Raw genomic sequence first — 56,566 nt, 5'->3', positions numbered from 1 at the left:
TCACGCGAGCGAATCGTCCGCAAGGGTTCTTCCCGACAGTTCTGCGCTGAAAGGTCATCAGAACCCTTCCAACCAGGGCGCATTCACCTCTTGCGTGTCGACATGTCACTACAGCGTGTTGCCGACATGTGACATTCTTCCGGCAGCGCGTTTGCCGCAGCCTCGTGGCCGGTATTCAGGTGGAGGCTGCGTTCCCTACGACGGGAGCGTCCGCCGCGACCGTCCCGCGACCCAAAGGGGGTGGCATGTCCGCAGACAAGGGCAGCTCAAAGGTGCTCACGCTCATGCAGAGCGACTCCGCGCCCGATGTGCTTCAGGACCTTCAGGCCCCTCAGGACCCTCAGGACCTCCCGAGTGCCGAGATCCTCCCGGCTCCCGAGGCACCGGACCTTCCGTCCCCGGAGGCCATCGACACCCGCACCCTGTCCCGCTCCCTCTTCCTGCGGCTCGCCGCCCTCGACGAGAACAGCCCGGAGCGCGCCTACGTCCGGGACACGCTCATCGAGCTGAACCTCCCCCTCGTGCGCTACGCGGCCGCCCGCTTCCGCAGCCGCAACGAACCGATGGAGGACATCGTCCAGGTCGGCACGATCGGGCTGATCAAGGCGATCGACCGCTTCGACTGCGAACGGGGCGTGGAGTTCCCGACGTTCGCGATGCCGACGGTCGTCGGCGAGATCAAGCGGTTCTTCCGGGACACGTCGTGGTCGGTGCGGGTGCCGCGCCGACTCCAGGAGCTGCGCCTGGCCCTCACCAAGGCCAGCGACGAGCTGTCGCAGAAGCTGGACCGCTCGCCGACGGTCACCGAACTCGCCTCCGTGCTCGGGGTGTCGGAGGAGGACGTGGTCGACGGCCTCGCCGTCGGCAACGCGTACACGGCGTCGTCGCTGGACTCGCCCGCCCCCGAGGACGACGGCGGCGAGGGCTCGCTCGCGGACCGCCTCGGCTACGAGGACTCGGCGCTGGAGGGCGTGGAGTACCGCGAGTCCCTCAAGCCGCTGCTGGCCAAACTCCCGCCCCGCGAGCGGCGGATCATCATGCTGCGCTTCTTCGCGAACATGACGCAGTCGCAGATCGGCGAGGAGGTCGGCATCTCGCAGATGCACGTCTCCCGGCTGCTCACCCGCACGCTGGCACAGCTGCGGGAAGGCCTGATCTCCGACTAGTGCTGTGGCCGGACAGGTTTGCCGGGAAGCTCGCGGCGTCCGGTGCTGGGGGTGCCCCCACGCCTTTCGGGCAGTGGGGGAGCATCGCAAGGCGGAGCGTCGCCCGCGTACTGGATGTACTCGGGCGATTGGACAACGCGGCGAGGTGCCGCGCCTGGGGGCACCTCCCAGCCGCCAGGCTGGGGGAGTCGCGAGCCGGTGAACCTTTCCGGTCGCAGCACTAGGGAGCCTGACCCGCAGCGCGGGGAACGTCCAACACCCCGCCCGTGTCGCGCCGTTCGCGAGAACGGCCCGCCGGGCGGGGCCCGTCGGTCGGCAGCGGCCGCCAGGCGACACCAGGCCCGGCCGTACGAGCGTGGGTGCACCCGCGGAGGCGGCAGACGCCCGGAGCGCGACGCCCGTCGGGGGGCGTCGCGCCGAGCGCACGTCGCGGAGCCCGCGCGCGCGAGGGCGCGGGCCGGCGACGGTCATGAGAAGACGGGGGAGAAGGCGGCCGGCTCCTTGCGGAGTCCGGCTGCCGGTCACATCAGCGCGAGCCAGGCGACCGCGGCGACGATCACCACGGCGGCGACGACACCGACGATCAGGCCGACGCGCGGCCCTGCCGGAGCGGACGCCTGCTGCCTGCCCTGCGGCGCCTCGTCGACGAACGCACGGAACATCTGCGTGCTGCCGGCGGGGTCGTAGTTGCCCTGGGGGCCCTGGGTGTTAGCCATGGCCCGAGACCCTAGCGAATACCCGGGTGTCGCCCAAGTGGGGGATCCGCTCTCACACCCGGTCTCCACCGGAACAGCCCGGTCCACGCCCGTCGGCCACACGGTCTCCCGGCCTCCCACCTCGCCGTTTACGTTCGCAATACTTGCCTTTGCCAAGTTTTTGCCGCGCAAGCCGCCGATTAATTTGCCTGCAGCAACCAATCTCCCTACGGTTGCTCCAGGCAACGAATTGGAGGAGGTGCGATGGCCGCGCAAGCCCAGTACGAGGAACTGGCACGTCAGCTCAGTGCCATCGGGGCCGTCAAAAGGGACTTGGGGCGCATCCTGCCGCCCGACTGCCCGGGCGGCTCCGCCGCCGTGCTGACACTGCTCGGCCGTCACGGCGACATGCGCATGAGCAAGCTCGCGGAGCTGCTCGCCGTGGACATGTCGGTCACCAGCCGCCATGTCGCGCATGTAGCGGAGCGCGGCTGGATCGAGCGCTCCCCCGACCCCGCGGACAAACGCTCCCGCATCCTGCGCCTGACGACGGCCGGCCATGTCCAGCTCGACGAGCTGTCCCGGCGCAGCACCGACCTGCTGGCCGAGCGGCTCGCCGACTGGTCGGACGACGACGTCGGCCGCCTCATCCAGCTGATGGCACGACTGCGGGAGAGCTTCGGCGACTGCCGCTCCGCGCCCCGGCTCGCGCACTTCGCCCCCGTGGCGGAATCCGTTGCCGACCGGACCACCCGTACACCCGCATAAGGAACGTAAGAGAAGGAAGCTCATGGCAACGACCACACCAGCCGGTGTGCGGGCTCACGCCAAGCACGGGGGAGCCTCCCCGGACGGCGCTCCGATGACACACCGGCAGATCATGGAGGCCCTGTCCGGCCTCCTGCTCGGCATGTTCGTGGCGATCCTGTCGTCCACGATCGTGTCCAACGCTCTGCCGCACATCATCGGCGACCTCGGCGGCGGCCAGTCCGCCTACACCTGGGTCGTCACCGCGTCGCTGCTGGCCATGACCGCGACCACCCCGCTGTGGGGCAAGCTCGCGGACCTCTACAGCAAGAAGGCGCTCGTCCAGATAGCCCTGGTCATCTATGTCCTGGGCTCGATGGCCGCGGGCCTGTCGCAGAACCCCGGCATGCTCATCGCCTGCCGTGTCGTCCAGGGCGTCGGCGTCGGCGGTCTGTCCGCGCTGGCGCAGATCGTCATGGCGGCGATGATCTCCCCGCGTGAGCGCGGCCGTTACTCCGGCTACCTCGGCGCCACCTTCGCCGTCGCCACCGTCGGCGGCCCGCTGATCGGTGGTGTCATCACCGACACCGACTGGCTCGGCTGGCGCTGGTGCTTCTACGTCGGCGTGCCCTTCGCGATCCTCGCGCTGATCGTGCTGCAGAAGACCCTGCACCTGCCCGTGGTGAAGCGGGACGTCAAGGTCGACTGGGCCGGCGCGTTCTTCATCTCCGCAGCCGTCTCCCTGCTGCTGGTCTGGGTCACCTTCGCCGGTGACAAGTACAACTGGCTGTCGTGGCAGACGTACACCATGATCGCGGGCGCCATCGTCCTCGCCGGGATCTTCGTCTTCGTCGAGACCAAGGCCGCCGAGCCGATCATCCCGCTGCGGCTGTTCCGCAACCGCACCATCACCCTGTCGTCGCTCGCCTCGCTCTTCGTGGGTGTCGCGATGTTCTCCGGCACGGTGTTCTTCGCCCAGTACTTCCAGCTGGCCCGCGACAAGTCGCCGACGATGTCCGGTGTGCTGACCATCCCGATGATCGGCGGCCTGTTCGTCTCCTCGACCGTCTCCGGCCAGATCATCACCAGGACCGGCAAGTGGAAGGCCTGGCTGGTCAGCGGTGGTGTGCTCATCACGGCCGGTCTGGGTCTGCTCGGCACCCTGCGCTACGACACGGACTACTGGAAGACGGCCGTCTTCATGGCCCTGATGGGCCTCGGCATCGGCATGATGATGCAGAACCTGGTGCTGTCGACGCAGAACCAGGTGGCGCCCAGCGACCTCGGTTCGGCCAGCTCCACGGTGACCTTCTTCCGGTCCCTCGGCGGTGCGATGGGCGTCTCCGCGCTCGGCGCGTTCATGGCCCACCGGATCACCCACTACTTCACGGACGGCCTCGCCGACCTCAGCCCGAAGTACCAGCGGCTGGCGGCTCATTCGAGTTCCGACGGCGCCATCCCGGACCTGGCGAAGCTGCCCCGCCCGCTGCGTACCCTCATGGAGAGCTCCTACGGCCACGCCATCGGCGACGTCTTCCTGGTCGCCGCGTGCCTGGCGTTCCTCGCCTTCGTGATCACGCTGTTCATCAAGGAGGTCCCGTTGAAGACCCAGGGCGGTCTGGCGCAGGCCGCGGCGGCCGTGTCCGAGGAGACCCCGGCGGTCACCGCGACCGCCGCGACCACCGCCGCGGTGCCCGCCCCGGCCGAGGAGAAGGTTCCCAGCTGGGCGGCGGCGAGCACGGAGGCCACGCCCGACGGCACGGCCACGCAGCAGCGGCACGCGGCCGTCGCCACCCTCGTCGCACCCGGCGAGTCCACGCCGTCCGGCGGCGTCCCGGTGCGCGGTTTCGTCCGCGGCGCCGAGAGCGCCCCCGTCCCGCAGGCCGCCGTCACGCTGATCTCCCTCGGGGGACGCCAGCTGGGCCGGTCGGTCGCGGGGGCCGACGGCTCCTACGCGGTGGACGCGCCGGGCACGGGCTCGTACGTCCTGATCGCCTCCGCCGACGGCTACCAGCCGCAGGCCTCCACGATCGTGGTGAACGAGGAGCCGGTGGCGTACGACATCCTGCTCAGCGGCACCAGCGGCCTGACCGGTGTCGTCCGGGCCGCCGAGACCGCGCTGCCGGTCAAGGACGCCATGGTGATCGTCACGGATGTCCGCGGCGATCTGCTGGCCACCGCCACCACCGGCGAGCAGGGCGACTTCTCCTTCGCCGAGCTGGTGCCGGGCTCCGTCACCGTCGCGGTGAACGCCATCGGCTACCGGCCGCGGGCGCTGCCCGTCGACGTGGGCGGCACCGGGGTCACCCGGATCGAGATCGACCTCGACTCCGGCGCCCAGATCCTGGGTGTCGTACGGGCCCCGCACGGCCCCCTCGCGGACGCCCGGGTGACCCTGGTGGACGCGGCGGGCAACGTGGTCGGCACGGCCACCACCGGCACGGACGGCGCGTACGCCTTCACCGACCTGGACAACGGCGAGTACACCGTCATCGCCACCGGCTACCCGCCGGCGGCCACGGCGGTGAACGTGAGCGGCCGCGGCGTCGACGACCACGACATCACGCTGGCCCACCCGGGCGAGTAGGTCGGACCCCGGCCCGTGGGGGCGCGCTCTGAGCGGAGGTGCGCCCCCGCGGGCCGGTTTTTTGAGCATTCTACGGGGATATTCAAGGATTTAGAGGGAGACCACACGATGGCACTGACCGCACGGATCCGTACGCGGGACGGCTGGGCCGTGTCGCACGCGGTCGTCACCGTGACCGACATGACCGGTACGCAGGTGCTGCGCGCCGAGGCCGACGCGGAGGGGACCGTCCGCGACGCGACGGCGCTGACGCCCGGCGCGTACACGGTGATCGTGACCGCGGTCGGCTACGCGCCCGCCGCCTCCAGCGCGATCGTCACCGCGAGCGGCCGCGCCGAGATCGGCACCGTGACGCTGGCCCGGCAGGGCGGCGCCGAGCTGCCCCCGCCCGGGCCGTGGACCATCGACCCGGTCCACTCCTCGGTGAGCGCGGTCGCCCAGCACCTGGGCATCTCCAGCGTGCACGGACGCTTCACCGAGTTCTCCGGACGTATCGAGATCGCCCCGGACGAGGTGCAGAAGTCCCGCGTCGAGGCGGTCATCAGCGCCGCGTCCATCGACACGGGCAACGACATGCGCGACACCCATCTGCGGTCGGCCGACTTCCTGGACGTCGAGAGCTATCCGCAGATCACCTACCGCTCGGCCGGCCTGACGGCCGCGGGCTCCGACCGCTGGACGGTCCACGGTGAGCTGACCATGCGCGGCATCGTCCGCCCGGTCGACCTCAGCCTCGCCTACCTCGGCACCGGCGCCGACCCGTGGGGCGGCACCCGCGCGGCCTTCCGCGCCACGGCGGAACTGCGCCGCGAGGACTTCGCGATGAACTACAACCAGGTCCTCCAGGCGGGCATCGCCGCGATCGGCACCACGCTGCGGGTGGAGCTGGACATCCAGGCGGTGCAAGGCGATTCACTCCCGCAGGCGTAGGCACGGCAGGGTCAGTCTCCCGGGCCCGCCGAACGCCTAGGCTGCGTCCCATGGCACCGAACATCGCGACGAACACCTCCGTATCGCGGGACGAGCTGCTGGACTTCGTCCGCCCCCGGCACCGCGCGATCCTGCTGACGCGGCGCACCGACGGCAGCCCCCAGGGGTCACCGCTGACCTGCGGGGTCGACGACTCGGGACGGATCGTGGTCTCCACGTACCCGGAACGGGCCAAGACGCGCAACGCCAAGCGTGACGAACGGGTCAGCCTGATCGTGCTCAGCGACGAGTGGAACGGCCCGTGGGTCCAGATCGACGGCACCGGCGAGGTCATCGACTCGCCGGACTCCGTCGAGCCGCTCGTCGAGTACTACCGCAACATCGCGGGCGAGCACCCGGACTGGGACGAGTACCGCGAGGCCATGGTCAAGCAGGGCAAGTCGATCATCCGGATCACTCCGGTGAAGTGGGGCCCGGTGGCGACCGGCGGCTTCCCCGCCCGCCTCGCGTCACCGCAGGACTGACCGCCGGTGCCCGCGCCCGTCACCCCCGGGCGGCCATGGCCTCGATCCCCGCGATCAGCGTCTGCAGCGCGAACGTGAAGTCGCGTTCGCGCATCTCCTCCACCGTGTCACCGCCGCGGGCCTCGATGAGGTCCGCGGTGTGGTGCGCGACCTCGCTGTGGTCGGGGCTCTCCCTCACCGCGCCGAGCGCCTGGCGGACGTACTCGTCCTGGGTCGTCCCGGCCGCGGCACAGCGCTCGATGAAGTGGCCCTCGATCGTGCCGAAGCCGTACACGAACTGGAAGACCGCCGAGATCGCGCCCATCTGGCCGTGCGCGGGCAGCCCGGTCAGCCGGATCACCCGCTGCACGGCCATCGAGAAGGCCACGGCGTGCGGGCCGATGTTGAGGAACCGCCCGGCCAGCGGTGACAGCCACGGATGGCGCACCAGCAGCGCCCGGTACTCCGCGGCGAGCGCCCGCAGCTGTTCGCGCCAGTCCCGGTCGGAGTCGGCGGCCGGCAGCCGCATCTCTCCGAAGACGGCGTCCAGCGCCAGCTCCAGCAGATCGTCCTTGGTGTCCACGTACCAGTAGACCGACATCGCCGTGACGTTCAGCTCGGCGGCCAGACGGCGCATCGAGAACCCCGCGAGGCCCTCCGCGTCCAGCAGCCGTACGGTCGCCCCGGTGATCCGGTCGCGGTCCAGTCCGGACGGCTGACCTCCGCCCCCGCGCGAGCCGCCGCCCCGGGGCGCCTTGCCCTCCAGCCAGACGCTGGTCCGCGCCGGGCGCCCCGCCTGCTGGGCCGTCTTCACCATGGCGCACCTTCCTCGACACTCCGACCGCTGATCACGATGCCAGGTGCCCCCTGGGAGCGCGAGGCCCTCCCCCGCGCGGTGACGCCACCCGGCCACCATCCCCGAGTCTTCCCGTTCCGCCGCCGCGAAAAAGCGGTGGACCGGGCGTGTGCCCGGCCCACCGCTTCGAGGCCGTCCCTCAGATCCCGCCGACCGGCCGTCAGCCGCCGGTCTTGCGCGTGAGGTCGTAGAAGGTGGCCGAACCGGCCGTCACCTTCGTGAAGTTCTTCGTCACCCATGTGCTGATCTGCGAGGAGACGTTGGAGCCACCGGTGCCGCCGCCCCCGCCGCCGAAGCCGCCGCCGCCGGAGATGAAGTAGTGGATCCTGCCCTGCGCCACGTACTTCTGGAACTGGGCGAGCGTCGGGGACGGGTCGCTGCCGTTGAAGCCGCCGATCGCCATCACCGGGTCACCGGTGGCGAGCTGGTAGCTGGCGGCGTTCTGGGAGCCGATGGACGCGGCCGCCCAGGTGTACTTCCCGGCGTCCTTCTCCAGCAGCTTCTTGGCCGCGGAGCCGACCTCGGCACCGTTGAGCAGGCCGCCCATACCGCCGCCGCCCACGCCGCCCTCGCCCGTCCGGCCGCCACCGGGGAAGCCGTTGCCCTGCTGGTTCCGGCCGGTGCCGTTGCCCTGCTGCTGGTTCTGGCCTTGACCGTTCTGCCCCTGGCCGTTCTGGCCCGGCATGCCGCCGCCGGGGAGGCCGCCCATGCCGCCGGTGCCGCCGTTCCCGCCCGGGAAGCCGTTGCCCTGCGTGCCGTTCGGGGTGGTGCCGTTGCCGTTCTGCCGGCTCCCGCCCGGCATGCCGCCGCCGAAGCCGCCGCGCATACCGGCGCCGGGGCGTCCGCCGGGGCCGCCCATCATGCCGGCGCCCGCCGGACCGGCCGTCACGATCGAACCGGTATGGCCCTCGTTCACCGTGGTCAGGGTGTACGCGGTCGGGCCCGCGAGGGCGGCCGTGAAGCTCAGGGCCATCGTCGCGAGGGCGCGCTGCCGCCCGAGCCGGGCCACGAAGATCAGGCCGAGGGCACCGGCCAGACCGCCGACGAGGACGAGCCACTTCAGCCAGGGCAGATAGTCCGGCGTGCGGTTGAGGAGCACATACCCCCAGGCCGCGGTCGCCGTGGCGGTGGCCGCCAGCGTGAGCGACGCCCACGTCTTCGACCGCTCCTCCCACAGCACCGTGACGCCCATGCCGACCACGGCGGCGATGTAGGGGGCGAGGGCCACCGTGTAGTACTGGTGGAAGATGCCCGCCATGTAGCTGAAGACGACCGCGGTCATCAGCAGCGAACCGCCCCAGGCGAGGAACGAGGCGCGCGTCAGGTCCGTGCGCCGGGCCTTCCAGGTCAGCAGGAGGCCCGCGACGAACAGGATCAGCGCGGCCGGCAGCAGCCAGGAGATCTGGGAGCCGATCTCGGAGTTGAACATCCGGTTCCAGCCGGTGGCGCCCCACTGGCCGCCGTTGCCGCCGCCCATGCCGCCGTCGCCGCCGCCCATACCGCCGACGCTGCCGGTCTCGTCGCCGTTGATACGGCCGAGGCCGTTGTAACCGAAGGTCAGCTCCAGGAACGAGTTGTTCTGCGAGCCGCCGATGTACGGGCGCGAGGACGCGGGCCACAGCTCCACGATCGCGACCCACCAGCCGCCGGAGACGACCAGCGCGACCGTCGCGAGGCCCAGTTGCACCAGCCTCTTCCTGAGCTTCACGGGCGCGCAGACCCCGTACACGACCGCCAGGGCGGGCAGGATCAGAAAGGCCTGCAGGGTCTTCGTCAGGAACGCGAGCCCGACCGCGGCCCCCGCCCACACCAGCCACTTGGTACGGCCGTCCTCCAGGCCCCGGATGACGAGGTAGACGGTGAGCGCCATCAGCAGCGCGAGCAGCGCGTCCGGGTTGTTGAACCGGAACATCAGCGCGGCGACCGGGGTGAGCGCGAGCACGGCACCGGCGATCAGACCGGCCGCGGGGCTGAACCGGCGCCGGACGGCCGCGTACACGACGGCGACCGTGAGGACGCCCATGACGACCTCGGGGACGAGGATCGCCCAGGAGTTCAGGCCGAAGACCCGCACCGACAGGGCCATCGGCCAGAGCGCGACCGGGGGCTTGTCGACGGTGATCGCGTTGCCCGCGTCCAGCGAGCCGAAGAAGAGCGCCTTCCACGACTTGCTGCCGGCCTGGACGGCCGCCGAGTAGAAGGAGTTGGCGTACCCGGAGGCGCTCAGGCCGTACAGGTACAGCAGTCCGGTGGCGAGCAGCAGACCGAGGAACGCGGGGCGCGCCCAGCGCGGGTCCTCGGGCCGGCCCCGCAGGAATCTCCGCGCGAGCGGCTGCCCGGGCTCACCGGCGCCGGGGGCGGGCGCCGACGGGGTGACGGGCTGCTGCGACTCGGCCGTGGGGGGCGGCCCCCAGGACCGGGGATCCGCGCCCTCTCGGTGGGTCGGCTGCTCGTACTGGGTGGTCATCGGTAGTCCCTAGGGTCGGTGTCCTGCGGACGCACCGGCTGCAGTGGCATGGTCGCGTCCTTCCAGGTGGCGCGGTCCGCGTCGGCACCGGCGCGGAACCGGGTGGTGTCGTACGAGGACTGCGGCGCCGCGGAGCGCCGCGGCAGCGAAGGGTGCTGCTGGGAGTGCTGGTGCGGCTGGTACTGGTGTGGCTGGTGCTGGTGGGGGTGCTGCGGGAACTGGTGCGTCGCGTACGGGCCGGAGGCGTCGAAGGCCGGGGGCGGCGTCCGGTCGTCGTCGTGCCGGTCCGGGAAGACCCAGGCCCTGAAGAGCAGGAACCGCAGCACGGTCGCCGCGAGGTTGGCGGCGATCAGCACCGCCAGTTCCGTGGAGTGCGCGGGGTTGCCGATCGCCGCGTTCAGGGCGGCGAGGGAGCCGCTGGTGAGGGCGAGACCGATACCGAACACGACCAGGCCCTGCGCCTGGTGCCGGACGGCGCCGCCCCGGCCGCGCACCCCGAAGGTGAGCCGGCGGTTGGCCGCCGTGTTGGCGACCGCCGAGACCAGCAGGGCGAGCGCGTTGGCGATCTGCGCGCCCGAGAACTGCCGGAAGAGGCTGTAGAGCGCCAGGTAGAAGAGGGTGGACAGGCCGCCGACCACACAGAAGCCGACGAGCTGGCGGGCCAGGCCCCGCGGCACGTCCTGGATGTCCCGGTCGCGCGGGTCGTCGCCGAACGGCCGGGCGAGCCGGTCCAGCGGCAGCGAGCCGCCGGCCAGCGCCTTGCCGATCCGCCACACGCCCTTGAGGTCGTCGGTCGCCGTCTTCACGATGTGCACGGTCGAGTCGGGGTCGTCGACCCAGTCGACCGGCACCTCGTGGATCCGCAGACCGGCACGCTCGGCGAGGACCAGCAGCTCGGTGTCGAAGAACCAGCCGGTGTCCTCCACCAGCGGCAGCAGCACCTGGGCCACATCACGGCGGATCGCCTTGAATCCGCACTGGGCGTCCGAGAACCGGGCCTGCAGCGAGCCGCGCAGGATGAGGTTGTAGACACGGCTGATGAACTCCCGCTTGGGACCGCGCACGACCCGGGAGGTGTGGGCGAGCCGGGAGCCGATCGCGAGGTCGGAGTGGCCCGAGATCAACGGTGCCACCAGGGGGAGCAGCGCGTTGAGATCGGTGGAGAGGTCCACGTCCATGTAGGCGAGGATCGGAGCGTCCGAGGCCGACCAGACGGTCCGCAGGGCGCGGCCGCGGCCCTTCTGCTCCAGGCGGAACGACCTCACCTCCGCGACCTGTGCCTCCAGCCGTGCGGCCACCTCGGGGGTGGTGTCCGTGGACGCGTTGTCCGCGATCGTGATGCGGAAGGCGTAGGGGAACGTACGGGTGAGGTGCTCATGGAGCCTGAGCACGCACGGCTGGAGGTCCTTCTCCTCGTTGTAGACGGGGATCACTACGTCCAGGACCGGCGTGCCGGCTCCGGCGGCCGGGAGGTGCTCCCGCGCCGGCAGGGTGCCGGGAGAAGAATCGGTTCGCATGGAACCGACTCTTCTCAAGCGCCCTGTCGCACCCGTGTGGTGGCGCTGTGGTGTGCCTGTGAGTGCGGTTGCCAGTTCGTTTCGGGCGCGGGTGAGGGCGCGTACGGGGTCAGCGCGGGCACATGCACGGTGAACACCGTCCGTCCGGGCACGCTGTCCACGGTCACCGCGCCGCCGTGCGCGGTCGCGACGGCCTGCACGATGGCGAGCCCGAGACCGGTGGAGCCGGTGGCCCGGGAGCGCGCCGAGTCGCCGCGCGCGAACCGTTCGAAGACATGCGGCAGCAGGTCGGGCGGAATGCCCTGGCCGTCGTCCTCGACGTCCACGCACAGCCAGGGCCCTCGCCGTGCGACGCGTGCGGTCACGGTCGTACCGGGCGGGGTGTGGGTGCGTGCGTTGGCGAGCAGATTGACGATCACCTGCTGGAGCCGGGCGGCGTCCGCGAGGACGAGTGCGGGCTCGTCGGGTAGTTCGAGCCGCCAGTTGTGGTCCCGGCCGGCCGCACGTGCGTCGCTCACGGTGTCCACGACGAGCGGTGCGAGGTCGGTCTGCTCGAACTGGAGCGGGCGGCCCGCGTCCAGCCGGGCGAGCAGCAGCAGATCCTCGACGAGGAGGGTCATGCGCCCGGCCTCGGACTCGATCCTTTTGAGGGCGTGCCGGGTGTCGGGCCCGGTCTCCTCGCGGCCTCGCCTGGTCAGCTCGGCGTATCCCCGGATGGAGGCGAGCGGGGTACGCAGCTCATGGCTGGCGTCGGCGACGAACTGCCGTACCCGCATCTCGCTCTGCTGCCGTGCGTGCAGGGCGCCGTGGACATGGTCCAGCATCCGGTTGAGCGCGGCTCCGACCTGCCCGACCTCGGTGTGCGGATCGGTCTCGGACTCCGGCACCCGTTCGTCGAGGGTGACCTCGCCGGTGTGCAGGGGCAGTTCGGAGACCCGGGTGGCGGTCGAGGCCACCTTGCGCAGGGGCCGCAGGGCGAGCCCGACGAGCACGGATCCCGCGATCCCGGCGGCGACGAGACCGGCGGCGGTGACGCTGACCTCGACGACGATGAGGGTGTCGATGTTGTCGGTGACGTCGGAGGTGGGCAGCGCGATGTAGTAGCTGCCGCGGGTGCCCGACACATACATGACCCGGTACCCGCCCAGGCCCGGGATGTCGACGCTGTGGATGCCCTTCTTGGGCACGTTGGCGAGCGCGGCGACCTGCGCGGCGTCGAGCCGGCTGGGGACCATGCCCTTGAAGCCGCCGCTGCTGTCGTTGTTCGACTTGGAGACGGCCGCCTTGACGATCCGGCCGCTCGTGTTGACCACGGCGGCGACCGTCCCGGGCTGCGCCCCTCCCTTGGTGACGATGAAGTCGAGCTGTGCGTCCGTCGACTCGGCGTGGCCCGAGGTGCCCGGCAGGGACCCGGTACCGGACGCCGATTGCGAGCCGCCGTCCGGGCCGGGCGGTCCCCCGTCGGGCGCCCCCTTGGGCAGCCCGGCGACACGGTGGCCGATCTCGTCGACCTGCGCGTCCTTCTGCCGGTACAGATGCTGGCTCAGCGCGATCGTCGTCACCGTGCCGATCACCGCGCACACCACGGCGATCAGCGTGACCGCCGAGACGACGAGCCGGGTCCGCAGCGTGCGCGACTGTCGCGCTCGCCTCTGCGTACGCGGCCGTCGTCGGCTGCTCATGACACCGCGGGCTTGATCAGGTAACCGGCGCCGCGCCGGGTGTGGATCATCGGCTCGCGACCCGCGTCGATCTTGCGCCGCAGATAGGAGATGTACAGCTCGACCACATTGGCCTGGCCGCCGAAGTCGTACGACCACACACGGTCGAGGATCTGCGCCTTGCTGAGCACGCGTCGCGGGTTGCGCATCAGAAAGCGGAGCAGCTCGAACTCGGTCGCGGTCAGGTGGATGCTGTCCCCGGCCCGCCACACCTCGTGGCTGTCCTCGTCCAGGGTGAGGTCACCGACGACCAGCACGGAGTCCGAGCGGCGGTCGGCGGCGCCGGAGCGCCGGATCAGTCCGCGCAGCCGGGCCACGACCTCCTCCAGGCTGAACGGCTTGGTGACGTAGTCGTCCCCGCCGGCGGTCAGACCCGCGATCCGGTCCTCCACGGCGTCCTTGGCGGTCAGGAAGAGCACCGGAACGTCGGGCAGTTCGCGGCGCAGCCGTCCCAGGACGCTCAGGCCGTCCATGTCCGGGAGCATCATGTCCAGGACGACCGCGTCGGGCCGGAACTCGCGTGCGGTCTGGATCGCGCCGTGCCCGTCCCCCGCGCTGCGGATCTGCCAGCCTTCGTAGCGCAGAGCCATGGACAACAGTTCGGTGATCGACAGCTCGTCGTCCACCACCAGCACTCGGACGGGGCTCCCGTCCGGCCTCAGCAGTTCGGTGCGCCCGTGGGGCGAGGTCGTGGTCATGATGGACACCTTGTCCGGGACCCCTGAGAAAGCCCTTTCACGAGTCTGTGATTTCCCTGAGAAACGCACAGGCGCCTCTCAGGAAGTTCCTGGGAAGAGCGCCAAATGGCCTGGTTCCAGGGGCGAATGGCCTCGCCACGGGCCGCAGATGAGACGGAGATGAGCGCCCGTCGCCGTGAGACGGCTGTGAACGGACTGGGGATGAGCGGAGCTCAGCGGGGCGGGGCGGCCGTGCCCCTGTCGAAGGTGTGGCTGCGCTCGACCTTGGCGATGTGCAGCGAGTACGTCTCGTACCACTGGGCGCGCCCGCGCTGCTGGGCCGCGCGGTGCTCCGCGTTGCTCCGCCACTCCTCGATGGCGGCCAGGTCCCGGAAGTACCCGACGGTGATCGACAGTCCGCCCGGCATGGCGGCGAAATCCATACCGAGATACCCGGGAACCTCCTTGACCAGCTTCTCCATCTGCTCGGCGGTCTCCCCGTATCCCTCACGGTCCTCGGTGGGCAGGGAGGTGAAGACCACGACGTAGTACGGGGGTTCGAGGGCGGGGACGGGTGCGGGGACGCGGGGTGCCCGGACGCCGGGAACGGATACGGCGGGGGAGACCTCGGGTGCACTGCGGTGATCGCTCATAACGCCACGATCGGTGGCGGCACCACGGCCGTCCACCCCTTTCTCAGAACAACCCGTCTTCTCAGACAACCCGTCGTCTCAGAACAACCCGTCCTGTACGCCCGACTCCCCCATCTCCCTGACCGGCACGCTCAGTTCCCCGCCCGCGGTCCCCGTCAGCTCCCATCCCGTCATCAGCCGTGTGTCGAGTACGACGACGCCGCGCCCGGTGGCCAGATGGAGATCGGGCCCGGCGACGGCGAGCAGATCGCCGCTCACCACCCCGCCGGCGACCAGCTCGCTCACCACGCCGTCCGCCCGCAAAAGCCCCTCCAGCCCGAACACCGCGCCGTGGTCGACGGCCTGGAACGGTGCCCGCTCCAGGGACTCCGGCCAGCCGGCCAGCCCCACCGCGCTCGCATGCAGCTCCGCCAGCTCGGCGGCCCGCTCCCCGGCCGACGGCAGCGCGGACCGCACCGCGCGCTTGTCGGCGTACGGAATCCGGTCCGGCACCCCCAGCGCGGCCCGCAGCAGCTCCTCGGTGCGGCGCGCCGCCATCAGGGGGCCCTGCCCCAGCCAGCTGAAGGTGACGGCGCCCTGTTCCAGCAGCCGTGCCGGTCCGCGCTCGGCCGCGGTGATCCCGACCTTGACCATGCCGGGCCCGAACCAGGCCAGATACACCCGGTACGGCCGCGGATCGTCAGCGACGGTGTCGGCGGCCACGGAGTGCGCCCGGTCCAGTCGCGCGCACTCCTCGCACCGCGCGCCGGTGCTCCGCCCCGACACCTCGGCCCGCATCGGGCATCCGTGCCCCCGCGCCCCCACGCAGGTCCGGACGCTCCCCGCCAGGACCGCGAAGGCCACCCGCCTCCCCCGTGCCAGCCCACTGTGCCGCCCCCCTTCCCACCGCAGCGTCGGCCCGCCGTCGCCCCACGACAGCCCCGTACATCTCCACGCCCGAGTCATCACCACCGAGAGTAGGGGCCGCCACTGACAACGCCCCCAACCGACAACGCCCCCCCAACGCCGAAGGCCCCGGATCTCTCCGGGGCCTTCGTTCTGTGCGCCGTCGGCGGTATGCGCGCCCGCGGCGGTCACGGAGTGCGGTCGTCCGACCGGGTGGCCTCGCCGGACGCCCGCCGACGGCGGCGGAACGCCCACAGACCGAGCAGGGGGGCACAGCAGCTCAGAGCCGCCGCGCCGAGCTTGCAGAAGGCGATGAGCAGTTCAAGTTCCGAGGGGGGCACCACGACGCTCCTTCGATCGGTACCGACGGGAGCTTCAGTGGACACGACGGTCGGCGGTGTCCACGACGGGCATCGGCGGGTACCGCCGCTCCCGTACCAGAGCCCGCCGTTCATGAGCCCCCGAACGGGCAATTGCGGCCATCTCCAGCCAATGGCCGCCCGGACGGCTACCGTTGCCGGACGGTGCCGGACTTCTCCGGACGACGATCGGTAAGGAGCCGCCTGGGTGGACGCTTCGTCGCTGCGACCCGAAGACGCGTCGTGCCTGGATGAGTTCGCGGCCGTGCTACGGGACCTTCGCGCACTGGCGGACCGCCCCTCCTACCGCAAACTGCAGGACGCGACGGCCAGACTCGGGGGCACGCTGCCGGGAACCCAGCTGCACCGCGTACCACTGACCCGCAGCACACTCGGGGACGTCCTGGCGGGCCGCACCTTCCCGCGCAAGGCCTTCCTGCTGACCTATGTGGAGGCGTGCGGCGTGGACATCGCGGCCGACCGCCGCTGGGAACGTGCATGGTCGGCCCTGGCCCTGCGGCAGAAGTCGCTGGAGCAGAGAGACACGGACCCGCGACCGGAGACGGCGGGGCCCGACCCGGCGCCCCACGGGGACTCCGCGCCGGCACCGGAGAAGGACGACGGCACGGACCCCAGTCCGCTCACCGAGCGCATGCTGCAACTGGCCCGTTCCGACGCTCGTTTGATGGCCCGGGTGGTCGAGCGCCTGGAACACGAGGAGATCATCGACATCGCCACCCTGGCCGGCAGCAATCCCGTCGTCGCCACCCTCTTCCATGAGATGGCACCCACCGCGGCCGGCGCCGCCCTGTCGAACGCCCCGGCGGACATCACCACACGGCTGCTGTCCCATCTGCCGCCGGAGCGAGCCGCTCATCTGCTCACCGCCCTGACCTCGCATGCCGCGGGGCGCATCCTCAGCCGGCTCACGACGCCCACGGGGTGGACGAGCCGAGCCGGTCAGAGGTTATGGGAGCAGGTTGCGGTGATGGTCGGCGCCCAGACGCTGGCGTACGCGGCGCAGGCGCACCCCGATGTGCCCCCGGCCGCCGAACTCCGGGACTCGGGCCCGCAGGAGCACACCGTCGACCTGGTGCTCTGCATTCTGCTGCGGGACGCGTCACTGGTGCCCGCGGTCCGCGAGAGTGCGCTCTCCTTCGCACGCGACCTGATGGACACGATGCGGGAGAAGGGAAAACCGGCCCAGGACCTGATGGTCCGCCTGATCATGCCGCCGGCCGAGGCGGATGGGCCGATGAGATACACCCGCTTCCTCTCCTTCCCCCTGGACGAGAGTTCCCTCATGGACGCCTTCGCCAAGGTCGTTCCGTTCACGGGGGATCCCGTGTCGGGCGCTCTGGGCATACTCGGGGAGGCACTCCAGTCGGACTGGTCGACCAGGCGCGGAAAGTACACCCGCCACATCACCTTGGTCTATTCCGACGCACCCGAGGAACAACTCGCCTCCGAGACCCCTGAGCTCACCCCCGCGCAAGCGGAGACCGAGACTCAACTGCACAAGACATGGAGCCTGGGAGCGGGCCGGGACCAGTACTGGCGACGGAACAAACGCCTCGCTCTCATGACCCCGCACTCGCAGCCCTGGGTCCGCATCAGCGAATACTGGGATCTCACCATCCACTTCGGCTCCCGGGCGGGCGAGGGCATCCAGCCGTTCGAGCGGGAAGAAGTCCTCCAGATCCTGGCCAACACATACTGACCCGCCCCCGGTCCCGAGACCGGCTTGAGTCCCGGTCGGCTGCCCCGCGCTGTCGACCGTCTCCGACGTCGCCAAGCTCGACTCGGCTCCGGTCCAGGTCACGTTCACCGCCGACACGCGGCACGACGTGCCGGCCGTCCCGGTCACCGCGCTCGTCGCGTTGAAGGAGGGGGCTACGCCCTGCAGCGCACCGATCCAGGACAGGCGGTACGACGCTGGGAAGGGGCGGATGATCGGCGTCATCACGGCCTTCTGCAAGGGCATGAGGAAGTGCCCCGACTGGATGAACCAGTCCACCGTCAGTTCAAGCGCTGACAGGGAGAGACACCCGTAGTGACGCCGTGGGAAGTAGCCGTGGCACAGGCCGACGTGACTGGCCACCTGATCCTCTACACGCAAGCGCCGATCGTGAAGGAGATCCGTGTCCGCGGCGTCCTCCCGCCTCCCCCACCGGTCGCCGGCCGTACGGATCGCCGTCGCCGGACGCAAAGCAACCGTCCGCGATCTCCTCACCATCTATGAGATCCCGCTCGGCCATGAGAACGAGGTTCTGAGTGCGTGGGAGGCGGTCAGTCGCGTACGGCACGAGGCGGGAAGTTTGCAGGGCTGTCTGTCTCAGTCCGCGCTCGTCCATGCGTCTGGGCGGGGCACCAGCACTGCGGAGACCACCGTGTGGGACGAGACCATGACATCGGCCACGAATCGCAGGCGCCCGATGCCGAGTCGGCGTAGTGCCGGACCGTGGTCGGCGGCGACGACGAGAGAGACCGCGAGCAGAAGGAGTCGCCACAGGTCCATCACCGGGCGGCGCACCACGCGGGACAGCTCCGCCAGGGAGGCGTGCAGTCGCTCGCAGTGGAACGGGACGTGGCGCTGCTCGTCGGACAGGATCCGCCCTGCCACTTCCGTGGTGAGTGCGTCGTCGGTGCCATCGCGCAGGGCCCGGTAATAGCGCAGCGCCACCACTTCCGCGATCATCAGGACCAGCAGTTCCATGCGGAGGCCCATGAGACGCCGTAGCCGTACGAAGACCGTGTCACTCCAGTGCCCGGTCAACGTCGGAATGCCCCCCGAAGCCAGCAGCCGTGCAAGTAGCCGGGCGTGGTTCTGCTCCTCGGTGATGAAGAGCCGGACCGCCTGCGCGTAGTCGGCGTCGCCGGCCTGGTCCGCTTTGCCGACGAGGTTGGCGCCGTCACCGTCCTCGCCGACCTGGAAGCGCTGGATGCCGGCCCGCACCGCCGGATGCAGGGTCGCGCTTCGCCCCCAGTCCGGATCGCCCTGGGCAAGCCTGCGCTCGCGCTCGTCCTCGAACCGTCGTGTCCACTTGGCGAAGCGGCCCGTATGCACCCGGTCTCCCCTCTCCGGGACACAGCCACCGTGCCCTGGAGAGGGACGACGCGGGCGGACACCGAACCGTTCCACTGCCGCCGGGCGCCCACATTTCACAGATCCACATGCACGCCGAGCCAGCGGGCGAGTTCGTCGACGTCGTCGTCAGTCACCCTCGGCTGACAGCCGAACGGGACGGAATTCGCTGACTGTTGTCACAGGTGGCCGAAGGGCTGGATCATGCTCTGCATGCCGCTTGTCCTCGTGGCCCTGGCCTTGGCGGTGGTCTCCCTCGCGTGGCGGATCGGACCTGTGCTGCGCCCGATGGGGGCCGCACTGTGGATGCGTGCCCGCTTAGACGCGGAGGCCTACGGGCTGCCTCCCCGTGAGCAACTCGACGAGGGCCGTGCCGGTCCGGCCGTGCCCGAGCGATCGATGCCGTGGTGCAGGCGGCCCGGGACGGTGACTGGCGACCCGCAGCCGCCTATGCGGAGGGTGCCGGCCAGGACTGGGACGAACGCTGGTCCCGGCTGGAAGTGTTGCAGCAGCCGGCCGAGCAGGACGACGTCTGGCTGAATGACTGGCGCACCGCCCGGCCGAAGGATTGCGCCGCCGCCACGCTTCATGCGCAGTTGCTCCTCCACCGGGCCTGGGCGGCGCGGGGCAGTGGATACGCACACACCGTCCCCGCCCACCGCATGGCCCGTTTCGTCGTTCTCCTCAGGGAGGCGATGGACGCAGCCGAGACGGCGGCCCCGCTTGCACCCGACGACCCCGGGCCGTGGGTGGTGATGATCACGGCCGCCCGCGGGCTGCGCTACGAGCACGACAGGTTCCAGCGGCTCTGGTTGGAGCTCTACAAATGCGCCCCCCCAGCACCACTTCATGGGCCACTGTCAGGCCCTGCAGTACTGGTGTGCCAAGTGGGCCGGGTCCAACAAGTTGATGACGGATCTCGCCGAACGCGCCGCGCACCGGGCGCCGGGCGGCAGTCCTCTCGCCGGTGTCTACCTGCTCGCCCCTGACGCGCTCGCCGACCCGCCCGGCCATGCCGCGTTCCCCTCCTCGGGCGCGGCCAAGGAACTGCTGGAGAGCGTCGCCCGGTCGCTCGATCAGGTCCCTGACCACGACGGGCGCGTTCCGCCGCTGCGCCATCTGCTGGCTCACTCCCTGGTCAAGGCGCGGTGCTATGAGGCCGCCCTGGATCAGTTCCGACGGATCGGTACGTGGTGCGGTGCGGAGAGCCGCGCAACCTGAACCGCTCCTTCGAGGCGCTGTGCGCCCGTGCCGCAAGGTCCGCTTTCATGGCCTGCGCCACGCCTGCGCCTCGCCCCTGCACGAGCAGGGCGCCGACGCCCGCATGATCATGGAAGTTCTCGGCCACAGCTCAATCCGAGTGACCATGGACATCTACACCTTCGTCCGGCTCGACTCCCAGCGTTCCGTCTTCGACCGCGTCGGCGACGCGCTGAGGGGCGACGGCAAAGATCCGCACGATGACGACGGCGCGGCCGGTGTCCCCGTAACCCTCTGATCCGCCCCGGAAATCGGTTGCCGTCAAACACTGCCGTCAAGACATAAGGCAGGGGCCCTGTGGATCACTCCACAGGGCCCCTGAACTGTTGTGCACTCAGCAGGATTCGAACCTGCAACCTTCTGATCCGTAGGATCGGGCGAGGCGTTGGGAGGGGGATCCGCGTTCCTCGGAACTGGTCGCGGACGGTCGTGATCAGCCGCCTCCGTGTGCCGTCGTTGACGTCAGGGCTGCCGTCATCCCCGAACGGCGGCGGCGGCCCAACGGCGGTCTTCAAGAAGCTGTCAGTCGGTGGTGAGTGTCTCAGTGACCTGGGTCTGCGTCACCGGGGCGGTGGTGGACAGGTTGGTGAACAGGTTGGCAGTGACCGTCCCGCCCGTGGAAACAGCCCACAGGTCGGGAATCCCGTCGCCGTTGGCGTCGGCGGCCTGCAGGGTGAGTGCGGCCCCGGTGTTCCACCCGGTGGCGACCAGATAGCTGGTGTAGGTCAGGTTGCCGGCGTCGGGGTCGGCGGCCAGGTTCTCCCACAGGTCGAGTTCACCGGTGGACTTCTTCCACAGGTACATCGCGGTGCCGCTTCCGCCGCCCCTGGTGGGCAGTTGCATGGTGGCGATGGTCCAGTTGCTCCAGTCGGTGGTGCCGTCGGGTGTGGGGTTGTTGCCGTTGATGTCCTGGAACGCAACGGTCGGGATGTTGGCAGTGTTCCCGCTGACCGGGTTGAGCGGCGAGCCGTCTCCGTTGCCCTTGATGATCACGCCGCCGCCCACGTCATTGCCGCCAAGGTAGTAGACCAGCACGTCCTGTTTCGGTGCCGCCCGTGAAGCGTCCGGTGACGACCGTCGCGCCGTCGAAGTCTGACGGTGAGCCGTTGGTGTTGCGACCGCTGCCGTTGACTCCGATGTCGGTCGGTGAGGTGCTGACGTGCCCGTCGTCTGTGCCGGATGCCAGCCACAGACCCGAGGGGAGCCCGTTCTGGGCGCCGACGGTGAGCAGGTCGGGCGCGTTGTCGCCGGTCAGGTCCCCGTCGACCTGGTTGGTCGAGGGCGCGGCCGAGTCGAAGGTGATGGTTGCCGTGCCGCCGAAGTTGCCTCCTGCGGACATGCTGGTGACCGACAGGGTGTGGGTGCGGCTGGTCGGGGTGACCGTGATGGTGGCGTTGCCGGAGGCGTCAGCGGTCACGTTGGCAGGGGCACCCGCGTTGAGCTGGTACTGGTAGCCGCTCGGTGCGGTCCCGCCACTGGGCGCGCTGATGGCGATGCTCAACGGCTGTCCAACGGTGGACGGCCCGGGTTGGGCTATCACGGGTGTACCCGGACGCGTCGGGTCGAAAGAGAAGTGGCAGATCGTCGACCAGTCGCCGGTGCGGGTGAAGTCGGTGGCCCGGACTTTCCAGTCGAACTCAGTGATCGAACCGCCCGCCGCCGACTCCAGGGTGGCCTTCGGGATGATGTAGACGGCGGTGCTGCCGGATTGCGTCGTCAGCTGCGCCGGGTCCGATTTGGCGATCGCGTTGCCGGATTCGCTGCCGTGCGGCGACAGGCGGAAGTCGGCGCCCAGGGTGCCGCCGTCAGGGTCTGAGACCTTCGCGTACAGGGTGACGTCGCCGTCGCCCACGATGGTGTCGCCTTGGCAGGAGGTGACCGGGGACGTGCTCAAGTCGGTGGGAGCGGTCGGGGGGTGTCCCGCGTCGCGGCCAAGGCCACGGTCGGCTGGACGATCCCTGCGGCCGCCATCAGCAAGCCGAGCGCTGCCGTCGCCGTGACGGCGCGTCCGGGGCGAGGTTTGTTTGAGGAGGACGAGTCCATGAAGTCGTCGCCTTTCCGAAGGGGGCCGACCGGCCCCGAAGGGAGTCGAGTCAGGGCAGGAGACACGGAGGGTCGCAAGGGCCCAAGACAGACGCATGAAGACAGACGGGCCCGCGTTCGCCCTGGTAAGGGTTGTGCGGGCCCGTCCTTCGTCGGCGTACCGGGACCTCTTCCGCAGGTCCGGCCGGATCAGCCGAAGAGGCTGTAGATGTTGTAGCCGTATCCGACCTTGACGCGGGCGCTCAGCGGCGCGGTGGCAGAACCGGTGCCCTTGTACAGCCACAGGTTGCCGGAGCTGTCGCGGGTGATCAGGTCGGCATTGCCGTCACCGGTGACGTCGCCGATGGCGTCGTACGCCGTGTAGTGGTAGCCGTAGCCGATCTTGACTCGCGACGCGAACGGATTCGTGGCGCTGCCGGTGCCCTTGTACAGCCACAGGTTGCCGGAGCTGTCCTGGGTCAGCAGGTCCGGGTGGCCGTCATGGGTGAAGTCACCGTGACCGTAGACGTTGCTGCCGTAGATGTTCCAGCCGTGGCCGACCTGGATCCGGGAGCCGAACCCTCCCTTGCCGTTGCCGGGGTACAGCCAGAGGTTGCCGCTGCTGTCCGCTGCGACCAGGTCGCAGTAGCCGTCACCGTTGACGTCGCCGGGGAGCGTCAGGAACTTCATCGCGTTCCAGCCGCCGCCGATGGTGCTGTCCACGACGCTGTCCGAGGTCAGGTCGATGTGCCGCCACTTCAGATAGCCACCCGTGGTGCGTATCAGGAAGCCTTGGTAGCCGTTGCGGTTCAGGTCGGCCTGGCGGACCAGGTTGAGGCCGGACCAGCTCCCGCCGCCCAGCGCTTGCCGACCGGCGAAACTGGTCCCCTTCGAGTCGTACTCGTAGGCCGAGCCGCCCGAGGTGCTTGCGAACATGTCCGCCCGGCCGTCACCGCTCAGGTCGGTGTCGTCGAGCCGCGGGGCGATGGTGGTGGCGTAGATGCTGACCTTGCTGAAGACGCTGTACGAACCCTGGGCGACACAGTCCTGCACGCCCCAGGAGACGACGCCGACGATCCTGCCGCCGACCACCAGCGGACCGCCGGAGTCGCCGTTGCAGGTCGCGACGGTTCCGCTGTCGGAGCCGGTCGCCGGGGTGCCAGCACAGGTCATGTGACCGGAGACGAAGTCGCTGCCGTAGTAGCTCGTGCACGTCGAGTCGGCGTCGATCGGTACGGTCGCCGTCTGGAGCATCTGCGAGATGTTGTTGTTGGTGGAGCTGGTCCGGCCCCAGCCGTAGACGGTGGCCTTGGTGCCGGCCGTGTACGACGTGGTGTCGGTCGCGGAGGTGATCGGCAGCGTCTTGCCCGCGACGGGCTTGTCCAGGGTCAGCACGGCCACGTCGTTGTTGACGGCCGCCAAGTTGAAGGACGGGTGACTCCACTGGCGCAGCACGCCGTTGGCCGTGCCACCGTTCATGCTGGTGACGTTGCCGCTGCTGTCGAAGGTCGGCAGCTCGGCGCTGCCGGAGACGACGACACCGTTGTCGGCCCAGTCGTAGCCGGCGACGCAGTGCGCCGCGGTGAGGACCTTCGTCGGCGCCACGAGCGTGCCGCCGCAGAAGAACCCGTCCCCGGTGGTGGGGTCGGAGTACCACAGCTGCACCATCCAGGGCGCCGAGGAGAAGCTGGCCGGCTGACCGCCGATGATCTGAGGTTGGACGGTCTGGGAGGGCGCCGTGGAGGTGGTGGCCGACGGGGTCGGCGAGGGAGTGGCGGAGGCCGACGGCGTGGCCGTCGAGGAGCCCGGTGCCGCTGCCTTGGATGCCTGTTTGGCCGGCCCCGCGATGACCGTGGTGAGGCGCTTACCCTTCTCGGCGCCGTGCATTCTGGCCCGCAACTGGGCTTGGGTCGGCACGTGGTGGACGCTCAGGGTGGTCTTCGGGGCCTCCGTCGCGTTCGCGTGTGCCATGAGGAAGGTACCGATACCCCCGGCGACCAACACGCCGACAGCCGCCGGCGCGACGATTCGGGCCCGACGCCGGTGTTTCCGACCTCTGTTGGCAGATGACACTCAGGTCTCCTGTGTGATGAAAGGTAATGAGCCAAGCGGCTGGATCGTACTGATGTTTGGTTCTCATTCATCTATTCGTCACGCCATGATCATGCAAAGTGCCCGTCCCATCGGACGAAGTGCAGCGCAGGGCAGCCCGGGACCGCGTACGGCGAACAGGGGCTCGCCGGCGTCGGCTTCGGTGCTCGGCTTCCGTGGCCACTTCTCCACCAAGTCCCGCGCCTGCTCCACCACTCTCGGCGCACCCCACGACGTACGCCGTGCCTGGCGCATCGCACAAGCCGAGGCTGCTCGAGCCCGCACCGGCCGCTGGGCATGAACCCCCTGGTGCGGGCGTCACCCGGTAGAGCTTCTGCGCGTCCCGCATCTCAACCGGCGGTCAGCGACCGCCACTTGTCTGCATGCATCAAAGGCTTCACCACGATGGCCTGGAAGCGTCCTGGCGCGCGGAAGGTGATCACCAACTCACACATGTCATCACCGCCCCGTACGCCGGCGATCTCGGCCAGGGGGATGCGCCGGCCGCCGGCCCCCGGCCTTGAGATCCGCGGGTACGGCTTCCCGTTCCTCGGCTGCCTCGTCCGGCAGACGCCGCCCTGTGAAGGGGCGCGGCGCGCCGGGAGAACCGATCAACGCCATGCTCAGCCACGCTCCCGAGGACAGGCCCACCATCTATGAGGTGAGCCAGGCCCTGAGCTGATCTCGAGGCGCCGGTTCATCGGCGCCCCGTCAAGGTCACCAAGCCGCGTCGCCACCGGATCAAGCCGTGGTCCGTCGTCGAGGCGGGACGCCTCCTCGCCGATTCCCTGCCCCGGCAGATCCACTCTTCGCGGCCTGGGTCTTGCCCCTCCACCTGGGGTTCCGCCGTGGTGAATCGGATGCGCCGGGCTCAGCAGACCGGCGACCGGAAGGCGGCCGGTGATCTCTGGCGCGACACCTGCGGCCTGGTCTTCACCACGAAGTAAACGCCAGAGGCCCCGGATCTCTCCGGGGCCTCTGATCTGTGTGCACTCGGCAGGATTCGAACCTGCAACCTTCTGATCCGTAGTCAGATGCTCTATCCGTTAAGCTACGAGTGCTTGTTCTGTTTTTTGTCTTCGCTCCCGGCCCTTCCGGCCCGCTCGCGGCGACAGGAAGAACATTACATGACTGCCGCCGCCATGTGAAATCCATTAGGTGCACCCCTTGTGACCTGCGAAAACGGCATGCGGGCGGGTGGGGAGACCGTGAGCTGGGGACGCTGGAACTGCGGGCTCGGGAACGCCGAAACCCCGGTCGCGGGGACCGGGGCTTCGGGATGAGGTGCGGAGGCGGAGGGATTTGAACCCTCGATGGGCTTTAAGACCCAAACCGCATTAGCAGTGCGGCGCCATAGACCGGACTAGGCGACGCCTCCAGCACAACCGTCCGCGCGAGCGCGAATGGTGCGTGCAGATGATGACACAGCCGAGTGGGCTGTCACCAATCGCCCCCCACGGTACTAGGCAGGAAGGCCACAGGGCAAAGCACAGGGCCGCTGATCCGGGGCGGGATCCGTCGAGGGTGGCATCGGGGAGGCGACGGGGGGCGTCGAGGAGGCCTTTCGTGATCGTTCTGCCTGGCTTCCCCTCGGCTTTCCCCAGGTGGATCTCCCCAGGCCGAGGCGCCTTCGCGATCGCCGTCGACGTGCTCCCGGTTCGCCACGGCAGCCACCTGCGCCACTCGGGTCACATCCGAAACCGTCCCGCTTCGCCACCGTTAGTCAGGCCATGGTCCAGTTCTCCTCGCGCGCCGTGCTCCTCGGGGCCGTCGCCGTTCTCGCCGCCGTCGCAGCACCCGCCCCGGCGAACGCCCACAGCACTCCGCCCCTGCCCCGCGGCGACCAGCTCGTGATCACCGTCCGGCACGCCGGGCGCGCTGACGGGACGTATGTGCTGCGCTGCCACCCGTCGCACGGCACCCACCCGAACCCCGCCGCCGCGTGCACCGCGCTCGACCGGCGCACCGTCTGGGGTCGTGACCCCTTCGCCCCGGTGCCGCCGCGCGCCCTGTGCACCATGCAGTACGGGGGCCCGGCCACCGCGCGTGTCTCCGGGACCTGGGCCGGCCGGCCGGTCGACGCCCGGTACGACCGCCGCGACGGCTGTCAGGTGGCCCGCTGGGACAACCTCGTCCCCCTGCTGCCGGTGGTGCGTTCGCAGGACGAGCACCATTCGGCCACGGCCGGCGCCGGGGTGCGTCCGAGCTGATCTCGGAGGTTTCGCGCATCGACCTGCGCGGTCACAGCTTCTGCGTCACTTCCGCGTGCGACCTCCCTCTCATCCGGCGCCGCACGGCGGGCCGGTGCCCGTAGACTCCCTCGCGTGACACGCTGCGGGCCGGTTGGCAAGATGGCCTCCGCGGTGGGCAAGGTGCGGTAACAGGGAGGAATCGTCTCGTGAGCAGCAGGCCATCCCGAGGCGCTGCTCGCCTCGCTGCCATACTGGACGCGCTTCCCGACGCATTGGTGCTGGTCAACGCCAACGGGACGGTCGTCAACGCCAACACCATCGCCCTGGAGGCCTTCGAGACGCCCGGTACCGCCCTGGTCGGGCGCGGGCTGCTCGACCTGCTGCCGCAGTTCGACTCGCGGCTGATCCCCGGGTCCATGCGGCGCCCCGAGTCCACGGATGTGCGCGGACGCACCAAGCCGACCCGGATGATCGCGCGGCGCACGGACGGGAGCGAGTTCCCCGTCGAGGTCACGAGCGCCAACCTGGAGGACGGCCGCCAGGCCTACGACGGCTACGGCTACACCGGCGACGAGCTGCTCATGCTCGTCGTCCGCGATCTGTCCGGCACCGTCGACACCGAGGCCGAACTCGCCCGCTCCCAGCGGCAGACCGAGATGATCCTGCGGGCCGCGTCCGAGGGCGTGGTGGGCACGGACACCGACGGGCGGATCGTGCTCGTCAACCCCGCCGCCGCCCAGATCCTCGGCTACCGGGCCAGCGACCTGGGCGGCAAGGAGCTGCACACCCTCGTCCTGCACTCGCGCGAGGACGGTGGCCCCTTCCCGTACTCGGAGTCGCCGCTGCACGACACCCTGCGCTCCGGGCGCAAGCACCGGGTGCGCGGGCAGGTGCTGTGGTCGAAGTCCGGGGACAAGGTGCCGGTCGATCTGACGACCTCGCCGGTGCGCGACGGCGACCAGATCGTCGGCGCCGTGATGACGTTCACCGACCGGCGCCCCCTCGACACGCTCGTCGCGGAGAAAGAGGACGCGGACCAGCAGCACCGGCAGGAGCTGGAGCGGATCACCGAGGAGCACGAGGAGGAGCTGGCGCGGCTGCGCGAGGAGCACTCCGCCGAGCTCACCGAGGTGCGCGAGCGGCACGCGGAGGAGATCGCGGCCGGCGAGGAGCGCTACGCCGCGCTCGGCGAGCGCGAGAAGGACCGCTTCGAGGCCTTGGGCGCCCGGCACGACCAACTGCTCGCCGTGCTCGGCCAGTCGCTGCGCGGCCCCCTCGACGAACTGCGCGGCGAGCTGGCCAAGCTCGCCGCGGACGACGCCGGACAGCTGTGGCCCGAGGCCAACCAGGTGCTCCACCACCTCGCGGCTGGCTACTCGCGGATCACCACGCTCGTCGACAACGTCCTCGGCTACCAGCGGCTGGACGCGGGCGACGATCAGCTCGTACGGACGGCCGTCATGCTCGACGCGGTCGTCGCCGCCGGTGTCGACGGCGCCGTCGAACTGATCGGGCCCGGACGGGTGCAGTTCGCCGTCCACGCGCCGCCCATCGAGGCCGAGGTCGATCCCCAGCGGCTCGCCCAGGCGCTCGCGCATCTCGTCGCGGATGTGGCGGGCGTCGACGCGACGGGCAACGCGCCCGTCTCGGCGGGCGGTTACCTGGACAACACCGTCGTCGTGGCGGCCGCGCAGCGCGGCGAGGTCGTACGCATCGAGGTGCGCGGCCCGTACGCCGGGGGAGACCCGGTGCACCTGCCGATCGTCGCCGGGATCGTGCGTGCGCACGGCGGTGTGCTGCAGACGCACGAGGTGCCGGGGATGAGCGGCAGCGCGTATGTGCTCGAGGTGCCGCTCGGCGGCGGGGCCGGGACGGTCACGCCTGCGCCGGTGATGATCGCTGCGGTGGAACCCGGCCCCGAGAGCACGCAGTCGCAGCAGCAGCCCGCCCAGCAGAGCGGCGGCCGGCGGCGGGCCCGCCGGTCGTCCGTGGACGCGTTCCTGGGGAGCGAGGTGGGCGCCGGGTCCGCCCCGTCCTCCGAGCCGGCCGTGGCGCCCACCGGGCGGCGCAGGCGGCGCGCGGCGGAGGAGCCGGCCACCGAGGCGTCGGTTCCGGCGCAGACCGCCGAGGACGAGAACGCGACGGACGCCCCGGCTTCCGGTGGCACGGGACGGCGGCGCGGGCGGCCGAACCCCGCCGAGGGCGTGTCCGAGGGCTCGGTGGTGACCGCGGCGGAGCATGCCGCCGGAGCCCCCGCATCGGCCAGCGGACTCGGCAAGGCCGTACCGCCACAGGGGGTGCCGGTGCCCGCCGGCCGTCGCGCCCGCCGGGACAACGAGCCGCAGGCGCTGCCGCCGGCGCTGCCCGCGGCCCCCGACGCACCGTCCCCCCAGGACTCCGATGCCGCAGCGGCGACCGAACGCCGTCGGCGTGCCCTGGCCGCCGCGAACGAGCGGGCCGCCGCCGCGGATTCCGGTCCCCGGCCCGTGTTCGCGCTGCCGCCGGCCGAGGCGGACCGCACTGCGGAGCAGCCCGCCCCCGCCGCCCTCGCCCCCGCTCCCGGCCCTGTGGACGACAGCCGCCATGACGCGGTGGCGCACGGCCCGGCCGACGACCACACCCCGCCGCAGCCGCACCCGGTCGCCACGCCCACGGGCCGCCGCCGCGCCCGTCCGGCCGCCGCACCCGGGCAGCAGCCGACCGCCCCGGACGGGGCGGCCGCCCCCGGGACCGTGCCCGCCCAAGGTGTGCCCGTACAGGGCGGCCCCGTGCCGGCCCTCGGCACGCCCGCGCCCGTTGCGCCTCCGTCGGCCATGCCCCCGCAGGGGCTTCCGGCGCAGACGCAACCGGGGCTCCCTGGGCAGCCCTATCCGCTCCAGGCGGGAGCGGACAGGTCCGGCGGCGGTGACCGGCCCGCGCCTGGGCCCGTGCCCGCGGTACCGGGTCGGCCGGCCCCCGCCGCCGTAGCCGGTCAGTCCGTCCCTGGTCAGCCCTCCGCCGCTCCGCGGCCCGCGGCGCAGGCGCAGTCCGCCCCCCAGCCGATGGTGCCCGCCCAGGCCAAGCCCGCGCCCGGGACCCCGGTACCTCCGCGGACCTCCCCGCCGGGGGCCTGGTCCGGCTCGGGTAAGACCTCGGGGGCCGGGATCCCGCTGCCGCAGCCCACGCCGTCGGCGGGTACACCCCTGCCTCCGGAGCGCGCCGCCCAGCCACGGGCCGCCCAGCCGCTGCCGGCCGAGGCCGCCGCGCCCATAGACTCCAACTCGACGCAGGGGCGGGCGATCAGCGTGCGGACGCTCGGACAGGGCGTGCCCTTCGCGCGTCAGGGGGCGGCCCAGCCGGGAACCCAGCCCCGCTCCCAGTCGTCCACGCCGCCGCCGCACGCGTCGAACGGTTCGGGGCGTCGCCGCAAGCTCGGCACGCCTCCGGAACCCGCGGGCGAGCGCCCGGAGACGGCGGCGCGTCCGCATCCCCAGTCCCCCACGGCTCCACTCCCGCCGCAGCCCTCGCCGACCGGGCAGTCCCGTCTGGCCGGCACCACCGAGGGCGGCGGACGGTCGTACGCCATAGGGGCTCCGGATGTGAACGCCGCCGAGGGTCCCGAGCCGCTGGACGGTCCCGGTGGCGCCGTGGAGGTCGCCGACCAGCCCCAGTCACGGCCGATGGACGACGAGCTGCCCCCGGAGCCGCTCGACAACCCGCGTCGGCTGCTCGTGTGGCCCGCGCCGGACGTGACGACCCAGCAGGCGCTGAGCGACCGCGGCTACCGGCCCGTCATCGTCAACTCCCGTGAGGAGGTCGACGCGCAGATCGCCGCCTTCCCGGCCGCCCTCTTCGTCGACCCGCTCACCGGCCCGATCACGCGGACCGCGCTCCAGTCGTTGCGTCAGGCGGCGGTGGCCGCCGAGGTCCCCGTGCTCGTCACGGCGGGGCTCGGGCAGGCGACGCGCGAGGCGGCGTACGGCGCCGACCCGGCCGTACTCCTGAAGGCCCTCGCCCCGCGCGACTCCGAGCAGCACCCACCGCGGGTGCTGCTCATCGAGGAGCACGCGGAGATCGCGCTGGCCATGACGGCGACCCTGGAACGGCGGGGCATGCAGGTCGCGCGGGCCGCGTCGGACGCGGACGCGGTCACGCTGGCGGCGCAGATGCGGCCGAACCTGGTGGTGATGGATCTGATGCAGATGCACCGCCGGCAGGCCGGGGTGGTCGACTGGCTGCGCGCGAACAACCTGCTCAACCGCACCCCGCTCGTCGTGTACACCGCGGCCGTGGACCAGGCCGAGCTGCCCCGGCTGGTTTCGGGGGAGACGGTCCTGTTCCTGGCGGAGCGCTCGACGAGCCCCGAGGTGCAGGACCGGATCGTGGATCTGCTGGCGCGGGTCGGCACCAACTGATCAGTGCCGGATGATCAGTAGCGACCGATCGGCACCAACCGAGGTCTCCCGAAAGGGATTTAACGGCTCATACGTCGTGTGGGGCGCTGTTTCACGTGAAACAGCGCCCCACATCCTCATCCAACGGGCCTACGCCCGGCCCTAGATGCGCGTGACGTCCAGCTCGCCCGCCGCGTACTGCCGACGCAGCAGCTTCTTGTCGAACTTGCCGACGCTCGTCTTGGGCACGGCCCCGAGGATCGTCCAGCGTTCCGGGAGCTGCCACTTGGCGATCCTCGCCTCCTCGGCGAGGAAGGTCCGCAGGACGGTGAAGTCCGCGGTGGAGCCCTCCTGCAGCACGACGATCGCCAGCGGGCGCTCGCCCCACTTCTCGTCGGGCACGGCGACGACGGTGGCCTCGGTGACGTCCGGGTGGGACATCAGCGCGTTCTCCAGGTCGACCGACGAGATCCACTCGCCACCGGACTTGATGACGTCCTTGGCGCGGTCGGTGAGGGTGAGGTAGCCGTCGGCGCTGATGGTGCCGACGTCGCCGGTCTTGAGCCAGCCGTCCTCGCTGAACTTGTCGTCGGGGCGCAGGGGCTCAGCGTCGGGGCCGTTGTAGTACGCGCCCGCGATCCACGGTCCGCGCACCTCCAGCTCGCCCGCGGACGCCCCGTCCCAGGGCAGCCGCTCCCCGCCGGGACCGGTGAGACGGGCCTCGACGCCGGCCGGGAAGCGTCCCTGGGTCAGCCGGTAGGCGAACTCCTGGTCCGTGCCCACCGCGTGGGCGGGCGGCCGGGCCACCGTGCCGAGCGGGGAGGTCTCGGTCATGCCCCAGGCGTGGTTGACGCGCATGCCGAGCTTGTCGAAGGCCGCCATGAGCGAGGGCGGGCAGGCCGAACCGCCGATGGTGACATGGCCGAGGGAGGCGACGTCCCGGGGACGGGCGGTCAGCTCGGCGAGCAGGCCCTGCCAGATGGTGGGGACGGCGGCGGCGTAGGTCGGCCGCTCTTTCTCGATCATCTCGGCGAGCGGCGCGGGCTGCAGGAAACGGTCCGGCATGAGCAGGTTGACGCCGGTCATGAAGGTGGCGTGCGGCAGGCCCCAGGCGTTGACATGGAACTGCGGGACCACGACGAGCGCGGTGTCCTCGTCGGTCAGGCCCAGCGACTCGGCCATGTTGCACTGCATGGAGTGCAGGTAGACGGACCGGTGGGAGTATAGGACACCCTTGGGGTCGCCGGTGGTGCCGGAGGTGTAGCACATGGCGGCGGCCTGGCGTTCGTCCAGCTCCGGCCAGTCGTAGGCGGTCGGCTTGCCGGCGAGGAGGTCCTCGTACTCGTGCACCCGGACAGAGACGTCGGCGAGCAGTGAACGGTCTCCCGGGCCGGACACGATCACATGCTCGACGGTCTTCAGATGCGGCAGCAGCGGGGCGAGCAGCGGCAGCAGGGAGCCGTTGACGATCACGACCCGGTCGGCAGCGTGGTTGGCGATCCACACCAACTGCTCGGCGGGCAGGCGCAGGTTGAGGGTGTGCAGAACAGCGCCCATGGAGGGGATCGCGAAGTACGCCTCGACGTGCTCGGCGTTGTTCCACATGAGGGTCGCGACCCGGTCGTCGTCGCGGACGCCGATGTCCTCGCGCAGGGCGTGGGCCAACTGGGCCGCGCGGGCGCCGATCTCGGCGTAGGAGCGGCGATGTGGTTCGCCCTCACCGGTCCAGGTGGTCACCTGAGACGATCCGTGGACCGTCGACCCGTGGGTCAGGATCCTCGAGATCAGCAGCGGTACGTCCTGCATCGTGCTCTGCACGGCGTCCTCCCGGGGCGACATTGCCTACGCGGTGGTAGGGGGTTGCGCTGATTCTGCGCACATACCACGCGGTATGTCACTACTCCCCGGCATGATCGATCAGGTTCCGGTCATGATGCCCAACGCACCGGCTCCAGTTCAGGGTCCTCGCGGAGCTTGCCCAGGGCCCTGGACACCGCGGACTTCACCGTGCCGATGGAGACACCGAGCACCTCGGCCGTCTGGGCCTCGCTGAGGTCCTCGTAGTACCGCAGGACCACCATCGCCCGCTGACGCGCCGGAAGCTTCATGATCGCCCGCCACATGGCGTCGTGCAGCGCCTGCTCCTCGGCCGGGTCCGTCGCGGGCAACCCCTCCGGCTCGGGCAGCTCGTCGCAGACGAACTCGTCGACCTTGCGCTTACGCCACTGCGAGGTCCGCGTGTTGAGCAGCGCGCGGCGCACATACCCGTCGAGCGCGCGATGGTCCTCGATCCGCTCCCATGCGGCATAGGTCTTGGCCAGGGCGGTCTGCAGCAGGTCCTCCGCGTCGCTCGGGTTCGCGGTCAGCGAGCGGGCGGTACGCAGCAGCACCGGCTGGCGTGCCTGGACGTACGACGAGAACGACGGATAGGGAAAGGTCTGCCTCGCCGATGCAGCGGCGTTCGGAGCGCTGGTGCAGACGGGTGTGGTCATGGCTCCACGCTAGGTTCGCCACCCCGTGCGGCGGATCGGCCGCAGGTCCCGAAGCCGTCTCCCCCTCAGGTTGTATGCGAGGGGCCGTCCCCACCTCCTGAAGGTGGACGAGCCGGTGCACACGTCTGAGGGTTCACCCCTGAGGGACGCCTCAGCCGTCCGCCGTCAGGATCAGGCCGGAGGTGGGGACACCGGTGCCCGCGGTGACCAGGGTGCGGGCGGCGCCGGGGATCTGGTTCACCGCGGAGCCGCGCAGTTGGCGCACGGCCTCCGCGATGCCGTTCATCCCGTGCAGATACGCCTCTCCCAGCTGCCCTCCATGGGTGTTGAGCGGCAGGGTCCCCGAGGCCACGAAGTCCGCCGCCGCGCCCGGTGCGCAGAACCCGAACTCCTCCAGCTGCATCAGCACGAACGGCGTGAAGTGGTCGTAGAGGACGGCCACGTCGATGTCCGCGGGCCCCATGTCCGACGTCCGCCACAGCTGACGGGCCACCACACCCATCTCCGGCAGCCCGGTCAGGTCGTCCCGGTAGAAGCTCGTCATCTGCTCCTGGGCGCGGCCCGCGCCCTGCGCGGCGGCCGTGATCACCGCGGGCGGGTGCGGCAGATCGCGTGCCCGCTCGACGGAGGTGACCACCAGCGCCTGACCGCCGTCCGTCTCCTGGCAGCAGTCGAGCAGCCGCAGCGGCTCCACGATCCAGCGGGAGGCCGCGTGGTCGGCGAGGGTGATGGGGCGGCCGTGGAAGTACGCCGCCGGGTTCGTCGCAGCGTACCGGCGGTCCACCACGGCCACCTGGCCGAACACCTCCGGGGTCAGCCCGTGGACGTACAGGTACCGCTGGGCCGCCATCGCCACCCAGGACGCCGGGGTGAGCAGCCCGAACGGCAGCGACCAGCCCAGCGCCGCCCCCTCCGCCGACGGCTCCCGGTGCTGCACCCCCGCGCCGAAGCGACGGCCGGAGCGTTCGTTGAACGCGCGGTAGCAGACCACGACCTCGGCCACCCCGGTCGCCACCGCGAGCGCGGCCTGCTGGACCGTCGCGCACGCGGCCCCGCCCCCGTAGTGGATCCGCGAGAAGAAGGACAGCTCGCCCATCCCGGCCGCCTGGGCCACGGTGATCTCGGGGCTGGAGTCCATCGTGAACGTGACCATGCCGTCGACGTCCGCGGGCGACAGCGCCGCGTCGTCCAGCGCGGCCCGTACCGCCTCCACCGCCAGCCGCAGCTCGCTGCGGCCGGAGTCCTTGGAGAACTCGGTCGCGCCGATCCCGACGATCGCCGCCCGTCCGCCGAGGGCGTCCCGCGTCCGGGCGCTCACCGGGCGCCCCCGCCCGGGAGGGTGACGGTGACCGTGCCGGTGACATGCCGGCCGATGCCGTTGTCCCCGACCACCCGCACCGTCGCGGTGTCCCCGTCGACCTCCTCGACCGTGCCGGTCAGCACCATGGTGTCCCCCGGATGGTTGGGCGCGCCGAGCCGGATGGCGACCCTGCGCAGGACCGCCGCCGAACCGAAGTGGTCCGTGACATACCGTCCGACCAGGCCGTTCGTGGTCAGGATGTTCATGAAGATGTCGGGGGAGCCCTTCCGGCGGGCGAGCTCCGCGTCGTGGTGCACGTCCTGGTAGTCACGGGAGGCGATCGCCCCGGCCACGATCAGCGTGCGCGTGATCTCGATCGTGAGCGGGGGCAGCCGCGTTCCCGGACGTATCCGCGCGTCCGGTTCGGTCTCGCTGTCCATCGCGGCGGTCAGCCCCCGTTCCCGTCCTGGGCCCGGAACACCGGTAGCTCCAACGCGTCGTCGTACCGGACGAATTCCAGACGGACCGGCATGCCGATCCGCACCTTGTCGCACGGCACCCCGATCACACTGCTGACGATCCGCACGCCCTCCGCCAGCTCGATCAGGCCGACCGCGTAGGGAGGGGAGAAGGCCGGGAAGGGCGGATGGTGCATGACCACATACGAGTGGACCGTCCCGGCCCCGCCCGCCTCGACCGTGTCCCAGTGGGGGGAGCCGCACGCGTGGCACCCCGGCAGCCAGGGGAAGCGGAGGGCGCCGCAGCCGGTGCACCGCTGGATCAGCAGCCGGTGCCGGGCCACGCCCTCCCAGAACCCGGCGTTGTCCCGGTTGATCACTGGGCGGGGCCTTCGATGGGCGGGTTCGTCGTGAGCGGGCCTGTCCTGTACGGGCCTGTCGTGCGCGGGGGCGTTCTTCATGGGCGCGTTCCTCGTGGGCACGTGCTCGGGTGCGTACTTGAGGATGCGGAACCGGTGGGTCCCCACCCGCTCCCCGTGCACCCGTACATCCGTCCGCGTCGTCACGAAGTAGCCCGCGCCGAGTCTCGTCCGCTTCCGGTCCGAGACCGACTCGATCACCGCGTCGAAGGCGACCTCGTCGCCGGGCCGCAGCGGGCGCAGATACTCCTGTTCGCAGTCCGTGGCGACGACCGAGGTACAACCGGCCTCGTCGAGCAGTCCGAGCAGCTCGTCGTACGCCCCCGTGCGTCCTGTGTGCCCGCTGAGACCGCCCATCGTCCACGCCTGGAGCATGGTGGGCGGGGCGATGGCGTCCGGGCCGGTGTACGCGGGATTGGTGTCGCCCATCGCCTCGCACCAGTGCCGGATCATGGGCGCGTTGACCCGGTCCTTGCCGACGCCCGCGACCGCGGCCGGCCGACCCTCGTACGCCTTCAGCCGCGCGGCGAACGCACCCTCGCCCGCGTCGTCCATCGGCTCCCCCTCTCCCGGAGCAAGACTTTCTGACTGTCCGTCAGATGCCGCGGGCTGTCAAGACGGGCGGGCACGCGCGCGTGGGCACCGGAAAACGTCCGCGCGGCGGCACCGAAGTACCGCCGCGCGGATGTGTGATGACCCCAGAAAGCACACAGACGCAATCAGGACCGGCGACGGCGCGCCGGCCCCTCGCTCACCACAGACGGGTGAAGTGGATGAGCACGGTCTGGCTCCGCTGGTTGATGGATGTGAACGCGGAGCGGTTCACCTGGGCCGTGTTGCTCTGGTTCGAGGCACCGGTGCCGACCGCCTGTTGCTGTGTGGTGGACGAGTTGCCGTTGTTGTCGTGGCCGACCCCGCTGCCGACGATGCTCGCCGCCGCCGCGTTCGATCCGTCGCCCGCGAGGGCCCCGTTGTCCGCCGAGGCGACACCCGCGAAGAGGGTGGCGGCGAGGGGGAGCGCCGCGACGGCGGCGAGGACGCGGGCGGTACGGATGCTTGCCATGTGTTTCCTCCAGAACCCTGTACGCACCGGCCGGGTGGCCGGTGCGTACGTGAAGTACGGCTTGCGCCAAGGCAGTTGGCCGACCGCCTCGGACGGTGCACGACGTCGCGCCTCCAGAGTTGCCCATCGCGCCATCGGCAAATCTCCCCGGAACCGGTGATTCGCCCCTAAGCGTGAGGAGCGGCTGATAAACCCCTTTCGCGACACTTCCGCGCCAACCGCCGCGACGGGCACGCGCCGAGGCCGTCCGATTCCGTACGCCCCAAGGGCCGAACCCGACCCGTCAGGGGTGGAGACCGCCCCGGCACAGCCCGTCGGGCACCGACTCCCCCTTCCCTTTTTCGAACATACATACGAACATAGAGCCATGGCCACCACCGACCGGAAGGCCACCACCCTGGCCCTGGCCCATGCCCTGTCCGCCGCGGAACGCGGACTGGCGGTGATCCCGCTGTCCCGGACGAAACTGCCCGCCCTGCGCTCCCCCCACCGTGAAGACCCCGATCCGACGGCCGCCGTGTGCCACGGCGAGTGCGGCCGTTTCGGCCACGGGGTCTACGACGCCACGACCGACCCCCGCCGCATCCGCGCGCTGTTCGCCGCCGCGCCCTGGGCCACCGGCTACGGCATCGCCTGCGGACTGCGCCCCCACCATCTGATCGGCATCGACCTCGACACCAAGTCCGGTACCGACTCCTCGGCCGCCCTGCGCGAACTGGCGCTGCGCCATCTGTTCACCATCCCGGAGACGGTGGTCGTCCTGACCCCGAGCGGCGGCCGCCACCTGTGGCTGAGCGGGCCGCCGGACGTCGTCGTCCCCAACTCGGCGAGCCGTCTGGCCCCCGGCATCGACGTGCGGGGCGCCGGCGGCTATCTGGTCGGCCCCGGCTCACGCACCGAGCACGGCGCGTACGACACGGCGCCGGGCACCGCGCACCTGGCGCCCGCGCCCTGTCCGCCCGCCCTGCTGCACCTCCTCACGCCCCCGCCGCGTACCCGGCACACCACGCCCTCGTCGACCGGGCGACACGGCCAGGGCCTGGTCCAGTTCGTCCTCGCCGCACATCAGGGCCAGCGCAACACCCGCCTCTTCTGGGCCGCCTGCCGGGCGTACGAGAACGGCATCGGCCCCGACCTCGCCCCCGCGCTGGTCGACGCGGCGATCCGCACCGGCCTCACCCAGCGCGAGGCCCGCTCGACGGTCGCGTCGGCGGCGCGGATGACGGGGCAGCGGTCCGGATGACGAGGGTGCGGCGCACGGCAGATGCCCGACGACAGGGCAACTGCCCCCTTGGCGGCGAGCCTCCTGCCTGCCATGATCCGGTCGTGCTCACCCTTCCGAAGGCCGTCCGGCTGCTGGACCTCGTCGTCGACCTGCTGGGCGTGGCCCTGGGGGTGGCGCTGCTGATGGTCGGCATCCACACCTACCGCGCCGGAGGGTCCGTGGGCTGGCCCCTCTTGGGGGCGGCCGTGTTCCTGTGCGATCTCTGGGTGGCCGGGCGTCGATTCGCCCGGCGCATCAGAGCCGCTCGACCGCGAAGCGGCTGAGCCGGGGGCCGTGATGACCCCGCGCTGACGGAAGGGGTGCCCTCCGTCGAGTCGTTCGCGCCACGACGGATGTCAGGTTTCCTCTCCCTCCGGGGGGATCAACTGCGGGGCGCGGTCTCCGAGAATGCCGAGAACCTCGTCCAGCGCGGGGCCGCGCACTTCCCGGAGGGAATCCGCAGGTCAAGACCATGATCGCCCAACTTCGCCCGCAAAACGGTTGTTGCCGTCGTGATCTGTGCCGACGACCACAGCGAACGGGGCGCACAAGGGCGCATACTGAGGACAATGACAAAGCCTGCTGCACCGAAGCGTCATCTGCCTACCAGCCCCTTCAAGGCCCCGGTCGCGCCTGCTCCCAAGCACTTCAACGTGGGCGACCGGGTCACACACGACATGTACGGCCTCGGCCGGGTGATCGGTATCGAGGACGGAATCGCGGCACTCGTGGATTTCGGGTCGACGCAAATGCGGATCTTGAGCCCGTACGCCAAGATGACCAAACTGTAGGACCGCTGTGCCCGGTCACGGCACACCAGGCCCCTTCGGGGACCTGTCATGAAAGAGAGACCTCTCATCGATCTGACGTCGCTGTTCTCCGCCCTGGAAGGGCAACCCCGCCGCTCCGCCGCGGCGTCGCCGCCTCCGGCGACAAATCCCTTCCAGGCCCCGGACTTCGGGGAAGACGAGACCTTCCTGCTCGACGATGCCCAGGAGCCCGCATCGGCCCCGCGTGCGGCCCGATCCGAGGCGGCCTAGGTCCCACTGGTGACGGTGGTCCCGACAGTCGGCCGGGGGCCGTCTCCGGTGCTGCGGTTGAGGAGTGCGGCCGTCTCAGTTTCCGTCTCATACAGCCCCGTTGCCCGTGACTGTCGTCGTCGCGCTGCCGCTCCTGCGGCGCCGCCGACGCTCAGCCGGCCGGGGCTCGCTCAGCCAAGGGATCAATCACGCGTGAGGGCGCGCCCTGGTTCTCGGGTCGGTGCCGTTCCCTTGGCCGGACCGGCCGCAGATTGGCCACACGCACTGATCAACGCCGGGATACCCCCCGCCCCAGGGTGAGACAGGGTGAACGCAGAAGGGGCGTCCCTCCGGGAGACACCCCTTCTGACCAGCCCATGCGCTGAGCTGCTGCGGTGGGTGTGGGATTTGAACCCACGGTGACTCGCGCCACGACGGTTTTCAAGACCGTTCCCTTAGGCCGCTCGGGCAACCCACCCTGCACCGCCCACCTGGGACGGAGCGGATACAGCGTACCGGCCGGACGCGGTGCGCGGGGGCCGTGGTCCGCCACAGGTCCAGATCTTGGAACCGGACCCCGCGGCAGAGCCTGTCGACGCCGGGTCGGGCTCCGCGTCGGACTCCCCCTGAGATCCATCAGGGTCATCACCCATTTCCTCGGCCGGACATTGCCGATCCCCGCAGCCCGCCAGCACACTGAACCCATGCCAGGCGACATCTCCAGAGCAGATGATTCCTCCTCCCGTCGCCCCGTGTCCGAGCAGCGGGTGTCTCATCGAGACCGGGACCAGGCCGTGGAGATCCTCCAGGTCGCGGCCGGCGACGGCCGGCTGACCGCCGCCGAGCTGGACGAGCGCGTCGAGGCGGCCCTCACGGCACGCACCGCCTCCGACCTCGCGGTGCTGGTCGCTGATCTGCCGCTCGAAGGGATGCCGACGCAGGCCCGCGACGTGATCCGGATCGACCAGCGCTTCGGAGAGGGCAAGCGCACCGGTCGTTGGCTGGTGCCGCGCCGGATGGAGATCCGGCTGAAGTTCAGTGAGTTGAAGCTCGACTTCACCGAGGCCGTGATCACCCACGACACCCTGTACATGGATGTGGACCTGCACATCGGCGGACATCTGACGCTGATCACCGGACCGGGGATCGTGGTCGATGCCGACGACGTCAGCTACAGCCGCGGCGACATCAAGGTCCCCGCGGCCGCCGACCCGGACACTCCGGTGCGACTGCGGGTGGTGCTGACCGGCAGGTCGACCGGCGGCGACATCGTGGCCCGGCCGCCGCGGCGCCCGCCCTGGCAGTTGCTCCGCCGCAGGCCTCAGGGAGACGACGACCGCTGAACGGCTCACTTCCCGGTACGCGGAAGGGGCGCCGCTCACCGAGCGACGCCCCTTCCGATCCGTCCGTCTGCCTTCTGACCAGTACGTCTGTGACGTGCGGGGGCGGCGGGGACGGACCTGCGGGAACGCTGTCGCGCCACCGCCGTCTTCCGGACCGTCCCCTGGGGTCGAACGGGTGACCCGCCTCGCCCCGCGCCACGGCCCGTCGGCTCAGTCGTCGCCGGCGCGCGAGCCCAGCGTCAGGTCGGCCGTGTGCGTCTTCCCGCCGCGCTCGTAGGTGATCGTGACCTTGTCACCGGGCTTGTGGGTCCAGATCTCGCCGATCAGGGTCGGGCCGCTGTCGATCACCGTGTCGTCGAGCTTGGTGATCACGTCACCCGCCTTGAGGCCCGCCTTGTCCGCCGGACCGCCCGACTCGACCGAGGTGGCACCGGCCGCGCCCTGTTCGGTGATCTTCGCCCCGCCGCTGCCGTCCTCCAGCGAGACGGAGGCGCCGATCTTGGCGTAGACCGGCTTGCCCGTCTTGATCAGCTGCTGGGCGACGTACTTGGCCTGGTTGATCGGGATCGCGAAGCCCAGGCCGATCGAACCGGACTGGCCGCTGCTGCCGAGACCGCTGCTGCCCGTGGACTGGATCGCCGAGTTGATGCCGATGACCGCGCCCCGCGCGTCCAGCAGGGGGCCGCCGGAGTTGCCCGGGTTGATCGAGGCGTCCGTCTGCAGGGCGCTCATGTAGGACGCCTTGCTGGAGGAGTTGCCGTCGCTGGAGGCCACCGGACGGTGCTTGGCGCTGATGATGCCCGTGGTCACCGTGTTCGACAGACCGAAGGGGGCGCCGATCGCGATCGTCCCGTCACCGACCGCCACCTTGTCGGAGTCTCCGAGCGGGAGCGGCTTGAGGTCCGACGGGGGGTTCTTGAGCTTGATCACGGCGACGTCGTAGCCCTGGGCGTGCCCGATGATCTCGGCGTCGTACTTCTTGCCGTTCGGGAAGGTCGCGGTGAGCTTGCCGCCGTCGACCGCGTCCGCGACCACGTGGTTGTTGGTGACGATGTGGCCCTGGGCGTCGAAGACGAAGCCCGTGCCGGTGCCGCCCTGGCCATTGGTGCTCTCGGCCTCGATGGTGACCGTGCTCGGCAGGGCCGCGGCGGCCACGGCCGCGACCGAGCCGTTGTCGTGCCTGACGTCGCCACCGCTGGTGGCGGCGGACACGGTCGTCGAGCCGGAGGAGTCGTCGTTCTTGGCTAGCTGGTAGCCGATGCCGCCGCCCACGCCGCCCGCGACCAGCGCGGCCACGAGGATCGCGGCGACCAGGCCGCCGCGGCCTCTCTTCGGCTTGGGAGCCGGCTCCTGGTACGAGGCGCCCCAGGCACCGCCCGCGCCACCACCGCCGCCCGCGTACGCCGGGACCCCCGGCGGAGGCGGCGGCCAGCCCGCCCCGGCCGCCGAGGGGGCACCGGGCTGCCCCGGAGGCACCGGCGGGAACTGCGCGGTCGGCGCGCCCTCCGGCTGGGCGGGGTACGGCGCGCCCTCCGGGGACGGGGTGCTCCCCGCGTCCGGACCGGGCGCCCCCGCGATCGGACCGGGCGGCACGTGCCCCGCAGGAGTTGCGCCCGGCGCGGAAGCGGGAGCGTCCACCGGCACGGGAGGTGCAGACGGGGCCGGGGGTACCGCAGTGCCCTCGTTCTCGGTGCTCACAGCTCTTCTCCTCGTTCCACGGCTGTTCCAATGGGTCGCACTCGGCCGCCTTCGCTCACCCTGCGCGGCGCCGGGCGCGTTTCAGCTGTGCGAGTCTTTTGTACGTCGTCAAGCTTTTCCCACGGGACGTCAGGGCACCATAAGCGGCTGCTGTGGGTCCGCGTCCTCTCTTTATATCGGACCTGTCCGAACAAAAATCTGCATCCCCGACGCCTCGCCGATACCGTCACGTCGCCTTCCGATACCGCGCCTTCCCCTCGACGGTGGCACCATGACGCGGTGACCCACGCACGACAGCACCTGGTCCAGGTCGTCGCCCACCGCGGAGCCTCCGAGGAGGCCCCCGAGCACACCCTGGCCGCGTACAAGAAGGCGATCGAGGACGGCGCCGACGCCCTCGAGTGCGACGTCCGGCTGACCGCGGACGGACACCTGGTCTGTGTTCACGACCGACGTGTCAACCGTACGTCCAACGGCCGCGGCGCGGTGTCCGCCCTGGAGTTGGCCGACCTCGCCGCCCTGGATTTCGGCTCCTGGAAGAGAAGCGACGAGGAGCCCGACTGGGAGCATCGCCCGCAGGACCCCGAGGACACCTCCGTCCTTACCCTGGAGCGCCTGCTCGAACTCGTCGCCGATGCCGGACGGCCCATCGGCCTGGCGATCGAGACCAAGCATCCGACGCGCTGGGCGGGGCAGGTCGAGGAGCGGCTGCTGCACCTGCTGAAGCGATTCGGCTTGGACGCTCCGGCGTCCCCGGCCGAGTCCGCGGTGCGCGTCATGAGCTTCTCGGCCCGCTCGCTGCACCGGGTACGGGCCGCGTCCCCGAACCTGCCGACGGTCTATCTGCTGCAGTTCCTCTCGCCCCGGCTGCGGGACGGACGGCTGCCCGCGGGTGTCCGGATCGCGGGGCCCTCGATGCGGATCGTGCGCAGCCATCCCGCGTACATCCAGCGGCTGAAGCGGGTCGGCCACCAGGTGCACGTGTGGACCGTGAACGAGCCCGAGGACGTCGACCTCTGTGTCGAGCTGGGCGTGGACGCCATCATCACCAACCGCCCGCGCGCGGTGCTGCACCAGCTGGGCCGCTGACCGGCTCCGCCGCCCCGACCCGGAAACCCATCCAGACCCGTAAGCCCGCCTGAACCCGGAAGTCCGACCCTCCCGATCACAACGCCGGACAGGCCCCCGCCCCACGCATCGGCTGCGGCGATCCCCGTCACATCGCCGGGCGATCCCGCTCACACAGCGGCACGCTATCGCCTCCCATAAGGGATGGAATCCGGCCACGCGATGACAGGGTGTGCACCGGCGCGTTCGCTGCGTGTTCGACCGTTAGCAATGCGTCAGCGCGGGAACACGGTCCGGTTTCCCGGCCATTGCCATGGGGCATTCACACCGTGGCGTGGGGCGAAGGAGGTCTCGGGGGTGGCGTTGGTGGTGGCACAGGAGGTGCCCACGTCGTCGAGCATGGCCGTACCCCATGGTCCTGCGGGCGTGGGGGAAGCAAGACATCGGATGCGTGATCAACTGCGATCCGGTGGCGTGGCGGAATCGGTCATCGACGATGCCGTACTGATCCTTTCGGAACTGCTCAGCAATGCATGCCGCCATGGCAGACCACTGGGTGACAGGCTCCACGGGGACGGGGACGTACGCGCCGCATGGCGCGTCGACGCCTCCGGGCGGCTCACGGTCGAGGTGACGGACGGTGGGGGGCCCACCCGTCCGGTGCCCGCGACCCCCTCGGTCACCGCGCACGGCGGCCGCGGGCTGAACATCATCACGGCGTTGGCCGAGGACTGGGGCGTCCGGGACGACATCCGCGGCGAGGTCACGGTCTGGGTCGTCGTCCAGCACGACATCGGCGCGGCGCACCGACGCGATGATTTCGCTACGCGCGTCACGGCCCCCTCCGTCTCGAAGCTGCCAGACCTGGACTTCACGGACGCGTTCGACGATCTGGACTGACCGCGAACCGAGCCGGACCGAGCTGAAGCGACCGGACGGGGACGGTACCGCGCCCCGGGGCGTGTGCGAAGGCTCCCGGCAAGGATCGGGACAGCCGGAACGCCGCTCCCACGGACACTTTCCGACCTGGAACGGAGCACCGCTTCGAGGACGCCTCGGTGCGTTGTCCACAGGATCCCGTCGGGCGTCGTACGAGCGGCTAGGCTCGCGCCCGTACGAAACGAGCCGTAACCGGGAGACACCCACGATGGCCAAGAAGCGACCCCAGACCAAGGCCAAGCGCCCGCAGCTCGCGGATGCTGAGATCCCGGTCGTCGGCGCCCGTGAGCCCTGCCCCTGCGGCAGCGGCCGACGTTACAAGGCCTGCCACGGCCGGGCCGCCGCGCACGCGGTGACCGAGCTGGTGCAGCGTCCGTTCGAGGGACTCCCGGGCGAGTGCGACTGGATCGCGCTGCGCGAGCTGGTGCCGGCGGCGACCGTCGAGCTGAAGCTCAGGGACGCCCTCCCCGAGGACGTCCCCTCGGTCACGCTCGTCACGGTCCTGCCGATGGCGTGGCCCGCCCTGCGCCGTGACGACGGCTCGGTCCTGCTCGGCCTGCAGAACGACACGGCGTCGGGCGACATCAGCCGCGACCTCGCGGACACCCTCCAGCGCGCCATGACCGCCGAGCCGGGCACCCCGGTCCAGGGCCGCCGCGCGCCCGCCGAGGGACCGAGGCTGCAGGACCTGCTGGACCCCGAGGGCCCCTTCGAGCCGGTCGTCCACAGCGGCTTCGAGTTCTGGGTCCCCGACGCGCAGAACACGACGCCGGAGGTGGCCGCCTCCCTGGAGCGGGCCAACGCCGCGGCCATCCCGACCGTGAAGCTGGAGGGCGTCGACGCCGCCTACTGGTGCGAGACCCCCGAGAAGAACCATCTGCGGTGGGTCATGCCGCACCCCGAGGAGCGGCTTCTGGACGCTCTCGCGCGGCTGCACGCGGCCGGGCAGTCCAGCCTCGGCGAAGGCACCCGCCTGGTCGGCTCCTTCCGTGCGCACGGGCTCACGGTGCCGGTCTGGGACCTGCCGAGCGAACTGCGCGCGGAGGACGTCGAGAAGCCCGCGGCCGAGTTCGCCGAGCGGCTCGCGGCCTCCCTGGCGTCGGACGCACCGCTCACCGCGGACGAGCGCCGGGCGCGCGGCGGACTGACCAACCGGCAGGTGACGCTCAGCTGACGCACGGCCTCCGCCTGACCGACCAGTCAGGCGGACCGGGCGCCCTCCGCGGGTGACTCCTGTCACAAGTCACCATCGCGACAGGCAAATCCGTGCCGGAATGGCCGAGATCGAATTTGCGAACCGCCGATCTCTTGTTACCGTTCCAGTAGCCCGGTTGCTGGTGCATCCCCCGTCGCCAGCAACCGGGCCTTTCCATGTACCGGTGCGCCCACCCGTCGGCGCGGAGCCAACTGCCCCGGGCGGCAGCCGGTTTACCGCTCGTCCGACTGGGGCCGGTCGCTTCCGGAGCGCAGCAGCAGCGGTCCGCCCCCGTCGCGCCGGGCGAACTCCGCTACCGCCGCATACGCCCCCGGGTCGCCCGTCAGGTGCTGCCGGGGCGTCTCGCAGGCCCCCGAGGCGCCCGTGACGGCGACCGCGCAGCGCATCTCGACGGTGCGCCCGTCGGGCGCCATGAGGTTCAGGACGGAACTCAGTTCCTCGCCGCCCGCGTTGCGGTAGTACGTGCGCGCCCAGATGTCCTGCCCCCGCGTCAGCACACAGGTCTGCGCCTCAATGCCGTCGCCGGAGGAGAGTTGGCGTCCGCAGTGGGCGGCGGTGGCGAGAGCCGAGCCCGACAGCAGCGGGGAGCGGGCGGGGACCGGCCGCTTCGCGTCATCGTGCGCGGGCGTGCGGGCCGCGACGCGGCCCGTGTCGCCGACCGGCCCGGCGGAGGCCACCGCGAGCGGAAGCGCGGCCAGGACCGCGACCACACCCAGGAGCGCGAGCAGCCGGATCCCACGGGGGTCGGGCCGGCCGGGCCCCGGCGTGTCGTCGCTGAGGCCGAGCCCCTGCTTCCCGTGCCCCAAAGGACGCATCACCATGGGGGCGAAGATATCCGCTGATCACGGGCGCCCGGTCCGGCGCACGGCCGACACCCCTACAACTCGGGGGCGCTCACACCCTTACGAGTGAGGGCCTCCACGGTGGCGTCCACGACGGCCTCCACATCGGGGACCCAGGGCGAGGCGGAGCCGGGCAGCGGAGCCCGTTCCCAGCGGATCTGTCCGTGGCCGGTCTCGGACGGGGGGAGGGCCAGATAGCCGCCCTCTCCGTGGAAGCGCAGCGAGCCGGGGACGAAGTCCTGGGCGTAGAGCAGTTCGCCCAGTTGCTCCATCGAGTATGGCGCCACGAGGATCGCCCAGCGGTGTGGCCCGGCCACGACCGGGCCGAGGCGGATGCCCTTGCGGTCGAGCGCGGCCAGGGCGCGCGAGGCCGCGAGGGCGGGCAGGCTCACCGCGCAGGGCGCCGTGCCCCCGGTGGCCAGCACGATGGGTGCGGACGGGCGGTTGGTCCACCACCAGCGCACCATGCGCTCGTCGGCGGTGGCCGCGAGCAGCCCCGGGTCGAAGGGGTGCGCGCCGGGCACCGTGCACTCCGGGTCCGGGCATCCGCAGCGGGCACGTCCCTGCGGGTCGGGTGCCACACCCGGGAGAACGGGCCACTGCCATTCGGTCGCGAAGGTCAGGGCCGCGCCGATCAGCTCAGGCTTCCCGCCCCTCCGACTGGACAGGAGCCTGCGTCGCCTTCCGAGGATCTCGCGCATGAGCGCTCGTTCCTTTCCGTTGCACGCCTGGCAACACCGAGGACCACATCACACCATGTGTCGATCACTTCACTGTGCGTACCTACTGGCGCATCACGCCCCTGTCATGGACAAGGGGAACCCCTATGGGCCGAGCGTCGGCTGCGTCCGCGTCCATACTGCGCCCACACAAGCATGGGCATGGCATGGCGTGGGGTGGCGGCGCCTGGCGATGTACCGTCCCGCTCTTGCTCGGCGCCCCCGCCACGGGAGGATGGGGCTCGGCCGTCGGTGGTTAAGACGCCCGGGTCCGGCGCCAGGTTCCGGGTGATCCCCAACCACCCCTGGCCTTCACCGAGTACGTACCCATCACGACCGCTGTGACGCTCTGTCGAGCAGGGCCAGTCGACCGCAATGAGGTGATAGCCGAGGCGGTTTTAAGCCAACTTTGCTTCCTCTCAAGAGAGTAAGAGCACCCCACGGACACCAGGAATCCCAGCAGGACAATGCTGGACATCCCCTTACGAGTGCGTGTACATGTGGAGACACCGCTAGCGGCGCAGATTGACATGGGGGTTTGCGATGCTATCGAGCAATACGCACCGGTTCGAAAGCCGGACACCATGAACGCCCCTCACCCTCCGAAAGTGGCCGGAATCGATTCAACGGTTCCTCCGCCCGCACACACTGTCGCGCCGACGCCTGCCGCCACGGATGCCCCCTCGGCCGTCCCCGCCATGCCCATCGGCCCAGGAGCGGTCCTTCAGGACCGGCTCGCCGGCTGGGTCTCCGATCTGACGACCCTCCAAGAACTCACCGAGTGCCTGGCGCGTACGACCTCGCTCGCCGATGCGCTCCAGGAAGTACTGCGCGCCGGAGCCGCCCTCGTGGGCGCCCGGCGCGGTCTCGTCGTACTGGAGCCCCGTGACGGCCTCGGACCCGAGACCACGATCGGCCTCGGCCTCGCCCGCGCCGACCTCGGACACATCGAGACCGTGCCGCGCAGTGCGCTGTCGTACGGCAGGATCCTCGACGGACTGCCCGGCGGCGAGCGCGAGATCGCCCAGCCGGATCTGTTCTCCGAGGACGGGCTCGACCCCCGCCACCGCGAGGTGGCCGCCCGGCTCGGCTACGCCGCGAGCTACGCACTCCCCCTGTCCAGCGAGACGGCAGGCCGTCTCGGCGCCGCCGTGTGGCTCTACGACGAACCCGCCGAACCGGTCGAGCGCCAGCGCCATCTCGTCGGCCTCTACGCCCGCTACGCGACCGAACATGTGGCGCGGATGGTCGAGATCGAGCGCACGCGTGCGTGCATGACGACCATCTCCGAGGAACTGCTGCCCACCCGGCTGCCCCGGGTCGCCGGCGTTCAGCTCGCCGCGCGGCGCCGCACCGGCCCCCGCGGCGGCGGCGACTGGTACGACGCACTGCCGCTGCCCGACGCCGCGCTCGGTCTCGCGGTCGGCTCCGTGACCGGATCCGGGCCCAGCGCGGTCGCCGCGATGGGGCGGCTGCGGGCCTCCCTGCGCGCGTACGCCGTGATGGAGGGCGAGGACCCGGTGGCGGTCCTCTCCGATCTGGAGCTCCTGCTGCGGCTCACCGAGCCCGCCCGTTCCGCCACCGCCCTGTTCGCGTACTGCGAGCCAGTGCTGCGCAGACTCACGCTCGCCGGCGCCGGGCACAGCCCCCCGCTCGTGATCGGCCCGCGGCGCACCGAGTTCGTCGAGACCTCGTTGTCGGCTCCGCTCGGGATGCTGGCCTGCTGGGAGGCGCCGAGCACCGAGCTGACCGCGGAGCCCGGCGAAACCGTCCTGCTGTACACCGACGGGCTGCTGCACCGCACCGGGGACTCCCTGGACCGCGCCTTCGCCCGGCTGCACGCGGCGGCCGCCGGTGTGCCGAGGCCGCTGCGCACCGACCCGGGTGCGGTCGCCGACCACGTGCTGCGCACGGTACTGCCCGACGGGCTGGACGCAGCGGACAGCGCGGAGGACGTGGTGCTGCTGGCGGCGCGGTTCGAGTGAGGGCACGGCCGCCCACGGTGATCTGTGCGGCCTCGGTGACATGCCGCCTGCGGTAACAGGTGCTCCGGCCCTGGGCCCCCTTCCGCACGACCGTACGATGGTGGAGGCCCAGTGCCGTATCAAAGGAGGATGACCGTGGCGGACCAGCTCATTCCCGCCGTATCGGATCCTGCTGCCGACGCAGCGGGCCCGGACGAGACCGAAGAGCCGATCAAGCAGCGCAAGAACGGCCTGTACCCGGGCGTTTCCGACGAGCTGGCCGAGAACATGAAGTCCGGCTGGGCCGACACCGAGCTGCACGACCTGCAGCCGATCGCCCAGGCCGCCGAGACCGCCGGCCGCCGCGCCGCTCTGTCCGCGCGCTTCCCGGGCGAGCGTCTGGTGATCCCCGCCGGCAATCTGAAGACCCGCTCGAACGACACGGAGTACACCTTCCGCGCCTCCGTCGAGTACGCGTACCTCACCGGCAACCAGACCGAGGACGGCGTCCTCGTCCTCGAACCGGCCGCGGACGGTCACACGGCGACCCTCTACCTGCTGCCCCGCTCCAACCGGGAGAACGGCGAGTTCTGGCTCTCCGGCCAGGGCGAGCTGTGGGTCGGCCGCCGCCACTCGCTCGCCGAGGCGGGGCAGCTGTACGGCGTCCCCGCGTCGGACGTGCGCGAGCTGCCCGAGAAGCTGAGGGAGGCCACCGGCCCGGTCCGGGTCGTCCGCGGCTACGACGCGGGCATCGAGGCCGCGCTGCACGACAAGGTCACCGCCGAGCGCGACGAGGAACTGCGTGTCTTCCTCTCCGAGGCCCGGCTGGTCAAGGACGAGTTCGAGATCGGCGAGCTGCAGAAGGCCGTCGACTCCACCGTGCGCGGCTTCGAGGACGTGGTGAAGGTCCTCGACAAGGCGGAGGCCACCTCCGAGCGCTACATCGAGGGAACGTTCTTCCTGCGCGCCCGGGTGGAGGGCAACGACATCGGCTACGGCTCCATCTGCGCGTCGGGCCCGCACGCCTGCACCCTGCACTGGGTGCGCAACGACGGCCCGGTCCGCTCCGGGGACCTGCTGCTGCTGGACGCGGGCGTGGAGACGCACACGTACTACACGGCGGACGTCACCCGCACGCTGCCGGTCAATGGCACCTACAGCGAGATCCAGAAGAAGATCTACGACGCCGTGTACGAGGCCCAGGAGGCCGGCATCGCGGCGGTGAAGCCGGGCGCCAAGTACCGCGACTTCCACGACGCCGCCCAGCGGGTGCTGACCGAGAAGCTGGTCGAGTGGGGTCTGGTCGAGGGCCCGGTGGAGCGCGTCGTGGAGCTGGGCCTCCAGCGCCGCTGGACCCTGCACGGCACGGGCCACATGCTCGGCATGGACGTCCACGACTGCGCGGCCGCCCGCACGGAGACGTATGTGGAGGGCACGCTGGAACCCGGCATGGTGCTCACGGTCGAGCCGGGCCTGTACTTCCAGACGGACGACCTGACCGTCCCGGAGGAGTACCGGGGAATCGGCGTCCGCATCGAGGACGACATCCTGGTCACCGAGGACGGCAACCGAAACCTTTCGGCGGGGCTGCCGCGGCGCTCCGACGAGGTCGAGGCGTGGATGGCGTCCTTCTTGAAGGGCTGACCGACCGGACGTCCTCGACGGACTGATACGGACGGAAGGGCCGGGTCATCGCGGAGCGGTGGCCCGGCCCTTGCGCTGTTCCGCAGCCCTTCCGCTGCCTCTTCCCTTTTCCGCTGCCCCTCCTCCGTGGCGCTGCCCGTCGGCGAACGCGGCGGCTGTGCCGGGGACTTGACCGGGAGCGCGACGGACGCGGCGATCGGTGCGGTCCGGCTACACGGCCGCCAGCGGAGCGCCCTGCTTCCACTTGAGGATCTTGTCGAAGCTCACCACCGCCCCGCCGCGCCCCGGCGTGCTGCCGATGTGGACGTGGTCGGCGAGTTCCTCGATGAGGCACAGGCCCCGGCCGTGCTCCGCGTCGGCACAGCTCGGCAGGGCGACGGGACGGGACCGGCCGGCGGGGAACCCCGGGCCCGAGTCGGCGACTTCGATGCGGCACGTCTCACCGTCGAGATACGCCGTGACCCGGTACGCCTCCGACATGCCACCGGGGGCGGTGTCCCCGCCGTGCTCGACCGCGTTGGCGCAGGCCTCGCTCAGGGCGACGGAGAGGTCGTAGGAGATGTCCGGGTCGACGCCCGCGGTCTCCATCGTTCCCATCAGGAGCCGCCGGGCGAGCGGCACGCTCGCAGCTTCGCGCCGCAGATGGAGTGACCACCAGATGCTCATGCTCCAGCCTCCTGGCCGCGGCTCGACATACCGTTACGTATTGCCGCGGGTGAGCGACCGCAATCACCCCGGCGAGAAGATCCCGCCCGTACGGCGGATGCGCCGGAGCCGGGACCGGGTGTATGCACGCGGCCCGCATCGCCGGAATGCGATCTTCCGGCACACCGGAGCGCATACCGCCCGAAAGCCACCTTGCGGACCTGCCGCACGAGCCCGGGACGGGCAGTGCGATGATGAGGCCGCCATGAGTGCCCCCCACCAGCGCACGGCGCGCACCGGATGGGATCTGCGGATCCTGCGGGCCGCGGTGTTCTCCGCGGTCTGCGTCGTGCTGGCCGGGGCCGGGCACGCCTTCGCGTCCTGCGCCATGGTTCCGCTGTGGGCGCTGGTCGCCGGCTTCCTCGGCGTGTTCGCCGTCACGGCGGTGCTCGCCGGGCGGGAGCGTTCGCTCCCTGGCATCACGGGACTCCTCGCGGTGGGCCAGACCGTGCTGCACACCCTGTTCGGGCTCGGGCAGCACGCCGGTGCGGGGTCCATGGGGTCCATGGCGTCCATGGGCTCGATGACCTCGAACGCGACGGCGACGGCCGATGCCACGCTCGTGGCACGGGCCGCGCATCTGCTGTGCGGCACCACCGCGGCGGCGATCTCCCCCACGCAGGCCCAGAAGATCCTCGCGGACGCGCGGCTCGGCACCGGGACGGACACCACCGTCATGCACCACCCCGCGGACGCGCTGTCGACCGCGGCCGGTTCGTGGTGGTCGGTGCTGCCGTCGGTGCCCATGCTGCTCGGCCACGTCCTCGCGGCCGTCGCCGCCGGCTGGGTGCTGCGGCACGGAGACAGGGCGCTGCTGCGGCTCATGCGCCTGTCCGCGCACGGGGTCGTGGAAGGGGCGCTCGTACGGTCGCTGCGATCGTCGCTCGCCCTGGTGCGCGCCCTGGTGGCCGGGCTCCCCACCACTTCCGGCGCGGGCGTGCGCGCCCCGCGCACCGCGTTCCTCCTGCCGCCGAAGCCGCGGACGACCGCGCTGCGGCACGCGGTGATCCGGCGCGGCCCGCCCTCCCCCGCTCCCTGCGTCCTCGCTGCCTGACGCGACGCGCCGCTCCCTCGTCCTTGCGCAAGGGGCCGCCGTCGCGCGGTACGCGCGCGTGCCCGTGAGGTGCCACGACCGTGGCGATCCCCGCGCACGCGCCCTCTCTTCGTCAACGGACTCTCACTCGGAGTGGAGTGTTCTCACGTCATGAAGGCCATCAAGGGTTCCCTGAAGGCGTCCCGTCTCGCCGTCACCGGCGCTGCCGCCGCGTCGGCCGTCCTGTTCCTGTCCGTCCCCGCGTTCGCACACGTCACCGTGCAGCCGGAGGGTCCGGCCGCCAAGGGTGACTACGCGGTCGTCGACTTCAAGGTCCCGAACGAGCGCGACAACGCCTCGACCACCAAGCTGGAGGTCGCCTTCCCGGCCGACCATCCGCTCGCCTCGGTGATGGCGCAGCCCCTGGACGGCTGGAAGGTGGAGGTCACCAAGTCCAAGCTCGCCAAGCCGCTGACCCTGCACGGCCGTCAGATCGACGAGGCGGTCACCAAGGTCACCTGGACCGCCACCGGCAAGGGCATCGAACCGGGCTACTTCCAGAAGTTCCCGCTCTCCGTCGGCCAGCTCCCCGAGGACACCGACCAGCTCGTCTTCAAGGCCCTCCAGACGTACTCCAACAACGAGGTCGTGCGCTGGATCGAGCCGCAGAAGGAGGGCCAGGAGGAGCCCGAGAACCCGGCCCCGGTGCTCCAGCTGAGCGCCGCGTCGTCGTCCTCCGGCCACCACGGCGGCACCGCCGAGGACACCTCCGCGAAGGACAGCTCCAAGGACACCGCCTCGGCGGCCTCCACCGACACCAGTGACACCACCGCCCGCGTCCTCGCGATCGTGGGCATCGTGGTCGGTGCGGCGGGCGTGGCGTACGGCGTTCTGGCCGGCCGCCGCCGCGCCCACCAAGCCTGAGGTCCGACTCACCTCCGGACATGCGCCGGGTCGTACGGCATCGCCGCGACGCGCCCCGTACGGCCCCGGCGCCACCGGACCGTCTATATCTAGGACATTTCTCCATGCGCAAGAAGAAGACGTTCGCCGCGGCCGCCGTCCTCGCCGCCGCCGCGTTCACCCTCTCCGCCTGCGGATCCGGCGACAGCGGCGACAAGCCGGTCGCCGTGGTCTCCGCCGAGTCCGGCTCGGACAAGGCCGCCACCGTGCTCGACCAGCCGTTCGCGAAGCCGGACCTCGTCCTCACCGACACCCACGGCAAGAAGTACGACCTGCGCGCGCAGACCAAGGGCAAGCCGACGCTGGTCTACTTCGGCTACACCCACTGCCCCGACGTCTGCCCGCTCACCATGAACAACCTCGCCGTCGCCAAGAAGGAGGTGGAGAAGAACAAGGAGCTGACCCAGGCGCAGAAGGACTCGCTGCAGATCGTGTTCGTCACCACCGACCCCGAGCGCGACACCCCTGCCGCGCTCGGCAAGTGGCTCCAGGGCATCGACCCCGACGTCGTGGGTCTGACCGGCGACTTCTCCACGATCCAGGCCGGCGCCCGCAGCCTCGGCATCACCATCGAGCCGCCGCGGAAGGAGAAGGACGGCAAGATCGTCTCCACCCACGGCACCCAGGTCATCGCGTTCTCGCCGAAGACCGACGGGGGTTATCTGCTCTACGGCGAGGGCGCCACCGTCGACGACTACACCAAGGACCTCCCCAAGATCATCAAGGGGGAGAACCCGTGAAACTCCCCCTCGGCCGGATCGCCGCGCTGACGGCGGCGGGTCTGGTGCTCGCGGGCTGTGGCGGCTCGGGCGGTTCGTCCTCGGCCAAGCCCCAACTGAAGATCACCGGCGCCTATATGCCCGCGCCCGTCACCGGTGACATGGCGGCCGGCTTCTTCATCGTCACCAACTCCGGCGGCTCGGACACCCTCACCTCCGTCACGAGCAGCCTCGCCGGAGACGTCACGCTGCACTCCACCAAGGACGGCGCGATGGAGGAGGAGAAGTCGTTCGCCATACCCGCGGACGGCAGACTCGACTTCGCGAGCGGCGGCAACCACCTCATGTTCGAGAAGCTCGCCCACAAGCCGGCCCAGGGCGACAAGGTGCCGGTGCAGCTGCACTTTGCCAAGTCCGGAACCGTCACGGTCGAGATGCCGGTGAAGTCGGCGACGTACAACCCGATGACCGGGCACTGAGAGAGGGATCACCGTGACGCAGGCCACCGCTCCCGACGCGCAACGCTGGCGAGACATCCGCACGGCACTGCCGCGCAGGCGCCGTCTCCGGGCGCTTCCCGCCCTGCTGGCGCTGCTGCTCGCCGTCATGGGCGTGCTCTTCGGCGGGGTCGCACCCGCCTCCGCGCACGCCGCGCTGCTCGGCAGCGACCCCGCGCAGGGAACGGTGGTCGACAAGGCGCCCACCGAGGTCACCCTCACCTTCTCCGAGCAGGTCGCGCTCTCCGACGGCTCGTTGCAGGTCCTCGATCCGCAGGGACGGCGCGTCGACACCGGCAAGCCGTCCAACCTGAGCGGGACGATGTACGGGGTTCAGGTGCGCCCGGGGCTGCCCAAGGGCACGTACACCGTCACCTACCAGGTGGTGTCCGCGGACAGCCACCCCGTCTCCGGGGCCTTCACCTTCTCCGTCGGCGCGCCGTCCGCGACCACGGTCTCGGCCTCCGGGCCGACCGCGGGCGGCGGGGTCGTCGGCTGGCTCTACGGATTCGCCCGGTACGTCTCCTACGCCGGGTTCATCGTCCTGGTCGGCGGCGCGGCCTTCGTGCTGGCCTGCTGGCAGCGGGGGGCCGGCGTACGGGCGGTGCAGCGGCTGGTGGTCTCCGGGTGGGTGGCCCTCACCTCGGCGACGCTGGCGCTGCTGCTCCTGCGCGGTTCGTACACCGGCTCGGGGAAGGTCGCGGACATCTTCGATGTGTCCCTGATCGGCCAGGTGCTGCAGACCAAGGCCGGTGCGGCGCTGGTCTCCCGGCTGCTGCTGCTCGCGGCGGGGGCGCTGTTCATCGCGGTGCTCTTCGGGGCGTACGTACGACGGGACGCGGACGCCGAGGGGATGGTCGGCGCCGGGGGCGAGGCGGGCGGTTCCGCGGACCTCGATGACGACGGTGACGGGCAGGACGCGGCCGGTGGCGACCCCTCCGGCGAGAGCGCCGCGCAGGACGCCGAGAAGCGGGACCTCACCTTCGGGCTCGCCGTCGGCGGAACCGTCGTGGCGGCTGGGCTCGCGGCCACCTGGGCGATGGCCGAGCACGCCTCGACCGGCATCCAGACCGGGCTCGCGATGCCGGTCGACATCCTGCATCTGCTGGCCGTCGCCGTCTGGCTGGGCGGGCTCACGACGCTGCTCGTGGCGCTGTACCGGGCGCCCTCGATCGAGGCGGCGGCTGTCGGTCGCTTCTCACGCCTCGCGTTCGGGAGCGTCGTGGTGCTGACCGCGACCGGTGTCTACCAGGCGTGGCGCCAGCTCGGCTCGTGGTCCGCCCTGACCGGGACGCCGTACGGGCAACTGCTGCTCGTGAAGGTCGCGCTGGTCGCCGTGCTCGTGGGCATCGCCTGGATCTCACGACGCTGGACGGCGCGGCTGGCGGACGCCCCGGACACGACGGTCGGCACCCTGAACACGGCCGACACGGCGGGGAAGAAGCGCGCGACCGTGGCGGCGAAGGCATCTGCTCAGGCATCTGCTCGGGCATCGGCGAAGACGTCGGCCAAGGGGAGCGCGCAGGACGGTGACGGCGGTTCCGAGCGTGCCGCGCAGCTGGCTCGGCAGCAGGCCGCCATGACCGCGGCCCAGGCCAAGCGCGCCCGCGAGGCCGACCCCGTCCGTTCGGGGCTGCGCCGCTCCGTGCTGGCCGAGGCGGGCGTCGCCGTCGTCCTCCTCGCCGTCGCCACCGTGCTGACCACGACCGAGCCGGGGCGTACGGAGGAGGCGGCCAGGGCCGCCACCGCGTCCACCTCGCAGCAGTCCGGTCCCCTGTCGCTGAAGATGCCCTTCGACACGGGCGGCCAGGACGGCAAGGGCACTGTGGAGGTCACCCTCGACCCGGCCCGCGTCGGCAGCGACGAGATGCACGTCTATGTGGTGCGTCCCAACGGCAAGGCCTTCGACGTCCCCGAGGTCAAGGTCGACTTCACCCTGGAGTCCAAGGACATCGGACCGCTCCCGGTCGAGCCCGACCGCATCGCCACCGGGCACTGGTCGGCGAGCGGCGTGCAGATCCCCATGGCGGGCGACTGGAAGATCGCAGTGACCGTCCGGACCTCCGACATCGACCAGACCACCGTGAACAAGAACGCAAAGATCGGCTGAACCGCACCATGGCTGACCAGTCCACGCCGGAAGCGTCCCCCGAGGACATCCCGTCCCAGAAGTCGCCGGGCCGCTCCACCGCCCAGGGCTCCCCCAAGGGAGCCACGACCAAGAGGCCCTCCACGAGCACCCCTGAGAACGCCGGCTCCGGCTCCACCTTCCCCCGGGGCGTGATCTCGCGGCGGCGGCTGCTCGGGACCGCCGGGGCCACCGGGCTGGCGCTGGGCGCGGCGGGCGGAGCCGCCGGCTACGCGGCTGCGCCCGCCGACAAGGCCCTGCCCCTGACCTCGCTCGGCGCGGACCGG

General features: G+C 71.1%; 49 protein-coding genes, 3 tRNA genes and 3 pseudogenes (1 of these 55 running past the window's edge). 29 read left to right on the top strand and 26 right to left on the bottom strand.

Features of this window, described 5'->3' with window-relative positions:
* Window positions 1-245 precede the first annotated feature (245 nt).
* On the top strand, window positions 246-1,166 hold the full coding sequence (locus AB0L95_RS07940; protein ID WP_365158589.1) for an RNA polymerase sigma factor SigF: 921 nt from the start codon (window positions 246-248) through the stop codon (window positions 1,164-1,166).
* 521 nt (window positions 1,167-1,687) lie between these two features.
* Here AB0L95_RS07940 and AB0L95_RS07935 read toward each other — a convergent pair.
* Window positions 1,688-1,882: a hypothetical protein gene (locus tag AB0L95_RS07935; protein WP_365158586.1), complete on the bottom strand. Its 195-nt coding sequence runs from the start codon at window positions 1,880-1,882 to the stop codon at window positions 1,688-1,690.
* A gap of 243 nt (window positions 1,883-2,125) precedes the next feature.
* On the opposite strand from AB0L95_RS07935, the gene AB0L95_RS07930 reads away from it, so the two are divergent.
* The 4 genes from AB0L95_RS07930 (at window position 2,126) to AB0L95_RS07915 (ending at window position 6,649) form a co-directional block, all read left to right on the top strand.
* Window positions 2,126-2,629, top strand: coding sequence for a MarR family transcriptional regulator (locus AB0L95_RS07930; RefSeq protein WP_365158584.1), 504 nt, complete (start codon window positions 2,126-2,128; stop codon window positions 2,627-2,629).
* Window positions 2,630-2,651: 22 nt separating this feature from the next.
* On the top strand, window positions 2,652-5,195 hold the full coding sequence (locus AB0L95_RS07925; RefSeq protein ID WP_365158581.1) for an MFS transporter: 2,544 nt from the start codon (window positions 2,652-2,654) through the stop codon (window positions 5,193-5,195).
* Between the two features lie 108 nt (window positions 5,196-5,303).
* Entirely contained in the window at window positions 5,304-6,125 is an 822-nt protein-coding gene (locus tag AB0L95_RS07920) for a YceI family protein (protein ID WP_365158578.1), read from the top strand.
* A gap of 50 nt (window positions 6,126-6,175) precedes the next feature.
* Window positions 6,176-6,649, top strand: coding sequence for a PPOX class F420-dependent oxidoreductase (locus tag AB0L95_RS07915; RefSeq protein ID WP_365158575.1), 474 nt, complete (start codon window positions 6,176-6,178; stop codon window positions 6,647-6,649).
* Between the two features lie 19 nt (window positions 6,650-6,668).
* On the opposite strand, the gene AB0L95_RS07910 is transcribed toward AB0L95_RS07915, so the two are convergent.
* The 8 genes from AB0L95_RS07910 to AB0L95_RS07875 form a co-directional block, all read right to left on the bottom strand.
* Complete coding sequence (locus AB0L95_RS07910; RefSeq protein WP_365158572.1) at window positions 6,669-7,445, bottom strand: TetR/AcrR family transcriptional regulator C-terminal domain-containing protein; 777 nt, start codon at window positions 7,443-7,445, stop codon at window positions 6,669-6,671.
* A 199-nt stretch (window positions 7,446-7,644) separates the two neighbouring features.
* Complete coding sequence (locus AB0L95_RS07905; protein WP_365158570.1) at window positions 7,645-9,951, bottom strand: glycosyltransferase family 39 protein; 2,307 nt, start codon at window positions 9,949-9,951, stop codon at window positions 7,645-7,647.
* The gene (locus AB0L95_RS07900; RefSeq protein ID WP_365158567.1) at window positions 9,948-11,468 is read right to left on the bottom strand and encodes a bifunctional glycosyltransferase family 2/GtrA family protein; all 1,521 of its coding nucleotides are present in this window, start codon (window positions 11,466-11,468) and stop codon (window positions 9,948-9,950) included. Before AB0L95_RS07900 ends, AB0L95_RS07905 begins: the two co-directional genes overlap by 4 nt.
* Before the next feature lie 14 nt (window positions 11,469-11,482).
* Complete coding sequence (locus AB0L95_RS07895) at window positions 11,483-13,150, bottom strand: HAMP domain-containing sensor histidine kinase (protein WP_365158564.1); 1,668 nt, start codon at window positions 13,148-13,150, stop codon at window positions 11,483-11,485.
* Window positions 13,147-13,887 (bottom strand): response regulator transcription factor, encoded by a 741-nt coding sequence (locus AB0L95_RS07890; protein WP_365158561.1) that lies wholly within the window; start codon window positions 13,885-13,887, stop codon window positions 13,147-13,149. The genes AB0L95_RS07895 and AB0L95_RS07890 overlap by 4 nt, the downstream gene beginning before the upstream one ends.
* A gap of 212 nt (window positions 13,888-14,099) precedes the next feature.
* Window positions 14,100-14,519: an antibiotic biosynthesis monooxygenase gene (locus AB0L95_RS07885; protein ID WP_365158558.1), complete on the bottom strand. Its 420-nt coding sequence runs from the start codon at window positions 14,517-14,519 to the stop codon at window positions 14,100-14,102.
* Window positions 14,520-14,597: 78 nt separating this feature from the next.
* Window positions 14,598-15,464 (bottom strand): DUF2797 domain-containing protein, encoded by an 867-nt coding sequence (locus AB0L95_RS07880; protein WP_365158555.1) that lies wholly within the window; start codon window positions 15,462-15,464, stop codon window positions 14,598-14,600.
* Between the two features lie 128 nt (window positions 15,465-15,592).
* Window positions 15,593-15,745 carry a hypothetical protein gene (locus AB0L95_RS07875; protein WP_365158552.1) on the bottom strand — a complete coding sequence of 51 codons (153 nt, stop codon included), beginning with the start codon at window positions 15,743-15,745 and terminating at the stop codon, window positions 15,593-15,595.
* A gap of 226 nt (window positions 15,746-15,971) precedes the next feature.
* On the opposite strand from AB0L95_RS07875, the gene AB0L95_RS07870 reads away from it, so the two are divergent.
* Complete coding sequence (locus AB0L95_RS07870; protein WP_365158550.1) at window positions 15,972-17,483, top strand: hypothetical protein; 1,512 nt, start codon at window positions 15,972-15,974, stop codon at window positions 17,481-17,483.
* 615 nt (window positions 17,484-18,098) lie between these two features.
* On the opposite strand, the gene AB0L95_RS07865 is transcribed toward AB0L95_RS07870, so the two are convergent.
* Complete coding sequence (locus tag AB0L95_RS07865; protein ID WP_365158547.1) at window positions 18,099-18,830, bottom strand: ferritin-like domain-containing protein; 732 nt, start codon at window positions 18,828-18,830, stop codon at window positions 18,099-18,101.
* Between the two features lie 867 nt (window positions 18,831-19,697).
* Here AB0L95_RS07865 and AB0L95_RS07860 point away from each other — a divergent pair.
* The 3 genes and pseudogenes from AB0L95_RS07860 to AB0L95_RS07850 all read left to right on the top strand — a co-directional run bounded on the left by AB0L95_RS07860 (window position 19,698) and on the right by AB0L95_RS07850 (window position 20,346).
* Window positions 19,698-20,069 carry a hypothetical protein gene (locus tag AB0L95_RS07860; RefSeq protein WP_365158787.1) on the top strand — a complete coding sequence of 124 codons (372 nt, stop codon included), beginning with the start codon at window positions 19,698-19,700 and terminating at the stop codon, window positions 20,067-20,069.
* A pseudogene (locus tag AB0L95_RS07855) lies at window positions 20,002-20,172 on the top strand (hypothetical protein); the annotation flags it as partial. The gene AB0L95_RS07860 and the pseudogene AB0L95_RS07855, both read left to right, overlap by 68 nt.
* Window positions 20,173-20,214: 42 nt before the next feature.
* Complete coding sequence (locus tag AB0L95_RS07850; RefSeq protein WP_365158784.1) at window positions 20,215-20,346, top strand: hypothetical protein; 132 nt, start codon at window positions 20,215-20,217, stop codon at window positions 20,344-20,346.
* 284 nt (window positions 20,347-20,630) lie between these two features.
* On the opposite strand, the gene AB0L95_RS07845 is transcribed toward AB0L95_RS07850, so the two are convergent.
* The 3 genes from AB0L95_RS07845 to AB0L95_RS07835 all read right to left on the bottom strand — a co-directional run bounded on the left by AB0L95_RS07845 (window position 20,631) and on the right by AB0L95_RS07835 (window position 24,101).
* Window positions 20,631-21,143, bottom strand: a complete 513-nt coding sequence (locus AB0L95_RS07845; protein WP_365158544.1) for a hypothetical protein — start codon at window positions 21,141-21,143, stop codon at window positions 20,631-20,633.
* Window positions 21,115-22,002, bottom strand: a complete 888-nt coding sequence (locus AB0L95_RS07840) for a hypothetical protein (RefSeq protein WP_365158541.1) — start codon at window positions 22,000-22,002, stop codon at window positions 21,115-21,117. Before AB0L95_RS07840 ends, AB0L95_RS07845 begins: the two co-directional genes overlap by 29 nt.
* Window positions 22,003-22,340: 338 nt before the next feature.
* Window positions 22,341-24,101 carry a trypsin-like serine protease gene (locus tag AB0L95_RS07835; protein ID WP_365158538.1) on the bottom strand — a complete coding sequence of 587 codons (1,761 nt, stop codon included), beginning with the start codon at window positions 24,099-24,101 and terminating at the stop codon, window positions 22,341-22,343.
* Here AB0L95_RS07835 and AB0L95_RS07830 point away from each other — a divergent pair.
* Both AB0L95_RS07830 and AB0L95_RS07825 read left to right on the top strand, forming a co-directional pair.
* Window positions 24,100-24,495 (top strand): annotated as a pseudogene (locus tag AB0L95_RS07830) (replication initiator); the annotation flags it as partial. The gene AB0L95_RS07835 and the pseudogene AB0L95_RS07830 overlap by 2 nt on opposite strands.
* Window positions 24,496-24,774: 279 nt before the next feature.
* Window positions 24,775-24,903: pseudogene (locus tag AB0L95_RS07825) on the top strand (protein kinase); the annotation flags it as partial.
* A 306-nt stretch (window positions 24,904-25,209) separates the two neighbouring features.
* Here the strand turns inward: AB0L95_RS07825 and AB0L95_RS07820 are convergent.
* Both AB0L95_RS07820 and AB0L95_RS07815 read right to left on the bottom strand, forming a co-directional pair.
* Window positions 25,210-25,282: transfer RNA gene (locus tag AB0L95_RS07820), tRNA-Arg, on the bottom strand.
* A 226-nt stretch (window positions 25,283-25,508) separates the two neighbouring features.
* Window positions 25,509-25,599 (bottom strand) — tRNA-Ser (locus tag AB0L95_RS07815).
* A gap of 352 nt (window positions 25,600-25,951) precedes the next feature.
* Between AB0L95_RS07815 and AB0L95_RS07810 the strand changes: the two genes are divergently transcribed.
* Both AB0L95_RS07810 and AB0L95_RS07805 read left to right on the top strand, forming a co-directional pair.
* The gene (locus AB0L95_RS07810; protein WP_365158535.1) at window positions 25,952-26,431 is read left to right on the top strand and encodes an SSI family serine proteinase inhibitor; all 480 of its coding nucleotides are present in this window, start codon (window positions 25,952-25,954) and stop codon (window positions 26,429-26,431) included.
* Window positions 26,432-26,619: 188 nt separating this feature from the next.
* Window positions 26,620-30,807 (top strand): PAS domain-containing protein, encoded by a 4,188-nt coding sequence (locus tag AB0L95_RS07805; RefSeq protein ID WP_365158532.1) that lies wholly within the window; start codon window positions 26,620-26,622, stop codon window positions 30,805-30,807.
* A gap of 141 nt (window positions 30,808-30,948) precedes the next feature.
* On the opposite strand, the gene AB0L95_RS07800 is transcribed toward AB0L95_RS07805, so the two are convergent.
* The 6 genes from AB0L95_RS07800 to AB0L95_RS07775 form a co-directional block, all read right to left on the bottom strand.
* The gene (locus AB0L95_RS07800; protein ID WP_365158529.1) at window positions 30,949-32,625 is read right to left on the bottom strand and encodes a long-chain fatty acid--CoA ligase; all 1,677 of its coding nucleotides are present in this window, start codon (window positions 32,623-32,625) and stop codon (window positions 30,949-30,951) included.
* 89 nt (window positions 32,626-32,714) lie between these two features.
* Complete coding sequence (locus AB0L95_RS07795) at window positions 32,715-33,278, bottom strand: SigE family RNA polymerase sigma factor (RefSeq protein ID WP_365158526.1); 564 nt, start codon at window positions 33,276-33,278, stop codon at window positions 32,715-32,717.
* Window positions 33,279-33,429: 151 nt separating this feature from the next.
* Window positions 33,430-34,596 carry a lipid-transfer protein gene (locus AB0L95_RS07790; RefSeq protein WP_365158523.1) on the bottom strand — a complete coding sequence of 389 codons (1,167 nt, stop codon included), beginning with the start codon at window positions 34,594-34,596 and terminating at the stop codon, window positions 33,430-33,432.
* Window positions 34,593-35,018, bottom strand: a complete 426-nt coding sequence (locus tag AB0L95_RS07785; protein ID WP_365158520.1) for a MaoC/PaaZ C-terminal domain-containing protein — start codon at window positions 35,016-35,018, stop codon at window positions 34,593-34,595. Before AB0L95_RS07785 ends, AB0L95_RS07790 begins: the two co-directional genes overlap by 4 nt.
* 8 nt (window positions 35,019-35,026) lie before the next feature.
* A complete protein-coding gene (locus AB0L95_RS07780; protein ID WP_365158517.1) occupies window positions 35,027-36,010 on the bottom strand; it encodes an OB-fold domain-containing protein in 984 nt (327 codons plus the stop codon).
* Between the two features lie 196 nt (window positions 36,011-36,206).
* Complete coding sequence (locus AB0L95_RS07775) at window positions 36,207-36,518, bottom strand: hypothetical protein (RefSeq protein WP_365158515.1); 312 nt, start codon at window positions 36,516-36,518, stop codon at window positions 36,207-36,209.
* 367 nt (window positions 36,519-36,885) lie between these two features.
* On the opposite strand from AB0L95_RS07775, the gene AB0L95_RS07770 reads away from it, so the two are divergent.
* The 4 genes from AB0L95_RS07770 (at window position 36,886) to AB0L95_RS07755 (ending at window position 38,822) form a co-directional block, all read left to right on the top strand.
* Window positions 36,886-37,761 carry a bifunctional DNA primase/polymerase gene (locus AB0L95_RS07770; RefSeq protein ID WP_365158512.1) on the top strand — a complete coding sequence of 292 codons (876 nt, stop codon included), beginning with the start codon at window positions 36,886-36,888 and terminating at the stop codon, window positions 37,759-37,761.
* 83 nt (window positions 37,762-37,844) lie between these two features.
* Complete coding sequence (locus AB0L95_RS07765) at window positions 37,845-38,066, top strand: hypothetical protein (protein ID WP_365158509.1); 222 nt, start codon at window positions 37,845-37,847, stop codon at window positions 38,064-38,066.
* A 285-nt stretch (window positions 38,067-38,351) separates the two neighbouring features.
* Window positions 38,352-38,573: a CarD family transcriptional regulator gene (locus tag AB0L95_RS07760; protein WP_365158506.1), complete on the top strand. Its 222-nt coding sequence runs from the start codon at window positions 38,352-38,354 to the stop codon at window positions 38,571-38,573.
* 48 nt (window positions 38,574-38,621) lie between these two features.
* On the top strand, window positions 38,622-38,822 hold the full coding sequence (locus AB0L95_RS07755; RefSeq protein WP_365158503.1) for a hypothetical protein: 201 nt from the start codon (window positions 38,622-38,624) through the stop codon (window positions 38,820-38,822).
* A 372-nt stretch (window positions 38,823-39,194) separates the two neighbouring features.
* Here AB0L95_RS07755 and AB0L95_RS07750 read toward each other — a convergent pair.
* Window positions 39,195-39,279, bottom strand: a tRNA-Ser gene (locus AB0L95_RS07750).
* 274 nt (window positions 39,280-39,553) lie between these two features.
* Here AB0L95_RS07750 and AB0L95_RS07745 point away from each other — a divergent pair.
* Window positions 39,554-40,144, top strand: coding sequence for a DUF1707 domain-containing protein (locus AB0L95_RS07745; protein ID WP_365158500.1), 591 nt, complete (start codon window positions 39,554-39,556; stop codon window positions 40,142-40,144).
* A 210-nt stretch (window positions 40,145-40,354) separates the two neighbouring features.
* Here AB0L95_RS07745 and AB0L95_RS07740 read toward each other — a convergent pair whose 3' ends face one another.
* Window positions 40,355-41,842 (bottom strand): trypsin-like peptidase domain-containing protein, encoded by a 1,488-nt coding sequence (locus AB0L95_RS07740; protein WP_365158497.1) that lies wholly within the window; start codon window positions 41,840-41,842, stop codon window positions 40,355-40,357.
* A gap of 279 nt (window positions 41,843-42,121) precedes the next feature.
* Here AB0L95_RS07740 and AB0L95_RS07735 point away from each other — a divergent pair, with 279 nt between their 5' ends.
* The 3 genes from AB0L95_RS07735 (at window position 42,122) to AB0L95_RS07725 (ending at window position 45,023) form a co-directional block, all read left to right on the top strand.
* Entirely contained in the window at window positions 42,122-42,931 is an 810-nt protein-coding gene (locus AB0L95_RS07735; protein ID WP_365158494.1) for a glycerophosphodiester phosphodiesterase, read from the top strand.
* A 249-nt stretch (window positions 42,932-43,180) separates the two neighbouring features.
* Window positions 43,181-43,810, top strand: a complete 630-nt coding sequence (locus AB0L95_RS07730) for an ATP-binding protein (RefSeq protein WP_365158764.1) — start codon at window positions 43,181-43,183, stop codon at window positions 43,808-43,810.
* Between the two features lie 247 nt (window positions 43,811-44,057).
* The gene (locus AB0L95_RS07725; RefSeq protein ID WP_365158491.1) at window positions 44,058-45,023 is read left to right on the top strand and encodes a DUF5926 family protein; all 966 of its coding nucleotides are present in this window, start codon (window positions 44,058-44,060) and stop codon (window positions 45,021-45,023) included.
* Between the two features lie 254 nt (window positions 45,024-45,277).
* On the opposite strand, the gene AB0L95_RS07720 is transcribed toward AB0L95_RS07725, so the two are convergent.
* Entirely contained in the window at window positions 45,278-45,886 is a 609-nt protein-coding gene (locus AB0L95_RS07720; protein WP_365158488.1) for a hypothetical protein, read from the bottom strand.
* Between the two features lie 56 nt (window positions 45,887-45,942).
* Window positions 45,943-46,608, bottom strand: a complete 666-nt coding sequence (locus AB0L95_RS07715; protein WP_365158486.1) for a bifunctional DNA primase/polymerase — start codon at window positions 46,606-46,608, stop codon at window positions 45,943-45,945.
* A gap of 485 nt (window positions 46,609-47,093) precedes the next feature.
* On the opposite strand from AB0L95_RS07715, the gene AB0L95_RS07710 reads away from it, so the two are divergent.
* Together AB0L95_RS07710 and AB0L95_RS07705 are read left to right on the top strand one after the other, a co-directional pair.
* Window positions 47,094-48,611 (top strand): PP2C family protein-serine/threonine phosphatase, encoded by a 1,518-nt coding sequence (locus AB0L95_RS07710; RefSeq protein WP_365158483.1) that lies wholly within the window; start codon window positions 47,094-47,096, stop codon window positions 48,609-48,611.
* A 135-nt stretch (window positions 48,612-48,746) separates the two neighbouring features.
* Window positions 48,747-50,234: an aminopeptidase P family protein gene (locus AB0L95_RS07705; protein WP_365158480.1), complete on the top strand. Its 1,488-nt coding sequence runs from the start codon at window positions 48,747-48,749 to the stop codon at window positions 50,232-50,234.
* A gap of 210 nt (window positions 50,235-50,444) precedes the next feature.
* Here the strand turns inward: AB0L95_RS07705 and AB0L95_RS07700 are convergent, their stop codons facing one another.
* On the bottom strand, window positions 50,445-50,900 hold the full coding sequence (locus AB0L95_RS07700; RefSeq protein ID WP_365158477.1) for an ATP-binding protein: 456 nt from the start codon (window positions 50,898-50,900) through the stop codon (window positions 50,445-50,447).
* Between the two features lie 244 nt (window positions 50,901-51,144).
* Here AB0L95_RS07700 and AB0L95_RS07695 point away from each other — a divergent pair, with 244 nt between their 5' ends.
* The 6 genes from AB0L95_RS07695 to efeB all read left to right on the top strand — a co-directional run.
* Window positions 51,145-51,993 (top strand): hypothetical protein, encoded by an 849-nt coding sequence (locus tag AB0L95_RS07695; protein ID WP_365158475.1) that lies wholly within the window; start codon window positions 51,145-51,147, stop codon window positions 51,991-51,993.
* Between the two features lie 171 nt (window positions 51,994-52,164).
* Entirely contained in the window at window positions 52,165-52,896 is a 732-nt protein-coding gene (locus AB0L95_RS07690) for a YcnI family protein (protein ID WP_365158761.1), read from the top strand.
* Between the two features lie 104 nt (window positions 52,897-53,000).
* On the top strand, window positions 53,001-53,675 hold the full coding sequence (locus AB0L95_RS07685; protein ID WP_365158472.1) for an SCO family protein: 675 nt from the start codon (window positions 53,001-53,003) through the stop codon (window positions 53,673-53,675).
* Window positions 53,672-54,133, top strand: a complete 462-nt coding sequence (locus AB0L95_RS07680) for a copper chaperone PCu(A)C (protein WP_365158469.1) — start codon at window positions 53,672-53,674, stop codon at window positions 54,131-54,133. The genes AB0L95_RS07685 and AB0L95_RS07680 overlap by 4 nt, the downstream gene beginning before the upstream one ends.
* A gap of 127 nt (window positions 54,134-54,260) precedes the next feature.
* Window positions 54,261-56,261: a copper resistance protein CopC gene (locus AB0L95_RS07675; RefSeq protein ID WP_365158758.1), complete on the top strand. Its 2,001-nt coding sequence runs from the start codon at window positions 54,261-54,263 to the stop codon at window positions 56,259-56,261.
* Window positions 56,262-56,269: 8 nt separating this feature from the next.
* A protein-coding gene (gene efeB, locus AB0L95_RS07670) for an iron uptake transporter deferrochelatase/peroxidase subunit (protein WP_365158466.1) crosses the window boundary here: on the top strand, window positions 56,270-56,566 show its 5' portion. It continues 1,077 nt past the right edge of the window; only the first 297 of its 1,374 coding nucleotides appear in the window; the start codon lies at window positions 56,270-56,272; its stop codon lies beyond the right edge, outside the window.

This window comes from Streptomyces sp. NPDC052036, from assembly GCF_040680495.1.
In the GTDB taxonomy this organism is placed as follows: Bacteria; Actinomycetota; Actinomycetes; order Streptomycetales; family Streptomycetaceae; genus Streptomyces.
This window is presented reverse-complemented; position numbering and strand designations above follow the sequence as displayed.

Coding starts and splice junctions, on each gene's coding strand:
- AB0L95_RS07900 (WP_365158567.1), bottom strand. CDS start 11,468: ATGCGAACCGATTCTTCTCCCGGCACCCTGCCGGCGCGGGAGCACCTC.
- AB0L95_RS07785 (WP_365158520.1), bottom strand. CDS start 35,018: ATGGACAGCGAGACCGAACCGGACGCGCGGATACGTCCGGGAACGCGG.
- AB0L95_RS07780 (WP_365158517.1), bottom strand. CDS start 36,010: ATGGACGACGCGGGCGAGGGTGCGTTCGCCGCGCGGCTGAAGGCGTAC.
- AB0L95_RS07920 (WP_365158578.1), top strand. CDS start 5,304: ATGGCACTGACCGCACGGATCCGTACGCGGGACGGCTGGGCCGTGTCG.
- AB0L95_RS07755 (WP_365158503.1), top strand. CDS start 38,622: ATGAAAGAGAGACCTCTCATCGATCTGACGTCGCTGTTCTCCGCCCTG.
- AB0L95_RS07890 (WP_365158561.1), bottom strand. CDS start 13,887: ATGACCACGACCTCGCCCCACGGGCGCACCGAACTGCTGAGGCCGGAC.
- AB0L95_RS07810 (WP_365158535.1), top strand. CDS start 25,952: ATGGTCCAGTTCTCCTCGCGCGCCGTGCTCCTCGGGGCCGTCGCCGTT.
- AB0L95_RS07915 (WP_365158575.1), top strand. CDS start 6,176: ATGGCACCGAACATCGCGACGAACACCTCCGTATCGCGGGACGAGCTG.
- AB0L95_RS07675 (WP_365158758.1), top strand. CDS start 54,261: ATGGGCGTGCTCTTCGGCGGGGTCGCACCCGCCTCCGCGCACGCCGCG.
- AB0L95_RS07850 (WP_365158784.1), top strand. CDS start 20,215: ATGGACATCTACACCTTCGTCCGGCTCGACTCCCAGCGTTCCGTCTTC.
- AB0L95_RS07910 (WP_365158572.1), bottom strand. CDS start 7,445: ATGGTGAAGACGGCCCAGCAGGCGGGGCGCCCGGCGCGGACCAGCGTC.
- AB0L95_RS07700 (WP_365158477.1), bottom strand. CDS start 50,900: ATGAGCATCTGGTGGTCACTCCATCTGCGGCGCGAAGCTGCGAGCGTG.
- AB0L95_RS07725 (WP_365158491.1), top strand. CDS start 44,058: ATGGCCAAGAAGCGACCCCAGACCAAGGCCAAGCGCCCGCAGCTCGCG.
- AB0L95_RS07925 (WP_365158581.1), top strand. CDS start 2,652: ATGGCAACGACCACACCAGCCGGTGTGCGGGCTCACGCCAAGCACGGG.
- AB0L95_RS07940 (WP_365158589.1), top strand. CDS start 246: ATGTCCGCAGACAAGGGCAGCTCAAAGGTGCTCACGCTCATGCAGAGC.
- AB0L95_RS07695 (WP_365158475.1), top strand. CDS start 51,145: ATGAGTGCCCCCCACCAGCGCACGGCGCGCACCGGATGGGATCTGCGG.
- AB0L95_RS07885 (WP_365158558.1), bottom strand. CDS start 14,519: ATGAGCGATCACCGCAGTGCACCCGAGGTCTCCCCCGCCGTATCCGTT.
- AB0L95_RS07905 (WP_365158570.1), bottom strand. CDS start 9,951: ATGACCACCCAGTACGAGCAGCCGACCCACCGAGAGGGCGCGGATCCC.
- AB0L95_RS07775 (WP_365158515.1), bottom strand. CDS start 36,518: ATGGCAAGCATCCGTACCGCCCGCGTCCTCGCCGCCGTCGCGGCGCTC.
- AB0L95_RS07800 (WP_365158529.1), bottom strand. CDS start 32,625: ATGTCGCCCCGGGAGGACGCCGTGCAGAGCACGATGCAGGACGTACCG.
- AB0L95_RS07760 (WP_365158506.1), top strand. CDS start 38,352: ATGACAAAGCCTGCTGCACCGAAGCGTCATCTGCCTACCAGCCCCTTC.
- AB0L95_RS07895 (WP_365158564.1), bottom strand. CDS start 13,150: ATGAGCAGCCGACGACGGCCGCGTACGCAGAGGCGAGCGCGACAGTCG.
- AB0L95_RS07930 (WP_365158584.1), top strand. CDS start 2,126: ATGGCCGCGCAAGCCCAGTACGAGGAACTGGCACGTCAGCTCAGTGCC.
- AB0L95_RS07835 (WP_365158538.1), bottom strand. CDS start 24,101: ATGGCACACGCGAACGCGACGGAGGCCCCGAAGACCACCCTGAGCGTC.
- AB0L95_RS07730 (WP_365158764.1), top strand. CDS start 43,181: ATGCGTCAGCGCGGGAACACGGTCCGGTTTCCCGGCCATTGCCATGGG.
- AB0L95_RS07795 (WP_365158526.1), bottom strand. CDS start 33,278: ATGACCACACCCGTCTGCACCAGCGCTCCGAACGCCGCTGCATCGGCG.
- AB0L95_RS07685 (WP_365158472.1), top strand. CDS start 53,001: ATGCGCAAGAAGAAGACGTTCGCCGCGGCCGCCGTCCTCGCCGCCGCC.
- AB0L95_RS07770 (WP_365158512.1), top strand. CDS start 36,886: ATGGCCACCACCGACCGGAAGGCCACCACCCTGGCCCTGGCCCATGCC.
- AB0L95_RS07715 (WP_365158486.1), bottom strand. CDS start 46,608: ATGCGCGAGATCCTCGGAAGGCGACGCAGGCTCCTGTCCAGTCGGAGG.
- AB0L95_RS07935 (WP_365158586.1), bottom strand. CDS start 1,882: ATGGCTAACACCCAGGGCCCCCAGGGCAACTACGACCCCGCCGGCAGC.
- AB0L95_RS07710 (WP_365158483.1), top strand. CDS start 47,094: ATGCTGGACATCCCCTTACGAGTGCGTGTACATGTGGAGACACCGCTA.
- AB0L95_RS07860 (WP_365158787.1), top strand. CDS start 19,698: ATGGGCCACTGTCAGGCCCTGCAGTACTGGTGTGCCAAGTGGGCCGGG.
- AB0L95_RS07720 (WP_365158488.1), bottom strand. CDS start 45,886: ATGGTGATGCGTCCTTTGGGGCACGGGAAGCAGGGGCTCGGCCTCAGC.
- AB0L95_RS07880 (WP_365158555.1), bottom strand. CDS start 15,464: ATGACTCGGGCGTGGAGATGTACGGGGCTGTCGTGGGGCGACGGCGGG.